This window comes from Bacillus sp. FSL P4-0290 (assembly GCF_037975435.1).
Lineage (GTDB): Bacteria > Bacillota > Bacilli > Bacillales > Bacillaceae > Bacillus > Bacillus subtilis.
The window spans coordinates 3,812,187-3,869,857 of the sequence record NZ_CP150253.1; the positions used below are offsets into that span (position 1 = coordinate 3,812,187).

At 45.8% G+C, this 57,671-nt stretch carries 52 protein-coding genes, 4 pseudogenes and 3 other annotated features (1 of these 59 only partly in view); of the genes and pseudogenes, 18 read left to right on the forward strand and 38 right to left on the reverse strand.

The genetic code is table 11. The features are described 5' to 3' along the window. The 7 genes and pseudogenes from cls to arfM all read right to left on the reverse strand — a co-directional run. Positions 1–34: the 5' end (the start) of a cardiolipin synthase gene (gene cls, locus MKY10_RS19980; RefSeq protein ID WP_041351299.1), read on the reverse strand. It extends 1,469 nt beyond the left edge of the window; 34 of the gene's 1,503 nt are visible here — the first part of the coding sequence; it begins with the start codon at positions 32–34; its stop codon lies off the left edge, out of view. Positions 35–164: 130 nt separating this feature from the next. Beyond that, positions 165–373: pseudogene (locus MKY10_RS19985) on the reverse strand (YitT family protein); the annotation flags it as partial. Between the two features lie 193 nt (positions 374–566). Then, a complete protein-coding gene (gene narI, locus MKY10_RS19990; protein WP_003227587.1) occupies positions 567–1,238 on the reverse strand; it encodes a respiratory nitrate reductase subunit gamma in 672 nt (223 codons plus the stop codon). Beyond that, a complete protein-coding gene (gene narJ, locus MKY10_RS19995; RefSeq protein WP_015250998.1) occupies positions 1,235–1,789 on the reverse strand; it encodes a nitrate reductase molybdenum cofactor assembly chaperone in 555 nt (184 codons plus the stop codon). Before narJ ends, narI begins: the two co-directional genes overlap by 4 nt. Before the next feature lie 25 nt (positions 1,790–1,814). Beyond that, entirely contained in the window at positions 1,815–3,278 is a 1,464-nt protein-coding gene (narH, locus tag MKY10_RS20000) for a nitrate reductase subunit beta (protein WP_015250997.1), read from the reverse strand. Beyond that, the gene (locus MKY10_RS20005; RefSeq protein ID WP_015250996.1) at positions 3,268–6,954 is read right to left on the reverse strand and encodes a nitrate reductase subunit alpha; all 3,687 of its coding nucleotides are present in this window, start codon (positions 6,952–6,954) and stop codon (positions 3,268–3,270) included. The genes narH and MKY10_RS20005 overlap by 11 nt, the downstream gene beginning before the upstream one ends. Before the next feature lie 190 nt (positions 6,955–7,144). Continuing rightward, a complete protein-coding gene (gene arfM, locus MKY10_RS20010) occupies positions 7,145–7,621 on the reverse strand; it encodes a Crp/Fnr family transcriptional regulator ArfM (protein ID WP_003243032.1) in 477 nt (158 codons plus the stop codon). A 143-nt stretch (positions 7,622–7,764) separates the two neighbouring features. Here arfM and MKY10_RS20015 point away from each other — a divergent pair, with 143 nt between their 5' ends. Then, the gene (locus tag MKY10_RS20015) at positions 7,765–8,484 is read left to right on the forward strand and encodes a YwiC-like family protein (protein ID WP_014481214.1); all 720 of its coding nucleotides are present in this window, start codon (positions 7,765–7,767) and stop codon (positions 8,482–8,484) included. Between the two features lie 31 nt (positions 8,485–8,515). Here MKY10_RS20015 and fnr read toward each other — a convergent pair whose 3' ends face one another. The 4 genes from fnr to MKY10_RS20035 all read right to left on the reverse strand — a co-directional run bounded on the left by fnr (position 8,516) and on the right by MKY10_RS20035 (position 12,748). Beyond that, positions 8,516–9,232, reverse strand: a complete 717-nt coding sequence (fnr, locus tag MKY10_RS20020) for a fumarate/nitrate reduction transcriptional regulator Fnr (RefSeq protein ID WP_014481215.1) — start codon at positions 9,230–9,232, stop codon at positions 8,516–8,518. Positions 9,233–9,329: 97 nt separating this feature from the next. Continuing rightward, a complete protein-coding gene (gene narK / locus MKY10_RS20025; protein WP_015250995.1) occupies positions 9,330–10,517 on the reverse strand; it encodes a nitrate transporter NarK in 1,188 nt (395 codons plus the stop codon). 135 nt (positions 10,518–10,652) lie between these two features. Beyond that, positions 10,653–12,323 carry an arginine--tRNA ligase gene (argS, locus tag MKY10_RS20030; RefSeq protein ID WP_015250994.1) on the reverse strand — a complete coding sequence of 557 codons (1,671 nt, stop codon included), beginning with the start codon at positions 12,321–12,323 and terminating at the stop codon, positions 10,653–10,655. Beyond that, entirely contained in the window at positions 12,320–12,748 is a 429-nt protein-coding gene (locus tag MKY10_RS20035) for a DUF1934 domain-containing protein (protein ID WP_003243604.1), read from the reverse strand. Before MKY10_RS20035 ends, argS begins: the two co-directional genes overlap by 4 nt. A gap of 312 nt (positions 12,749–13,060) precedes the next feature. Here MKY10_RS20035 and sboA point away from each other — a divergent pair, with 312 nt between their 5' ends. From sboA to albG, 9 genes are read left to right on the forward strand one after another with little or no spacing between them, the layout of a single operon-like run. Next, a complete protein-coding gene (gene sboA, locus MKY10_RS20040; RefSeq protein WP_003222002.1) occupies positions 13,061–13,192 on the forward strand; it encodes a subtilosin A in 132 nt (43 codons plus the stop codon). Further along, positions 13,149–13,301: a bacteriocin-like protein SboX gene (gene sboX, locus MKY10_RS20045; RefSeq protein WP_010886632.1), complete on the forward strand. Its 153-nt coding sequence runs from the start codon at positions 13,149–13,151 to the stop codon at positions 13,299–13,301. Before sboA ends, sboX begins: the two co-directional genes overlap by 44 nt. A gap of 24 nt (positions 13,302–13,325) precedes the next feature. Next, on the forward strand, positions 13,326–14,672 hold the full coding sequence (albA, locus tag MKY10_RS20050; RefSeq protein WP_015250993.1) for a subtilosin maturase AlbA: 1,347 nt from the start codon (positions 13,326–13,328) through the stop codon (positions 14,670–14,672). Positions 14,673–14,684: 12 nt separating this feature from the next. Further along, complete coding sequence (albB, locus tag MKY10_RS20055) at positions 14,685–14,846, forward strand: antilisterial bacteriocin subtilosin biosynthesis protein AlbB (protein WP_003222006.1); 162 nt, start codon at positions 14,685–14,687, stop codon at positions 14,844–14,846. Then, the gene (locus MKY10_RS20060; protein WP_015250992.1) at positions 14,843–15,562 is read left to right on the forward strand and encodes an ABC transporter ATP-binding protein; all 720 of its coding nucleotides are present in this window, start codon (positions 14,843–14,845) and stop codon (positions 15,560–15,562) included. The genes albB and MKY10_RS20060 overlap by 4 nt, the downstream gene beginning before the upstream one ends. Beyond that, positions 15,555–16,865: an antilisterial bacteriocin subtilosin biosynthesis protein AlbD gene (albD, locus tag MKY10_RS20065; RefSeq protein ID WP_061890993.1), complete on the forward strand. Its 1,311-nt coding sequence runs from the start codon at positions 15,555–15,557 to the stop codon at positions 16,863–16,865. Before MKY10_RS20060 ends, albD begins: the two co-directional genes overlap by 8 nt. Beyond that, positions 16,855–18,015: an antilisterial bacteriocin subtilosin biosynthesis protein AlbE gene (albE, locus tag MKY10_RS20070; protein WP_108029087.1), complete on the forward strand. Its 1,161-nt coding sequence runs from the start codon at positions 16,855–16,857 to the stop codon at positions 18,013–18,015. The genes albD and albE overlap by 11 nt, the downstream gene beginning before the upstream one ends. Positions 18,016–18,019: 4 nt before the next feature. Beyond that, positions 18,020–19,300 carry a pitrilysin family protein gene (locus MKY10_RS20075; protein ID WP_029726079.1) on the forward strand — a complete coding sequence of 427 codons (1,281 nt, stop codon included), beginning with the start codon at positions 18,020–18,022 and terminating at the stop codon, positions 19,298–19,300. Next, the gene (albG, locus tag MKY10_RS20080; RefSeq protein ID WP_029726080.1) at positions 19,297–19,998 is read left to right on the forward strand and encodes an antilisterial bacteriocin subtilosin biosynthesis protein AlbG; all 702 of its coding nucleotides are present in this window, start codon (positions 19,297–19,299) and stop codon (positions 19,996–19,998) included. The genes MKY10_RS20075 and albG overlap by 4 nt, the downstream gene beginning before the upstream one ends. A gap of 5 nt (positions 19,999–20,003) precedes the next feature. Here albG and MKY10_RS20085 read toward each other — a convergent pair whose 3' ends face one another. Then, positions 20,004–21,380 carry a YncE family protein gene (locus MKY10_RS20085; RefSeq protein WP_015250987.1) on the reverse strand — a complete coding sequence of 459 codons (1,377 nt, stop codon included), beginning with the start codon at positions 21,378–21,380 and terminating at the stop codon, positions 20,004–20,006. A gap of 38 nt (positions 21,381–21,418) precedes the next feature. After that, a complete protein-coding gene (locus MKY10_RS20090; protein ID WP_015250986.1) occupies positions 21,419–22,774 on the reverse strand; it encodes a YncE family protein in 1,356 nt (451 codons plus the stop codon). 229 nt (positions 22,775–23,003) lie between these two features. Between MKY10_RS20090 and rapF the strand changes: the two genes are divergently transcribed. The 3 genes and pseudogenes from rapF (at position 23,004) to MKY10_RS20105 (ending at position 24,812) form a co-directional block, all read left to right on the forward strand. Continuing rightward, positions 23,004–24,149: a response regulator aspartate phosphatase RapF gene (rapF, locus tag MKY10_RS20095; RefSeq protein WP_015250985.1), complete on the forward strand. Its 1,146-nt coding sequence runs from the start codon at positions 23,004–23,006 to the stop codon at positions 24,147–24,149. After that, on the forward strand, positions 24,133–24,252 hold the full coding sequence (phrF, locus tag MKY10_RS20100; RefSeq protein ID WP_009968329.1) for a phosphatase RapF inhibitor PhrF: 120 nt from the start codon (positions 24,133–24,135) through the stop codon (positions 24,250–24,252). Before rapF ends, phrF begins: the two co-directional genes overlap by 17 nt. Before the next feature lie 97 nt (positions 24,253–24,349). Next, positions 24,350–24,812, forward strand: a pseudogene (locus MKY10_RS20105) (YbaK/EbsC family protein). Positions 24,813–24,843: 31 nt separating this feature from the next. Here the strand turns inward: MKY10_RS20105 and speB are convergent. Beyond that, positions 24,844–25,716, reverse strand: coding sequence for an agmatinase (gene speB / locus MKY10_RS20110; RefSeq protein ID WP_015250983.1), 873 nt, complete (start codon positions 25,714–25,716; stop codon positions 24,844–24,846). Between the two features lie 60 nt (positions 25,717–25,776). Beyond that, positions 25,777–26,607 (reverse strand): spermidine synthase, encoded by an 831-nt coding sequence (gene speE, locus MKY10_RS20115; RefSeq protein WP_003227543.1) that lies wholly within the window; start codon positions 26,605–26,607, stop codon positions 25,777–25,779. A gap of 201 nt (positions 26,608–26,808) precedes the next feature. Here speE and MKY10_RS20120 point away from each other — a divergent pair, with 201 nt between their 5' ends. Then, positions 26,809–28,884, forward strand: a complete 2,076-nt coding sequence (locus MKY10_RS20120; RefSeq protein WP_048654792.1) for a transglycosylase domain-containing protein — start codon at positions 26,809–26,811, stop codon at positions 28,882–28,884. A 292-nt stretch (positions 28,885–29,176) separates the two neighbouring features. On the opposite strand, the gene MKY10_RS20125 is transcribed toward MKY10_RS20120, so the two are convergent. Both MKY10_RS20125 and MKY10_RS20130 read right to left on the reverse strand, forming a co-directional pair. Continuing rightward, a complete protein-coding gene (locus MKY10_RS20125) occupies positions 29,177–29,695 on the reverse strand; it encodes a YwhD family protein (protein ID WP_015250981.1) in 519 nt (172 codons plus the stop codon). 13 nt (positions 29,696–29,708) lie between these two features. Next, the gene (locus tag MKY10_RS20130; RefSeq protein WP_003243167.1) at positions 29,709–30,368 is read right to left on the reverse strand and encodes a site-2 protease family protein; all 660 of its coding nucleotides are present in this window, start codon (positions 30,366–30,368) and stop codon (positions 29,709–29,711) included. A gap of 108 nt (positions 30,369–30,476) precedes the next feature. Between MKY10_RS20130 and MKY10_RS20135 the strand changes: the two genes are divergently transcribed. Next, positions 30,477–30,665, forward strand: a complete 189-nt coding sequence (locus MKY10_RS20135; RefSeq protein WP_003222038.1) for a 2-hydroxymuconate tautomerase — start codon at positions 30,477–30,479, stop codon at positions 30,663–30,665. 42 nt (positions 30,666–30,707) lie between these two features. Here MKY10_RS20135 and MKY10_RS20140 read toward each other — a convergent pair whose 3' ends face one another. From MKY10_RS20140 to MKY10_RS20170, 7 genes and pseudogenes are all read right to left on the reverse strand, one after another. Then, complete coding sequence (locus MKY10_RS20140) at positions 30,708–31,127, reverse strand: MarR family transcriptional regulator (protein ID WP_003227535.1); 420 nt, start codon at positions 31,125–31,127, stop codon at positions 30,708–30,710. Positions 31,128–31,246: 119 nt separating this feature from the next. Further along, on the reverse strand, positions 31,247–33,163 hold the full coding sequence (thrS, locus tag MKY10_RS20145; RefSeq protein WP_014481228.1) for a threonine--tRNA ligase: 1,917 nt from the start codon (positions 33,161–33,163) through the stop codon (positions 31,247–31,249). A gap of 53 nt (positions 33,164–33,216) precedes the next feature. After that, positions 33,217–33,438, reverse strand: a binding site (T-box leader). A gap of 31 nt (positions 33,439–33,469) precedes the next feature. Beyond that, positions 33,470–33,691, reverse strand: a binding site (T-box leader). A gap of 33 nt (positions 33,692–33,724) precedes the next feature. Next, positions 33,725–33,953, reverse strand: a binding site (T-box leader). Positions 33,954–34,007: 54 nt separating this feature from the next. Beyond that, positions 34,008–35,407, reverse strand: a pseudogene (locus MKY10_RS20150) (MFS transporter). Next, complete coding sequence (locus tag MKY10_RS20155) at positions 35,407–35,877, reverse strand: Rrf2 family transcriptional regulator (RefSeq protein ID WP_003243988.1); 471 nt, start codon at positions 35,875–35,877, stop codon at positions 35,407–35,409. The pseudogene MKY10_RS20150 and the gene MKY10_RS20155 overlap by 1 nt, the downstream one beginning before the upstream one ends. Positions 35,878–35,988: 111 nt before the next feature. After that, the gene (locus MKY10_RS20160) at positions 35,989–36,489 is read right to left on the reverse strand and encodes a YwgA family protein (protein WP_003227524.1); all 501 of its coding nucleotides are present in this window, start codon (positions 36,487–36,489) and stop codon (positions 35,989–35,991) included. Between the two features lie 35 nt (positions 36,490–36,524). Continuing rightward, complete coding sequence (locus MKY10_RS20165) at positions 36,525–37,826, reverse strand: HD domain-containing protein (protein ID WP_003243873.1); 1,302 nt, start codon at positions 37,824–37,826, stop codon at positions 36,525–36,527. A gap of 161 nt (positions 37,827–37,987) precedes the next feature. Continuing rightward, the gene (locus MKY10_RS20170) at positions 37,988–38,212 is read right to left on the reverse strand and encodes a DUF1450 domain-containing protein (RefSeq protein WP_003222050.1); all 225 of its coding nucleotides are present in this window, start codon (positions 38,210–38,212) and stop codon (positions 37,988–37,990) included. A 214-nt stretch (positions 38,213–38,426) separates the two neighbouring features. On the opposite strand from MKY10_RS20170, the gene rsfA reads away from it, so the two are divergent. Further along, positions 38,427–39,203: a prespore-specific transcription regulator RsfA gene (gene rsfA / locus MKY10_RS20175; RefSeq protein ID WP_029726231.1), complete on the forward strand. Its 777-nt coding sequence runs from the start codon at positions 38,427–38,429 to the stop codon at positions 39,201–39,203. Positions 39,204–39,346: 143 nt separating this feature from the next. Here the strand turns inward: rsfA and MKY10_RS20180 are convergent, their stop codons facing one another. The 4 genes from MKY10_RS20180 to pta form a co-directional block, all read right to left on the reverse strand. Further along, complete coding sequence (locus MKY10_RS20180; protein WP_029726230.1) at positions 39,347–40,237, reverse strand: carboxylate/amino acid/amine transporter; 891 nt, start codon at positions 40,235–40,237, stop codon at positions 39,347–39,349. A gap of 167 nt (positions 40,238–40,404) precedes the next feature. Beyond that, complete coding sequence (gene ywfL / locus MKY10_RS20185; RefSeq protein WP_003227511.1) at positions 40,405–41,250, reverse strand: octanoyl-[GcvH]:protein N-octanoyltransferase; 846 nt, start codon at positions 41,248–41,250, stop codon at positions 40,405–40,407. A gap of 48 nt (positions 41,251–41,298) precedes the next feature. Next, on the reverse strand, positions 41,299–42,198 hold the full coding sequence (cysL, locus tag MKY10_RS20190; protein WP_044052432.1) for a cysJI operon transcriptional regulator CysL: 900 nt from the start codon (positions 42,196–42,198) through the stop codon (positions 41,299–41,301). Between the two features lie 145 nt (positions 42,199–42,343). Next, positions 42,344–43,315, reverse strand: coding sequence for a phosphate acetyltransferase (gene pta, locus MKY10_RS20195; protein WP_003235941.1), 972 nt, complete (start codon positions 43,313–43,315; stop codon positions 42,344–42,346). A gap of 269 nt (positions 43,316–43,584) precedes the next feature. Between pta and hemQ the strand changes: the two genes are divergently transcribed. Both hemQ and bacG read left to right on the forward strand, forming a co-directional pair. After that, positions 43,585–44,349 carry a hydrogen peroxide-dependent heme synthase gene (gene hemQ, locus MKY10_RS20200; RefSeq protein ID WP_003242896.1) on the forward strand — a complete coding sequence of 255 codons (765 nt, stop codon included), beginning with the start codon at positions 43,585–43,587 and terminating at the stop codon, positions 44,347–44,349. 132 nt (positions 44,350–44,481) lie between these two features. Continuing rightward, entirely contained in the window at positions 44,482–45,261 is a 780-nt protein-coding gene (gene bacG / locus MKY10_RS20205; protein WP_042975433.1) for an NADPH-dependent reductase BacG, read from the forward strand. 14 nt (positions 45,262–45,275) lie between these two features. Here bacG and bacF read toward each other — a convergent pair whose 3' ends face one another. From bacF to pruA, 10 genes and pseudogenes are all read right to left on the reverse strand, one after another. After that, positions 45,276–46,475, reverse strand: coding sequence for a transaminase BacF (bacF, locus tag MKY10_RS20210; protein WP_046160964.1), 1,200 nt, complete (start codon positions 46,473–46,475; stop codon positions 45,276–45,278). Then, the gene (bacE, locus tag MKY10_RS20215; RefSeq protein ID WP_014481236.1) at positions 46,476–47,660 is read right to left on the reverse strand and encodes a bacilysin exporter BacE; all 1,185 of its coding nucleotides are present in this window, start codon (positions 47,658–47,660) and stop codon (positions 46,476–46,478) included. Then, positions 47,657–49,075 carry an alanine--anticapsin ligase gene (gene bacD / locus MKY10_RS20220; RefSeq protein WP_076457451.1) on the reverse strand — a complete coding sequence of 473 codons (1,419 nt, stop codon included), beginning with the start codon at positions 49,073–49,075 and terminating at the stop codon, positions 47,657–47,659. The genes bacE and bacD overlap by 4 nt, the downstream gene beginning before the upstream one ends. Before the next feature lie 18 nt (positions 49,076–49,093). Next, positions 49,094–49,855 carry a dihydroanticapsin 7-dehydrogenase gene (gene bacC, locus MKY10_RS20225; protein ID WP_003243359.1) on the reverse strand — a complete coding sequence of 254 codons (762 nt, stop codon included), beginning with the start codon at positions 49,853–49,855 and terminating at the stop codon, positions 49,094–49,096. 2 nt (positions 49,856–49,857) lie between these two features. Continuing rightward, positions 49,858–50,565, reverse strand: a complete 708-nt coding sequence (gene bacB / locus MKY10_RS20230; protein WP_003244300.1) for a 3-((4R)-4-hydroxycyclohexa-1,5-dien-1-yl)-2-oxopropanoate isomerase — start codon at positions 50,563–50,565, stop codon at positions 49,858–49,860. Further along, positions 50,555–51,169, reverse strand: coding sequence for a prephenate decarboxylase (bacA, locus tag MKY10_RS20235; protein WP_009968341.1), 615 nt, complete (start codon positions 51,167–51,169; stop codon positions 50,555–50,557). Before bacA ends, bacB begins: the two co-directional genes overlap by 11 nt. A gap of 151 nt (positions 51,170–51,320) precedes the next feature. Beyond that, positions 51,321–52,559, reverse strand: a complete 1,239-nt coding sequence (locus tag MKY10_RS20240; RefSeq protein ID WP_003242790.1) for an MFS transporter — start codon at positions 52,557–52,559, stop codon at positions 51,321–51,323. A 208-nt stretch (positions 52,560–52,767) separates the two neighbouring features. Then, on the reverse strand, positions 52,768–54,180 hold the full coding sequence (locus MKY10_RS20245) for an amino acid permease (RefSeq protein WP_029318679.1): 1,413 nt from the start codon (positions 54,178–54,180) through the stop codon (positions 52,768–52,770). Then, positions 54,180–55,878 (reverse strand): annotated as a pseudogene (locus tag MKY10_RS20250) (M20/M25/M40 family metallo-hydrolase). The gene MKY10_RS20245 and the pseudogene MKY10_RS20250 overlap by 1 nt, the downstream one beginning before the upstream one ends. A 73-nt stretch (positions 55,879–55,951) precedes the next feature. Beyond that, positions 55,952–57,499, reverse strand: coding sequence for an L-glutamate gamma-semialdehyde dehydrogenase (gene pruA, locus MKY10_RS20255; RefSeq protein ID WP_014478322.1), 1,548 nt, complete (start codon positions 57,497–57,499; stop codon positions 55,952–55,954). Between the last annotated feature and the right edge of the window lie 172 nt (positions 57,500–57,671).

Below are 57,671 nucleotides of genomic sequence, written 5' to 3' on the forward strand. Positions count from 1 at the left end.
ATAAAAAGAAAAATTCCAGTCTCCTTTTCAGCATCCTGATTCTCTCCAATCTGATTCAATTACCTCTGTATTACCTCTTTTTTCTAATCGATAAACCTTGTAAGTAAATAACCTCTCCGCCGAAGGAGGAGAGGTTTAGAAAAAACTAACTGTCAAGAAATTCATCCGCATCGTTTCTGCAGAAATAAAGCAAGACTATTGGCAACGCCGAGTGAAGCCTGATGCTACAACATGAACGGCAGGCCGAACCCGCTCAGCACTCCGGCAAGCGCCGAAAAAGAGGCGGCGCTGTGACTGCAAATACGGTGGATAGAGTGAATTTGATGCCCACTCTGATGAGAGAAAATATATAAAACGGGATATTGATCAGAAAGATATAAGGAGTTAGTCAGGCTGAGTCATAATCTGCTGTTCCGCCGGTTTAAAATGAGTAAAATCCGTTTTATTCTTGATGTTATTTCCAAATACAAACACAACAGGATTCCCGGCCGCCCAGCCATTACCTTTGCAGAAGATATCTTATGTTTCATCAAGATAAAAAAATCCCCCTCTTGCAAGGGGGATTTTTACGAGCGTTTCCGATATACAACGTAGCTGCGGGTCAGATACTTGAGCGGCAGACTGAACACATGAACCAATCTTGTAAACGGCCACAGGATAAAAACGACGTATCCTATCACAATATGAAACTTAAACCATAGCGGGACACTCTCCATCAAAGAGGCGTCAGGCCTGAACAAAACGATTTCCCTGAACCACGGCCCGACTGTGGTCCGGTAATCAAATCCTTTCGAATCAATGTTGAGAAACGTGGCCGCAACGCCTGACAGCATCATAAACAGCAGCAGGAGGAGCGTAAGGATATCGGACGGCGAGCTCGTTTTGCGGATCCTTTTGTCAAACAGCCTTCTGTACGTCAGGATGACAAGTCCGGTACATGCCGCAATGCCCGCCGGCAAGCCAGCGCCAATCGCCATTTTGTGATACATATGCTCTGAAATGCCAAGGGAAGCATACACGCCTTCCGGGATCAGAATCCCCATGACATGCCCGCCGACAACGCACAGCAGTCCCCAGTGAAAAAGTGTGCTGCCCGCCGCAAGTTTTTTCTTTTCTAACATCTCGCTTGATTTCGCCGTCCAGCCAAATTGGTCATGCTGGTAGCGGTAAATATGGCCGCCGATAAAGATCGTCAATACAATGTATGGCATAATACCCCAGAGGATCTGCCCGCTCATGCCTGAACAGCCCCTTCAACGCTTTCACGTACGCCGATGTTTTCAAGCGCGGCCAGCAGCACGTGCAGCAGTTCAGCGTATATACTGTCATTTTTTTCGAGACGGGATGCCAGCTCCCTCACATTGGACAGATATTTCTCAAACACGCTTCTCGCTGCTTCAATTTCTGCAGCCGCAGCAAATTCCAGCATCAGCGGCAGATAATCAGGCAGCTCTTTCTCTGTCGGCAGAAAACCGGATTGCTCGTATGTGTTTTTTAAATGCAGCAATTCAACGCCGCGTTCCCTTTGCTCGCCCGAGTTAAAGTAGGTGACATACATATTTGTTTTTTTCCCAAAGTCGAATGTATAGACATAGTGTTCAATCAGCGCTTCCGGTGAAAAGCTGGCTGACGCTTCGAAAAAGTGCAGCAGCTTCTCCCGGATTTGCCGGTTGCTGATTTCATGGATAAGAGCCTTCCAATCGGGAATCTCGGCTCTCCACTCTTCATCCGGATAAGAGAGAAGAGAGGAAAGAGCGGAGAACGTAATTTGCCGGTCTGTGGTGTTCATCTTGTTACACCTCATTAATCAAAAGTTAGAAACAGGAGCCGGGGCCGCCTGAAAATGATAAGCCGCAGCTCCCTTGTTCAGCATATAAATCTGAAACTTCTTCTCGATGACTGCTCGGTATCACAAAGCGGTCATCATATTTGGCAATCGCAAGCAGCCGATACATATCTTCAATTTGCTGTTCTGTTAAGCCGACACTGGAGATCAGTTCCGGGTCGATTGATTTATTCGTCTGGTTCGCTCTCATATACTGGCGCATGACAGACATTTTCTTTAACGTTGACCGAATATGATCCGTATCACCGGCTGTTAACAGCTGCGCCAAATAATCAATCGGGATTCTCATTTGGTCGATAGCCGGAAAAATATCTTCTGCGGATTGCCGGCTGCCTTTTCCTTCAAAGAGATTCATAATCGGACTGAGCGGCGGAATGTACCACACCATTGGCAGCGTGCGGTACTCTGGGTGAAGCGGCAGCGCAATCTTCCAGTCAATGATCATTTTATAGATCGGCGATTGCTGCGCAGCCTCTATCCATTCAGCCGGAATGCCTTGTTCTTTTGCCAGTTTGGCAACCTCAGGATCATTTGGATCAAGAAAAACGTCCAATTGGGAATGATAGAGATCCTTTTCATTTTCAACAGATGCCGCTTCCTCCACTTTGTCCGCGTCATACAGCATGACGCCGAGGTAGCGGATTCTGCCAACACACGTCTCAGAGCAGATGGTTGGCAGTCCCGCCTCCAAACGCGGAAAGCAGAGTGTGCATTTTTCCGCTTTGTTCGTTTGCCAGTTAAAATAGACTTTTTTATAAGGACAGGATGAGACGCAATATCTCCATGAACGGCATGCGTTTTGATCCACAAGCACAATGCCGTCCTCCTCGCGTTTGTACATGGCGCCGGATGGACAGGATGAGACGCACGCCGGGTTGATGCAGTGCTCGCAAATACGGGGCAAATACATCATAAAAACCTCATCGAATTCTGTTTTGATCGATTCCTCCATCTTTTGTACGTTGGGATCTTCAAGTCCCGTTATGTGGCCGCCCGCGAGATCATCCTCCCAGTTCGGTCCCCATTCGATATTCATGAAATCCCCCGTCAAGGACGATTTCGGGCGTGCTACCGGCTGGTGTTTTTTCTGCGGGCTGTTCGTTAATGTTTCATAATCATAGTTCCAGGGCTCATAGTAATCATCAATCGACGGCTGATTCGGATTATAGAAAAGGCCTGCAAGCCGATTGGTTTTCGAGCCCGATTTCAACTCGAGCTTTCCTTTTTTCAATGTCCAGCCGCCTTTATATTTGTCCTGGTCCTCCCATTGCTTCGGGTAGCCGATGCCCGGCTTTGTTTCTACATTATTGAAGTACATATATTCCGCACCGGAACGGTTTGTCCACGTGTTTTTGCAGGTGACGCTGCACGTGTGGCAGCCGATGCATTTATCCAAGTTCATGACCATACCGATTTGCGCTTTAATCTTCAAGCCAATCGACCTCCTTCAGCTTGCGGATGACGACGTTCAGGTCGCGCTGATTCCCCGTTGGACCGTAATAATTAAAGCCGTAGCTGAGCTGGGCGTAGCCCCCGATCATCTGTGTCGGCTTGACGTGAATCCTTGTCGGGCTGTTATGGGTGCCTCCGCGGTTATTCGTCAGCTTTGTTCCTGGCACGTTGATGTGGCGGTCCTGGGCATGGTGCATAAACGCCATTCCTTTAGGAATCCGATGAGACAAAACCGCTCTCGCGACGACAACACCGTTTCGGTTAAAGCATTCAATCCAATCGTTGTCTTTGATATCCGTGTCCTCTGCATCATCTTTATTCATCCACACGGTCGGCCCACCGCGGAACAGCGTCAGCATCGGCAGAGAATCAAAATACATGCTGTGGACAGACCATTTATTATGCGGCGTCAAATAATTGAGGACGATTTCTTTTCCCTCTTGACCAGGCCGCTTGCTCAGAAACGGGCGATGCTGGAGGATCGGTTTGAATGTCGCCATCGTTTCACCGAATTCCATCATCAGTTCATGATCGACATAATAGGATTGTCTGCCTGTCAGCGTCCGCCACGGGATTAATTTTTCAACATTCGTCGTAAACGGCGAATACCTGCGCCCTCCTTTTTCAGAGCCGGAAAACGCTGGAGACGTGATCACCGTTTTCGGCTGGGCTGTAATTTGTTCGAACGTAAAGCATTCTTCCTCGCGTTCTTCCGCCAGGTCTTTCAGCTTCAGGTTCGTGATGTTTTCAAGTGATTCCCATGCTTTTACTGCGACCTTTCCATTCGAAGTGGATGATAGGGTTAAAATCGCTTCTGCTGCCTGCTTTGCTTCACTTATATTTGGACATCCCTTTGCGACACTGTCCGAGGTGATTTCTCCCAATCTCTGTTTGAGTGATTCATATTCATCGGCTATTGACCAGCTCATCCCTTTTGTTCCGCTCGGCTTTAAAGCAACGTTCGGTCCAAGTGCAGTCATTTTATGAAAAATGTGTTTGTAATCCCGTTCAACGACTTGGATGTTCGGCATCGTTTTTCCCGGAATGGCTTCACATTCGCCTTTGCTCCAGTCATTGATTTTGCCGAATGGCTGGGCCAATTCCTGCATGGTGTCGTGGAGGAGCGGCGTCGCAACCACTTCTTTCACGGGCTCCATATCGACTTCTTCTGCCAGATCGGAAACGGCTTTTGACAGCGCCTTGAAAATATCCCAGTCTGACTTCGATTCCCACGGAGCCGAGATCGCAGGAGCAAATGGATGAATGAACGGATGCATATCTGTGCTGCTGAGATCGTGTTTTTCATACCATGTCGCCGCCGGCAGCACGATATCGGAATACAGCGCCGTACCGGCCATTCGGAAGTCAAGATTGATTAACAAGTCGAGCTTTCCTTCCGGCGCCTGCTCCCGCCATTTGATTTCTTCAGGGCGGATGCTGTCGCTGTCGTCATTCATCAAGCCGTTCGTCGTCCCCAGCAAATGCTTGAGAAAATATTCATGCCCTTTTCCTGAGCTTGAGATCAGATTTGCCCGCCATACGAAGAGATTTCTTGGGAAATTCACTTCATTGTCGGGATCTTCAATCGCAAATTTCAGTTTTTTCTTTTGGAGCTGTGAGGCCACGTACGCACCTACGTCTTCGGGTGTTGCTGCCCCTGCTTTTTCAGCTTCTTTATACAGATCGATGCCATTTTGATTGAAAGTCGGGTAAGACGGAAGCCACCCCAGCCGTGCCGCCAGCACATTGTAATCAGCGTGGTGCTTGTAGCGGGATGACGCAGCAATCGGCGATGCCAAATCACTGATCGGCTGGTCCTCATAACGCCACTGATCTGTCGCAAAGTAGAAAAATGAGGTGCCGTTTTGCAGCTTGGGCACGCCTTCCCAGTCCTTTGCAGTTGCAATCGTCTGCCACCCTTCAGCAGGTCGGAGCTTTTCCTGCCCCACGTAATGGGCCCAGCCTCCGCCGTTTACGCCTTGGGCGCCTACAAGTAAAACAAGATTTAACACCGCTCGGTAGATCGTGTCGGAGTTGAACCAGTGGTTAATGCCGGCCCCTACGATAATCATGGACCGGCCGTCTGTATCGATCGCATTTTGGGCAAACTCTCTGGCAATCTTAACGACAGCTTCTTTTTTGATTCCTGTCATTTGTTCCTGCCAGGCAGGCGTAAACGGCTCAGGATCATCATAGGAGACAGCCGATCGTTCGCCGATACCCCGGTTCACGCCGTAGTTAGCCAGTATCAAGTCAAACACGGTCGTGATGTACGTTTCTTCACCGTTCAGGTTCATTTTTTTAATAGGAAGATCCCGCTCGAGCACTTTGTTTCCGTCATTTGAAAAATACGGGATGCGCACCGTGCCGATTTCGTCCTCTATTCCCAGCACAGAGAGACGGGGTTCAATCGGTTCCCCGGTTTCTTCATCAATCATGTGCAGGTTCCATTTCTGCTGCCCGTCCCAGCGCGAGCCCATTGTCCCTTGGGGTATGGCAAATGAACTTGTCTGTTCATCCCAAACTGCAGGCTTCCACTGATCATGCTTTGTCTTCCGCCCGATGTCCTTCGCATGCAGAAACCGTCCCGCTGTGTATACGCCATTTTCTTTTGACAGAGTGACGAGAAATGGAAAATCAGTGTATTGCTTCGCGTACTCAATAAAACGTTCAGTTTCTTGGTTCACGTAAAATTCCTGCAGAATAACGTGACCCATCGCCATCGCAAGCGCCCCGTCAGTCCCTTGGCGAATACTCAGCCAGTCATCCGCGAACTTTGAGGATTCCGCAAAATCTGGACTGATCGAAATGACCTTAGCGCCTTTATAGCGGGCCTCCGCCAAAAAATGCGCGTCAGGCGTTCTCGTTAACGGAACGTTGGAGCCCCATGTGATAATATAGCCGGAATTGTACCAATCACTGCTTTCCGGAACGTCCGTCTGGTCACCCCAAATTTGCGGGGATGCTGGAGGAAGATCCGCATACCAGTCATAAAAACTGAGCATAGGGCCTCCGATTAACGACATAAACCGGGAGCCTGATGCGTGGCTGATCATGGACATGGCCGGAATCGGAGAAAAACCGACGTTTCGGTCAGGCCCGTATTTCATCACTGTATACAGCAGAGAGGCTGAAATCAGCTTCAGCACCTCCGGCCATTCAGCGCGCACAAAACCGCCTTTCCCTCTCGCCTGTTTATAGGACTTCGCTTTTTCAGGGTTTTCGACGATCGATTTCCAGGCTTCCAATGGATTTTGATGCGTCTGCAATGCCTCCCGCCACAAATTGATCAGCACACCGCGCACGTATGGATATTTAACACGGAGCGGGCTGTAGATATACCATGAAAAACTGGCCCCCCGCGGGCAGCCTCTCGGTTCAAAATCAGGCATATCCGGGCCTGTTGATGGATAATTCAAATTTTGCCCTTCCCACGTGACAATTCCGTTTTTCACATAAATATTCCAGCTGCAAGACCCTGTACAGTTAACGCCGTGGGTGGAGCGAACGACTTTGTCGTACTGCCATCTGTTTCTGTATACATTCTCCCAATCGCGATCGTCGCGGGTGGTTTGGCTATGTTTATTTGAATGGTGTTCGATAGGAGAGAAATAATTCAATCTCCTAAACAACGGACTCCTTTTCTTTTTCTTCATGAGAGTTCACTCCTTCCGAGTCAGGTGATGCTAAGTTCACTATAAACAGAGACAGCGTGTTTCCTTGTGAACTATGTCACACACTCCGCTTTTTTCACAAAATGTTCACACAAAGGAGAAGGAAGGCTGCGTTCAGGCAGAACGCTTGGGTCATTAGCCGCCTTTCAAAGATCAAAAAAACCGGCTCTATTTAAGAACCGGGCTCGGCGTTTTCATCCTGTGATGTATGCAGATACCGCAAAAATAATTGATAGGAACAAAAAACATTTTGCTGAAGCATAGCCAAAAAGTTCATTTGCAGCTGCGGATGATAAGACATCATTTTCTTAAATATGTAATATGGGATGTTGAGAATCAGAATGTCTGAAGTGGCATTGACTGAGATAAAGGGCGATAAATAAAGCCCGCCTTTTTCATCAATCGGAAACACATCGCCTTTTTCCCACAGCGCAACGGTTTTCGACCCTTCAGGGAGCCTTGTGTCCATAAAACGGACACTGCCTTTTAATACAATATAAACAGATTGAGAATGAAGAAAAGATGGAGACTGATCACATGAACCGCGGATAAACGTGCCGTTTTTCAGCAAGGTTTCGACAATGGATAGAGGCACTTCATTAAACATAGGAAGTTGTTTCAGAAATAATAAATAGTCACACTGATTCATAGGAAAACCTCCTGTGCTAAGGATAGCTTTAGTGTAGCTCGACTGAGCCTGTACAGCAGTGATGTATTTCACAGCCTGTATGATGAATGTCACTTATCAGGAGGGTGAATGCATTTATAATGAAAGAAAAAAGGAGGATTTCGATGAAGGCGCTGATTCCGAAGCAGCACGGGGCGTGGGCGATGCTGCTGATCCCATTTTTACTCGGCATGGTCAAGGGAGGCCCCGTTATTTGGCATATTCCGCTCTTCCTAGGTTGGCTTTTCCTATACTTAGCGGTTTATCCCGTTACGCTTGCCTTAAAAAAGAAACAAAGCAAACCATATCAAAAGTGGATGTGTTATTACGGTTTTCCCGCCTGCTGCTTTTTGATGATCTCGGTCTTTCATAAGCCGCCTCTCATCTGGGTGGGCGTTTCTTTACTGCCGCTGTTTCTCATACATATGTATTTTGCCCGCCGAAAAAACGAACGAGCCTTATTGAATGATGTTGCAGGTGTCTTGTTCTTTTGTTCGGGCGGGTTTGCGAGCTGCTGGCTGGGGATGGGAACCCTTGACGGCTGGGCTTGGTTTATTTTCTTGCAGTCTGCTTTATTTTTTATCGGGAGTTCCTTTTATGTGAAATCGGTGATCCGCGAGAGAAAAAACAGGGCATTTGCATACTGGTCATGGGGATATCACCTGCTGCTCCCCTTTTTATCCGCTCTTTTCGGAGCAGGATGGGCGTTTCTCGCTTTTATCCCGAGCAGCTTGCGGGCATGGTTTTTTCATGGAAGGGATTGGCCCGTAAAAACGATTGGCATTCTGGAAATCGTGAATGCCTGCTTCTTTCTTGCCGTCATGTGCCTGTTTATCACAAGGTAAAAAAACAAGGACACCGCTGTCCTTGTTTTTTTCAGTCAATATTGCAAATCTCCAGCGGGCAATTTTCACACTCAATCTCACATCGTAAATAGTCCCGCTTGTGCAAAATAATTTTTCCGGATTCGTCTATCGAAATAACCCCTTTTTTGCGGAGATCTCCCAGCATACGGTTGATGCTTTCCCGTGCAGCCGCACAAAACTTTGCCAAATCCTGATTTGTCAGGACAATGTTAATCAGAATGCCGTCGCTTCGCTCCACTCCGTAGCTGTTTGATAAGCGGATAAGGGTAGAATAGAGCGCCCCCTTTTTGCCATGAAGAAGCAGATCCCTGATTTTGGACTGAATCTTCCGGAGGTGCGTGCTCATCCATTTCATGAACTCAAATGTCAAAGCGCCGTTTTGGATTAATTCTTTTTCCAGTTTATTTTTATTAATGACGAGCACCTCGCCATCCTCTAGCACTTTTGCACTGAGCATATACCTTGGTTCTTCAGTGAAAAGTGTTAATTCTCCGACGATATCATGCTTTTGGCAGATTCTAAGCGTCAGGTCTTTTCCGTCAGATGTCAGCTTGCCGATTTCAATGAGTCCTGATTGAATCAGATAAAGCTCTTCTGCATCCATTCCTTCTCGAAACAAATACGTGTGTTTTTCCATTTTTCTTTTCGTGCTGATCGATTCCAGCAATTCATGCAGATCGCTGGATATAAGATCACTATCAGATGGTCGAACAGAGAGAAAATTCATGAGCTCACCTCGAAGAAAGTCACGTTGTGTGTTTATTGTAACGTGAATTGATTTGTACCCATCGAGAAAAAACTAACAATCTTGTGAATGCCCAGTGTTAGTTGATGCTCTGGCTGTTTCTCTCCGTGTGTGTTTTCATTCTTTCCTGCCAATACATCCATATGACAAGGACAAAACTGGCTAACGCCACCTCTGAAAGCGCCATAAACCCGATCGCGTACTGGCCTGTTGCCTGAAACACACTCGCCAATATGAGCGGAGGAAAAAAGCCGCCTAATCCGCCCATGGCAGACACAATCCCATTGGCAATCCCCGCTTGCTTCGAAAAATAGAAAGGCACCAGTTTAAAAACAGTCCCATTTCCTACGCCTGAGCAGACGGCCACAGTTAATGATCCAAACGTATAAAGGCCGATTGTCGGCGAGAACGATAGGATAATGCCTGATAATGTAAGCCCGGCAAAAACAAACATCAAGATGCGGAGCGGGCTCATTTTATCAGCCAGGAATCCGCCCGCAGGCCTGAGCAGCGTAGAAACCGCAATAAAGCCAGCCGTCCGCAAGCCGGCATCTGCAGGATTCAGCCCAAAATGCTCCACCAGAAAGTTCGGCAGATAGATAGTGAAGGCGACAAAGGCACCGAACGTAATAAAATAAAACAGGCTCAGAAACCATAGCACATGATTTCGGTAAACGGCTTTGATTTGAGTCTTAACAGAAACTTTGACCTTCTTCTCATGCCTGTCGCCAAACAAAACGTGCAGTAAGGCAAAGACAGCCAGCAAAACCAAATACATCTGCACGGTTGATTTCCACCCGACGGCTTGAGCGATAACCGGCGCTGCAAATGTCGTAACGGCTGTCCCGATATTTCCTGCACCGTAAATCCCATTGACGACACCGTGCTTTTCTTTCGGATAATATTTCGGGAGGGAGGTCACCCCAATGGAAAACACCGCTCCCCCGATCCCTAAGAAAAAGCCGCCTGCGATTAAATCAAACAGAGAATCCGCGATACTGATCCAAAATACAGGAAATAAAAGCAGGATGAAGCTGACCATAAACATGAGCCGCGCGCCAAACCTGTTCGTTAAATACCCTAAAGGAATGCGGAGAAGCGACCCGAGGATCACAGGAATCGCGGTCACTAAAGAAATCTCACCCTTGCTTAAATGAATATCTAATGTGATTTGGGAAATGAGTGATGAAATCAGCACCCAAACCATAAACCCTGCCACCAAGCTTAATGACTGTAACGATAATTGAATGTGTTGACGGTTGATCATTTGGCTTGCCCCTTTCAATGATTCAATAATCAGTCTTATCATACAAAAACTCGGCAAACAGGATTGTGAATTACATCACACGTTTTTCTCATAAAAAAAGGACAAAGCCCGAAGACTTTGTCCTTTTGTTCGTGATTACATTTTTTCCGGAGCCGATACGCCGATCAGCTGAAGCGCATTGTTCAGCGTAATTTGCGTTGCCTTCATTAAAGCCAGGCGCGCGCGGCTTTTCTCTTCATTTTCAGGGTCGATGACTTTCTCTGCGTTGTAGAAGCTGTGCAGAGCAGAAGCCAGATCATAAATATAGTTAGTGACACGGTGCGGAATTCGTTTTTCCGCTGCTTCCGCCACTGCCTCTGGGAAGCCGCCGATCGTTTTCAGCAGATCGTATTCTTTTTCTGATTGAATATGGCTGAAATCAAGATCTGCCGCCGGTTTAAGCCCCTGCTCTTCCCCTTGGCGAAGCATGCTGCAAATACGTGCATGCGCGTATTGTGCATAATACACAGGGTTTTCGTTAGATGTTGATACAGCAAGATCTAAGTCAAAATCCATATGGGTGTCTGCACTTCGCATTGCAAAGAAGTAACGCACGGCATCCAAGCCGACTTCTTCAATCAGGTCACGCATCGTTACGGCTTTACCGGTCCGTTTGCTCATTTTCATTTTCTCGCCGTTTTTGTAAAGGTGAACGAGCTGAATGATTTCTACTTCAAGCGTTCCTTTTTCATACCCCAGCGCTTCGATTGCCGCTTTCATACGCGGGATGTAGCCGTGGTGATCGGCGCCCCAAACGTTGATCAGCTTATCAAAGCCGCGGTCAAGCTTGTCCTTATGATACGCGATATCAGGAAGCAGGTACGTGTACGTGCCGTCCTTCTTGATCAATACGCGGTCTTTATCATCGCCGAACGTCGTGGAACGGAACCAAGTCGCGCCGTCTTCTTCATAGACATGGCCTTTTTCGCGGAGCGCTTCAAGCGCCGTGTCGATTTTTCCATTTTGGTACAGTGAAGTTTCGGAATACCACACATCAAACGGCACACGGAAGTTTTCCAAGTCCTTGCGAAGCTTGTCCAGCTCGTATTTCAGGCCGTATTCACGGAAAAACGCGAGGCGTTCACTTTCCTCTTCGTTAACGAAACGGTCACCGTATTCCTCAGCGAGACGCTTTCCGATCGCAATGATATCCTCGCCGCGGTAGCCATCCTCCGGCATCGGTTTTTCCAATCCGAGCGCTTCAAAGTAACGGACTTCAACAGAAAGCGCCAGATTGTTGATTTGGTTTCCCGCATCGTTAATGTAGTATTCGCGGCTTACATCGTAACCCGCTTTTGAAAGCACGTTGCACAAGGAATCGCCGACAGCCGCCCCGCGCGCATGCCCGAGGTGAAGGTCTCCCGTCGGATTCGCTGATACGAATTCTACCTGAACTCGTTCACCGTTTCCGATGTTCGTTTCCCCGTATGCTTCCCCTGCTTCCAGTACAGACGGAATCAGCTTTGTTAAATATTGATTGTTCATATAGAAATTGATAAAACCCGGGCCGGCGATATCCAGTTTTTCAATCGAAGCCTTTCCTTTATCAAAATGAGCGACAATCTCTTCAGCGATTTGACGCGGCGCTTTTTTTGCCACTCTTGCCAACTGCATCGCCATATTCGTTGAGTAGTCGCCGTGTGTTTTATCTTTCGGTGTTTCTAAAACAACATTGGGAATCTGGCTTTCTTCAGCCAGTCCCGCTTTCAGAACGGCCGCTTTGATTTCTTCTTTCAGCACGTCCTTCATTTGTTCCGCAATGTTCATGCGTGAGTTCCTCCCTCATACGTGATCGTCATATTATGTAAATGCTCCTGCTCGTCTCCGACATGCATGTCATATGCGATGCTGATACGGCCTTTTTCTTCATCGAGATCAGATTGAATCGATTTTGTGCTTGTTTTCAGCTCAAGCTCACCAAATGACATTTTATATTTAGCAATTGTGGAAGCTCCCGTTACGAAACGCTGATTCATTTTGACAGCGCCTGACCTCATGACCAGGACTTCGCCTTCGCTTACTTTCACAATCGTTTTGACTTTGCCTAAGTCGTGTTCTTCATAATAAGATAGATACACTTTATTTTGTTTTACATAGTAAAATCCGGTGGTGCGGAATTCGATGACTTCTTGGTTTCCGTCATCCTCGATCACAGACTTCACATGGAGTGTTATCGGTGTCTCTTGCTTCATTCTGACACGTCCTTTTCATCATTCCACTTTGACTTGAATAGTATAATCATTCGGTTTGTAAACTTCAACTGCTTCTATCTTACCATCATTGCTCATCAGATTTGAAGATAAACCTCATAAAAAGCATTTCCTTATATAGAAGAGAAAATCATATCACTAATTACCTTTAGGAAATGTTACATTTTTCCGAAATCTATCATTTCCTTTTCACATTTTTTTCAAAATATATGTATTGAATTAGTAATTTGATAGTTTTAAGATAAAAGTACAACATAGATCTGCTAGAAAAACAAAAAAAGGGAGGATTCAATTATGAAAAAAGCTGTCATTGTAGAAAACAAAGGTTGTGCAACATGCTCGATCGGAGCCGCTTGTCTAGTGGACGGTCCTATCCCTGATTTTGAAATTGCCGGTGCAACAGGTCTATTCGGTCTATGGGGGTAAGGATCTCCCAAAAGGGCATAGTCATTCTACTATGCCCTTTTTAAGTAAATTACAATTTTTAACTAAAATCTACCTCTTGGATATACATACACAACCGTTTTTCATTTGAATCATATGTATAGGGGATGGTATTTTGTTTATAGAGCAGATGTTTCCATTTATTAATGAAAGTGTAAGAGTTCACCAGCTTCCTGAGGGCGGCGTGTTAGAAATCGACTACTTGCGCGATAATGTCTCCATTTCTGACTTTGAGTATTTGGATCTCAACAAAACGGCTTACGAGCTCTGCATGCGCATGGATGGCCAAAAAACAGCTGAGCAGATTTTAGCTGAGCAATGTGCAGTGTATGATGAATCACCGGAAGACCATAAAGATTGGTATTACGACATGCTCAACATGCTCCAGAACAAGCAGGTTATTCAGCTTGGAAACCGGACCAGCCGCCATACAATCACCACGAGCGGAAGCAATGAATTTCCGATGCCCCTGCACGCCACCTTTGAACTGACGCACCGCTGTAATTTGAAATGCGCCCACTGTTATTTGGAAAGCTCACCTGAAGCGCTCGGCACCGTGTCGATTGAGCAATTCAAAAAAACGGCTGATATGCTGTTTGATAACGGTGTATTGACATGCGAAATCACAGGCGGAGAAATTTTTGTCCATCCAAACGCCAATGAGATTCTTGACTATGTGTGTAAAAAGTTCAAAAAAGTCGCTGTCTTAACAAACGGAACACTCATGCGAAAAGAGAGCCTGGAGCTTTTGAAGACTTACAAGCAAAAAATCATCGTCGGCATTTCTCTTGATAGTGTCAATTCCGAGGTCCATGACTCCTTTAGAGGGAGAAAAGGCTCTTTTGCCCAAACTTGTAAAACGATAAAATTGTTGAGTGACCACGGTATATTTGTCAGAGTCGCCATGTCTGTCTTCGAAAAAAACATGTGGGAAATCCACGATATGGCCCAAAAGGTTCGGGATCTCGGGGCGAAGGCGTTTTCTTACAATTGGGTTGACGATTTCGGAAGAGGCAGGGATATTGTCCATCCAACGAAAGACGCCGAGCAGCACCGCAAGTTTATGGAATACGAGCAAAATGTGATTGATGAGTTTAAAGATCTGATTCCGATTATTCCCTATGAGAGAAAACGCGCGGCAAATTGCGGCGCTGGCTGGAAGTCCATTGTGATCAGCCCGTTCGGCGAAGTACGTCCTTGCGCCCTCTTTCCAAAGGAATTTTCATTGGGAAATATTTTTCATGATTCCTATGAAAGCATCTTTAACTCCCCTCTCGTCCATAAACTGTGGCAAGCGCAGGCGCCGCGATTCAGCGAACATTGCATGAAAGACAAATGCCCGTTCAGCGGCTATTGCGGAGGCTGTTACTTAAAAGGGCTGAACTCTAACAAATATCACCGAAAAAACATTTGCTCTTGGGCGAAAAATGAACAATTAGAAGACGTGGTCCAGCTTATTTAGGAGGGAAACGATTTGTCACCAGCACAAAGAAGAATTTTACTGTATATCCTTTCATTTATCTTTGTCATCGGCGCAGTCGTCTATTTTGTCAAAAGCGATTATCTGTTTACGCTGATTTTCATTGCCATTGCCATTCTGTTCGGGATGCGCGCGCGGAAGGCTGACTCGCGATGAGCATTTTGGATATACACGATGTATCCGTTTGGTATGAACGGGACAACGTCATCTTAGAACAAGTGGATTTACATTTAGAAAAAGGCGCCGTTTACGGGTTGCTTGGGGTAAACGGCGCCGGAAAAACGACACTGATTAATACGCTGACAGGCGTGAACCGCAATTTCAGCGGGCGCTTTACACTGTGCGGAATTGAAGCGGAGGCCGGCATGCCGCAGAAAACATCAGATCAGCTGAAGATTCACCGTTACTTCGCCGCCGATTATCCGCTGCTATTTACAGAAATTACGGCGAAGGACTATGTGTCTTTCGTCCATTCGCTTTATCAAAAGGATTTTTCAGAGCAGCAGTTTGCCAGTTTGGCCGAGGCCTTTCATTTTTCGAAATACATCAACAGGAGAATTTCGGAGCTGTCCTTGGGGAACAGGCAAAAGGTTGTATTGATGACAGGCTTATTGTTGCGCGCTCCCCTATTTATTTTGGATGAGCCGCTCGTCGGTTTGGATGTGGAATCGATAGAGGTTTTTTATCAGAAAATGCGCGAGTACTGTGAAGCAGGCGGGACCATTTTGTTTTCTTCTCACCTGCTCGATGTCGTGCAAAGATTTTGTGATTATGCGGCTATTCTTCACAACAAACAGATCCAAAAGGTCATTCCGATTGGAGAGGAGACCGATCTGCGGCGGGAATTTTTTGAGGTGATCGGCCATGAATAACATAATCCCCATCATGTCTTTGCTATTCAAACAGCTTTACAGCCGGCAAGGGAAAAAGGACGCCATCCGCATTGCCGCAGGCCTTGTCATTCTGGCCGTGTTTGAAATCGGGCTGATCCGCCAGGCCGGCATTGATGAATCGGTGTTGCGCAAAACGTATATCATACTCGCGCTTCTCTTAATGAACGCATATATGGTGTTTCTTTCTGTGACATCTCAATGGAAGGAATCTTATATGAAACTGAGCTGCCTGCTGCCGATTTCTTCACGGAGCTTTTGGCTCGCCCAGAGTGTCGTTTTGTTTGTCGATACCTGTTTGAGAAGAACTTTATTCTTTTTTATTTTACCGCTGTTCTTATTTGGAAACGGAACGCTGTCAGGGGCGCAAACATTGTTTTGGCTCGGCAGGTTTTCGTTTTTTACCGTTTACTCCATTATTTTCGGAGTTGTGCTAAGCAACCACTTCGTCAAAAAGAAGAACTTGATGTTTCTGCTGCATGCGGCGATATTCGCCTGTGTATGTATCAGCGCCGCTTTGATGCCGGCCGCCACGATTCCGCTTTGCGCGGTTCATATGCTGTGGGCGGTGGTCATTGACTTTCCTGTCTTTCTGCAGGCACCTCCGCAGCAGAGCAAGATGCATTCATTTATGCGGCGATCTGAATTTTCGTTTTACAAAAGAGAATGGAACCGATTTATCTCTTCTAAAGCGATGCTGTTAAATTACGCGGTAATGGCGGCGTTCAGCGGCTTCTTTTCGTTCCAGATGATGAATACCGGCATCTTCAATCAGCAAGTGATTTATATCGTGATTTCCGCGCTTTTGCTCATCTGCTCGCCGATCGCCCTTTTGTATTCGATTGAAAAAAATGACCGGATGCTGCTCATCACGCTTCCGATCAAGCGGAAAACGATGTTTTGGGCGAAATATCGCTTTTATTCAGGCCTATTGGCAGGCGGATTTCTCCTTGTCGTGATGATTGTGGGTTTCATCAGCGGCCGTCCGATTTCAGTTCTCACTTTTTTGCAGTGCATTGAGTTGCTGCTGGCGGGAGCTTTTATCAGGTTAACTGCGGATGAAAAAAGGCCCTCCTTCAGCTGGCAGACGGAGCAGCAGCTATGGAGCGGTTTCTCAAAATATCGGTCTTATCTGTTTTGTCTTCCCCTATTCTTAGCCACATTAGCCGGCACCGCTGTATCCTTGGCGGTCATTCCGTTAGCCGGTCTGGTCATAGTCTATTACCTGCAAAAACAGGATGGTGGTTTCTTTGATACAAGCAAAAGAGAACGGCTTGGAAGTTAACCTGCTGAAGACTCATCAATTTTCAACTATTTCAATCGCCGCGAGCTTTCTGAAACCAATCGAAAGCGCGGCGGAACCTGAGGAAGAAACGATTTATTTTTACGGCGCCGCCGCATACCTGAAGGAGCAAATCATTGACGCTTTCGGTTGTGCTGCCGGCAGCCGTTTCATGTACTCAGCGAATCTCTTTTTTGATCAGCAGCTGAAAACCTGCGGGACCCGTTTGATTCACCCATTATATAACGGGAATCTTCATGTTGACGCCCTGCTGAAAACTTTTGCAGACTTGTCTTTCCCTTCTTCTCTTTCATTCGAAGCAGTTGAAAAGGCCAGGAATGAGCTGCTGCTGAGAATCGAAAAGAAATTCACTGATCCTTTCTCCTACTCGGCGGCGCGCTTGGCTGAGGAGGTCTTCGGAAACCCGATGTACGGCACAGGCATGTTTGGCCGGAGAGACAGGATAAAGGCGATTCATCCTAAACGGTTTCTCGACGCAACGGACTTTATCGTTGATTTAGTGTCCCAGCAAAAACAGCTGAACATATTGGGACAAGTACATGCATGTGATGTTCGGGGACATGCCCCGCAAACGTCCGCTATAACGTCCGGAAGAATACCCGTAAACCGGCATGTGTTTGAAACAGAGACACGCAGCGCTGCAGGTCCTTCCGTCTTGACACTCGGATTTGACTGCGGAGAGATGAAAGATGCCAGCGATTATATCAAAATACAGCTAATAGACGGATTACTGGGAAAGTACGGCCATTCCGCTTTATTCAAGCACTTCAGAGAGAAGGATCTGGCAGTCTATCACGTTATCACCCGTTACGATGTCATGAACAATTTGCTGCTTGTTTCAATATGTACAGATCAGCTTCATGAGAAAGACATTCCCCCGCGCGTTTTGGAAGCTGTCGCAGCTTTTCATACAGATGAGCGGGAACTAGAACAGGCAAAGCAGTTTTTACGCAATGAATTGCTGCTGCAATTCGATTCTCCCGAAGGTCTATTGGCCTATATGGGGGTCCTGCGCCGCTTCTCCTGCACGAAAGAAGCCTTGCTGGATGGCATCTCAGCGGTTACATGCCGCGATGTATTGCAATTCATAGCGACCATCAATTATATCGGAGCTCATGTAGTAAGGGGATGAAGAGATGGAAAAGAAAGCCTTTTTTCAACAGCTGGATGAACGAACCGATATCAGATACACAGACAGCGGACTAAAAATATTCAGATTGAAATTCCCCCACGCCCACCTGCGGCTGTGCAATGTAAAAATCGATTTTGGAAGCCGGGATGTATGTATACGGGCAGAATCCGGTGATACACTGCTTCCGTATGGCACAGCGCATTTTTTAGAGCATCTTCTCTTCTGGCACAACGGCCGCAATCTGTACAGTGATTTTTTTGCGCATGGCGCGCTTTTAAACGCATTCACTACCTACACCGATACCAATTTCATGTTTACCTCATTACCGGATCGGCTCAGACAAACGATCCCCATCCTGCTTGATGCTTTATGGAACCACTCATTTGACAAGAAGATTGTCGCTCAGGAAAAAGCTGTGATTACAAGCGAAATTCAAACAGCACACCTTAACCATCAGCTCTCATATCATTATCAGCTGATCAGCATGCTTTCTCCCTCCTCACCAGCTGCCGTTTTCCCCGCAGGCAGAATCGAAGATATTGAGGCGCTGGACATCAGTGATTTACAAAAAGCCTATAAGGCTGCCTACCAAGCCCATCGGATGACGCTGTTTTTGATTGGGGGCTCAGAAAATACAGAAACGCTTTTGCCTCCTCACCTCCAGCTGGAAAAACGTCCGGATTATCATGCTGAAAGAAAAATCATCCCGGCATGCCCTCCAGCCCTCTCACAAAAAATGGTGCTGGGTGATGAGGAGCGGATGGAAGATACATGGACCGGATTACAGATCGGCGCACTTCCCGGGCAAAACGATCTGTTGGCGATAAAGCTTTATTGGGATATCGCGGCTCGTATTCTATTTCAATTAGATTCACCGTTTTTTCAAGAGATTCAGCAAACGTACCGCCTGGAAATCGATCGTTTGTCAGCCGAGACTTATATCTATGAGGATGGCGGTTTCTTGATCCTTCACAGTCAAGGGACCCATTCTTCAGCTTATATCGATGTGGCTTCATACTATGTCACACAGAAGAAAGAACAGGTTGCCGCCTGGCTTCAATACGGCAAGGACTCTTTGACAGACGCGATCATTTATGACAGCGATTATGTGCGTAAATGCTTCGAGTGGGCAGCCGAGTGTGACAGGTGCGATTGCTCGTTTCTTGACATGTACCACATCATTCAAGATATGGATGCGCAGGTTTTCTTGTCTCTCATTGATGCAATGGCATCTTCTAACAAAGCGATCATTCACATTTCTCAGAAAGAGGCGATCAGACAATGAAAAAAAACACTGTCTTTACCCTTTTATTGCTGCTTATAGGTATGGCGGCTTATTCCTTCGGCTGGGTTCAGGCCGTTGCCGAAGCCGCCGCCCAATATGTACAGATGATCAACAATGATGCTGTGCGGCTCGGGCTGCTGGCTTGTACCGCTGCCCTCCTGATGCTGCCTGCTTTTCTCTATCTTCATTATGTCACCCAATCCGTGAAAAACATGACAGCAGCTTTTCAGAAACTCACACAGTCTCATCAAAGCTGCTGTGACTTTCAGCAACACAACTTGTGCAGCCGATATGCAGAAGACGTCAAATCGCTGCGTGACAGCTATAAAAACGTCCGCCAAACATACGTGATGGCTGCCGTGTTGTGCCAAGTCATCATATTCGGCTGCATGTTCGAAATCGTTAAAGCCGTCCCTTTCCGCCTTCACACGCCCCCTGCCCTTTCAATGGGACTTGCGATGCTACTGATTCTGTATTTATTGTTTTGCATGCGAACTTATTTGCGGCAGCTTTTCCGGCACGGCAGCCTGTTCAGAAAAGTGTTTGCGGGAGCGCTGGCAGCAGCCGGGATTTGGTGGATGCTCAGTTTCTCTATAAGTGAACTGCTGTTTCTGATTATCCTGGCTGCCATTCAGCAAATCGGATCATTTATTTATAAACGATTCTCTTATCGCAGCACCGCTTCTCTTGATCTATAAAATAGCTACATCGCAATCGCAGACGGACCCGCGCCAACCGGAATCACCGTCACGGCTGTATAATCACTTGTGCGGTACACGGTCACAGCATTGTCGTTGGGCTGTGCCGCATAAATATACTGTTTGTCCGGCGTTACGGCGAGGTCAAAAGCGCCGGGGAGAGACACGTTTGCAATGATCCTCTGTCTGGCCGTATTAACTACATATAAGTTATTAATAAGAAACGGTTCACTATATGGCTCTAGAAAATAAGCTCTAGTGCTATCGAGAGAAAATACAATCGTCCTCAGCGTTTCAAATAAACGGCTGAAGTCCCCTCCCCTGCTTAATGGAGACAAACTAATCTCCGTTACACCTTTCGGCCACAGCTCACCATTCAACACGTACGCAAAATTTCCAGCGTAAGGAGTTGCAATTAAACTGGGAAATTCAAATGAATCTATGATACTTTCTACCAACTGCCCAGTATTTGCATCATATTTATCAACCGACCAACTGCTTCCATTAGCGGTATAGACATACTGTCCATTCGGATCAAGAGCAAAGTCTAAAGCGCCGGGTATCGGAATGACATCAATGACCGATTGAGAGGCCGTGTTAATCACATATATAGATCCGGCGGCCATCACGTATGCGAACTCATCTGTTGGATCAAATTCGATCTTTCTCGGCCCTCCTCCAACAGTAATGGTATTTATGATGGTTAATGTTTTATTATCAATCACTGAGACAAGGTTGGTATTTCCATGGAGGACATACGTGAATGCTTTATCGAAAGTAACGCCTAGATTAGTTGGCACGTCAGAAAAAGGGATTGTTTTTACAACAGTGTTTAAATCTGCATCAATAACCGAAACCGTGCTGTCTCCAGTATTGGCAGTAAACACATACGATTGAGGGTCTGGTGATGGCGGTAAAACAAGTGTCCCGGTCACCGTAAGCGGACTGCCGTAGAAAGGCGGTACAATGAGCAGATCTTCCACTGTCATTTGACTAAAATCAGGACAGCGGTCAGACTGTGCTGCATAATAAACAACTTGATCAATCTCTTCAGTATGAATCACAGAAACCGCCCCATTGCCTTGTCCATATTGATTTCGCACAGGCGACACACTGACAAGAAGCGTAATGGTCCCTTGTACTCTCACAGCATATCGAACACCGATATCTTCTGGTTCCGGCCCAGTCTGGATTAAGCAAGGCTCACTGATACAGGACAAATTGTCTGTACTCCATGTAACAGCCGCTGACGCTTCGGCCGTATCAACCTTGAAGCCCTCAGGGAAATCTATCGGCACTTGAAACGGCGCTTCCCGGCTAATTTCCTCATCACAAAAACAGAAACAATTTTCCTGTAAAGCAGAAAGATCATTCTTTTTCATGATTTCACGTCCTTTTAGAAATGCACAACATGCAGCGGTTAAATCGTAATGGCACCCGGTGAAACCCCAAGAGATATCACAGTTTCCTCAGAATAATCATCTGTGTTGTAAACAATGATGCTCTGCTCTATAAAACGAGTTGCATACAGAAAATCGCCATTCGGGGTAAACGCATAGTCTGTTGCTGATTGCGGAAGATTTCCAATTACACCTGCTCCATTCGGACTGACAGAATATAAATTGCCAGTGAAGCTGTCATGTAAATACACCTCTGATCCACTCGTAAACATTACATATAGCCCGTCAGGCTCCAGCTCTTGGGTATCCCTGATCGTAAACGTATTTAAATCAATAACCGTCAAATAATTGAATAAGAATTCTTGTTCTAATACATACGCATACCGCTCCGTAGAATCTGTTTCTATGGATGATACGATAAGCTCTCGTTCAATCGTTCCTAAGACTTCACCGGTAGATAAGTCCACTTTTTGCACTAACCCAAAATTAAGAACATAGGCGAACAACCCATTGGGGTCAATTGCAATATCAAAACCTTCTACAGGAATAGACCTCTCAACAGTCAACGTATCAATTCCAATCACATAAATGGCAGTACCGGTGAAAACATAAGCAAACTCATGATTAGGGATAAATCTAATCAATCGAGGCGGCTGATCCAGCAATATAGTTGCTGTCACTGTTAATGTGTCATAATCGATGACAGAAATCACATTATTGTTGGGATGTAAGACAAACACAGCGCTTTTATCTGGCGTAATTTCAATACCTGCCGGATTGTACGGAAGAGCAATCGTTGTCACAACAGTATGGGTGTTTGTATCAATCACAGAAACTGATTGATCATTTGGATTCGCTGTAAACGCGTAGACGGGTTCCGGCTCCGGTACAAGCACAATCGTCCCCGTCACCGATAAAGGACTGCCGTAAAACGGCGGAACAACAACAAGGTTCTCAATCGTGATGTCACTGATATCCGGGCAATCATCCGGTTCATCGGAATAATAGACGACTTGATCGATTTCTGCATTGTGAATGACGGAAACAGCCCCGTCCCCTTGTCCATATTGATTTCGCACAGGTGAGACACTGACGAGTAGCGTAACGGTTCCCTGCAGGCGCACTGCAAATTGAACACCGACCTCATCAGGCTCTGGCCCCGTTTGAATTAAGCAACGGTCACTGACACAAGAAAGGCTGTCTGCATTCCACGTCACGTTTGCAACAGCTTCAGCCGGATCAACGACAAACCCTTCAGGTAATTCAATCGGTGCTTGAAACATGGCTTCTCGGCTTGCTTCTCCCTCACAAAAACATAAGCACTCTTCTTGTTCTGCTCCTGCTTTTTCTTTAAAGGAAAGCTTATTTTTTCTCATACCTTCACTTCCTTTTCAGAAATACACTGCTCACGCAGATACAACAGAATATGGAAGGTGAATGTGTTTGCTTGTACAAATTGCCGAGGGTAAAAGTGGTTTTTAAAAAGTATTTCCTCCAACATGCGGTGTAACGAAAGAAAAAATTGCGGTTTTTTTGCGCTTCTCACAAGAATGTTGATGATAAAATATGACATATATAGAATTATGAAGGGAGGGATTTGCAAAAGTGACAGGTGTCATATCTTCTTCTTCCATCGGAGAAAAGATTAACGAATGGTATATGTACATACGCCGATTTAGCATACCCGATGCAGAATATTTGCGACGAGAAATCAAGCAAGAGCTGGATCAAATGGAAGAAGATCAAGACCTTCATTTGTACTATTCACTGATGGAGTTTCGGCACAACCTGATGCTTGAGTACCTTGAACCGTTAGAAAAAATGAGGATTGAGGAACAGCCGAGACTGTCTGATCTGCTGCTTGAGATTGATAAAAAACAGGCTCGTTTAACTGGTCTGCTTGAGTACTATTTTAATTTCTTCAGAGGCATGTATGAGCTGGATCAGCGGGAATATCTGTCGGCTATTAAATTTTTCAAAAAGGCCGAAAGCAAGCTGATATTCGTTAAGGATCGGATAGAGAAAGCTGAGTTTTTCTTTAAGATGTCTGAATCTTATTACTATATGAAACAAACGTATTTTTCAATGGACTATGCACGGCAAGCATATGAAATATACAAAGAAAATGAAGCTTATAATATAAGATTGCTGCAGTGTCATTCTTTATTTGCCACCAATTTTTTAGATTTAAAACAGTATGAGGATGCCGTCTCACATTTTCAAAAAGCTTATTCTATGGCAGAAGCTGAAAAGCAGCCCCAATTAATGGGAAGAACTTTGTACAATATCGGGCTTTGTAAAAACAGCCAAAGCCAATATGAGGATGCCATACCTTATTTCAAAAGAGCAATAGCTGTTTTTGAAGAATCAAATATTCTTCCTTCCTTACCTCAAGCGTATTTTTTAATTACACAGATCCATTATAAATTAGGAAAAATGGATAAAGCTCATGAATATCATAGTAAGGGAATGGCTTATTCACAAAAGGCCGGAGATGTAATATATTTATCAGAGTTTGAATTTTTGAAATCTTTATACTTATCAGGGCCGGATGAAGAAGCAATTCAAGGATTTTTTGATTTTCTCGAAAGTAAAATGTTGTATGCTGATCTTGAAGATTTCGCTATTGATGTGGCAAAATATTATCATGAACGTAAAAATTTTCAAAAAGCTTCTGCTTATTTTTTGAAGGTGGAACAAGTAAGGCAACTTATTCAAGGAGGAGTGAGTTTGTATGAAATTGAAGTCTAAACTATTACTCTCTTGTCTGGCTCTAAGCACTGTGTTCGTGGCAACAACTATTGCAAATGCACCTACACACCAAATTGAAGTTGCACAACGAGGAATGATTTAACCGCCGTCCATCGGCGGTTTTTTTGTCCCCTCTTTACCCAGTCTCCCAATCCATGCTATGATTTTTTCAATAATCTTGAAGAGAGTGGAAATGCAGCATGTCTCTGGAAAGTGTGAGAACCCACTTTACACAGTGGAATCGAGAAAATGATGTGACGGAGTTCGAAACGTCGAGCGCGACAGTTGAACAGGCAGCTGAGACGACCGGCGTGAGCCCGGCTAGAATCGCCAAGACCCTGTCCTTCAGAGGGGAAGGAGATCAGGCGATTCTGATTGTGGCAGCCGGCGATGCCAAGATCGACAACAAAAAGTCCAGGCAACATTTGGCTTTAAAGCAAGAATGCTCTCTCCTAATGAGGTACTGGAGCAGACAGGCCATGAAATTGGAGGAGTTTGCCCATTTGGATCGGCTCATGATCCTGAGGTTTATCTTGATGTATCGCTGAAACGTTTTGAGACTGTTTTCCCCGCATGCGGCAGCAGAAACTCCGCTATTGAGGAGAATTATCCGAATTTTCTTTCTCAAAAGCATGGATTGATGTTTGTAAAGACTGGGAATAAAAAAACATCCAGACATCGTCTGGATGTTTACTTATTTCACAAACCCAAGCAGCATTTCACGGATGATTTTGCTGGCTGTGTTTGCCGTTTGCTCTGAGTGGTCGTATACCGGCGCGACTTCCACTAAGTCAGCGCCCTTTACGTTTACCTCTGAACGCGCAATTTCATGGACGGATGCAAGCAGTTCTTTAGACGTGATGCCGCCGGCGTCAACCGTTCCTGTACCCGGTGCGTGTGCAGGGTCTAATACGTCAATGTCAATTGTGACATAAACCGGACGGCCCGCCAGCTTCGGAAGCACCTCTTTCAGCGGTTCAAGCACTTCAAATTTTGAGATGTGCATGCCGTTTTCCTTCGCCCATTCAAACTCTTCTTTCATGCCGGAACGGATTCCGAATGAATACACATTGTGCGGTCCGATCAATTCTGCCGCCTTACGGATCGGCGTGGAGTGAGAAAGCGGTTCTCCCTCATAATCAACTCGAAGATCTGTATGTGCGTCAAAATGGATAATCGCAAGGTCTGGGTATTTCTTGTACATCGCTTTAATGACAGGCCATGACACGAGGTGCTCTCCCCCCATACCCATTGGGAACTTCCCTTTTTCTAAAATGCTGTCCACGTACTCTTCAATCATATCCAAGCTTCGCTGCGGATTTCCGAACGGCAGCGGAATGTCGCCGGCGTCAAAGAAGTTCAAGTCAGCCAGATCGCGGTCTAAATATGGGCTGAATTCCTCAAGGCCGATTGACACCTCACGGATTCTGCTTGGACCAAAGCGTGAGCCCGGGCGATAGCTGACTGTCCAGTCCATCGGCATGCCGTAAAGAATGGCGTCCGCCTCTTCCCACTCGGGACGGCTCGCGATAAATACTTTTCCTGAATAAGCTTCATCAAATCTCATCTATAATACCCTCGCTTTCCTGTAAAAAAGCGCAAGATTCGCTCCTGCGCCATACCTTCATTATTTAATCAGGTCACTCACAAATTTCGGCAGAACAAATGCCGCTTTATGAATATCTTTTGTGTAATATTTCGTCTCAATATCGAAGAAACGGCTGTCTTCCACTGCAAGCGGATCATATTTTTTCGAGCCAATTGTAAATGTCCACAAACCGCTTGGATATGTCGGAATGTTCGCCGTATACAGCTTCGTAATCGGGAAGATTTCCTTCACGTCGCGCTGTACATTTGTGATTAATTCCGGTGTAAACCATGGGTTGTCCGTCTGCGCAACGAAAATACCGTCTTCTTTCAGCGCTTTTGCAATTCCTGCGTAGAATCCTTTTGTAAACAGGTTTACAGCCGGTCCGACTGGTTCAGTTGAATCTACCATGATGACGTCGTATTGATTTTCAGATTTTGCAATGTGCATAAATCCGTCATCTACCTGCACGTCAACGCGCGGATCATCCAGTTTGCCTGCGATAGAAGGAAGGAACTTTTTAGAGTATTCGATAACCTTGCCGTCAATGTCTACAAGTGTCGCTTTTTTCACGCTTGGGTGCTTCAGGATTTCTCTGATAACGCCGCCGTCACCGCCGCCGACTACGAGAACGTGCTCCGGATTTGGGTGCGTAAATAATGGCACATGCGCCACCATTTCGTGATAAACGAATTCGTCTTTTTCAGATGTCATCACCATGCCGTCCAAAAACAGCATGTTGCCGAACTCTTCTGTTTCCACCATTTCTAAATGCTGAAACTCCGTTTGTTCTGTATGTAACGTCTTGTTAACCTTCATCGTAATGCCAAAGTTTTTCGTCTGCTTCTCTGTGTACCAAAGTTCGCTCAATTGTCATCTCCCTTTCGAGGCTGTATTCATTTATTGTAAGCGTCTTATCAGCTTTTATTCTCGGTTGAAATCTCATTTTCACCTAAGGAAAAAGTATAGAGGATGGCGGGGAAAAAGTAAAGATGCGTCCTGTTCTGTGATGTTTAAAAACGATCTTTTTTTCTCATAATAGTAGAAACATAAAAAAAGGGGGAACCCGTTGTGGATGCAATGACAAATAAACGGCTGAGACTGACGCTGAAAACCGTTCGCGCCTTTATCTTTTTAGGGGCTTTTGCGGCCTTGGCGGCAGCTGCCGTGTTTATGACTGTCATTTTGATAGCCAAATACCAGGGCGCTCCCTCGGTGCAAGTGCCGCAATCCACGATTTTGTACGCAAGTGACGGCTCAAAGCTCGGGGAAACGAACTACGGCGAAAAGCGCTATTGGGTCCCCTTAAAGGACATGAATCCGACGATCGTAAAAGCGACAGTGGCGATTGAAGACCAGAATTTCTACGATCATCACGGCTTTGATTATAAACGCATGGCCGGCGCGGCGCTTGCTGACCTGAAAGCATTTGCCAAAGTTCAGGGTGCAAGCACCATCACCCAGCAATATGCGAGAAACTTATACCTTGAACACGACAAAACGTGGAAACGGAAATGGAACGAGGCGTTCTACACGATCCGTCTGGAACAAAACTATTCTAAGGACGAGATATTAGAAGGCTATTTAAATACGATTTACTACGGACACGGCGCCTACGGCATTGAAGCAGCTTCCCGCCTGTATTTCGGCAAGCATGCCAAAAACCTGACGGATGCGGAGGCGGCGCTTTTGGCAGGTATCCCGAAAGGCCCTTCCGGCTATTCACCGTATGTCAATGAGACGAAGGCCAAGGAACGCCAGAAAACGATTGTGCGGATGATGGAAAAGCAGCAGATGATCAGCCAAAAGAAAGCGGATGAATTGATCAAGGAAGCTCTTTCCTATCAGCCTTTGAATAAGCAAGTTTCCAAGAGAAAGGCTCCTTATTTCTACGACAATGCGATGAGAGAGCTGGAGAAAAAGCTCGGCATGACACGGGAGCAAATTGAAACGAGCGGGTTAAACGTCTATACAACGGTAGATAAACGGATGCAGCGCATCGCCGAGGAGACCATTACCGAAACGGTTAACGCGGGCTCTGACATTCAAGTCGGGTTTTCAGCCATTGATCCCCGCACCGGAAACGTTCTCGCCCTTGTCGGCGGCAGGGATTATCAAAAAAGCCCGTTTGACCGGACGACACAGGCGAAGCGCCAGCCTGCTTCGACGATCAAGCCGTTGCTGTACTATAAAGCGATTCAGAGCGGATTTACGCCAGTCACTTTGATGAAAAGCGAAGAAACCGAGTTTCAAATTGATGCAAAGGGAGAAACCTATTCTCCAAGCAACTATAACGGATACTATGCCAACAAGCCGATTACGCTTCTGCAGGCGCTGGCGCTTTCCGACAATATTTACGCTGTGAAAACGCATCTTTTTCTCGGCACGAACAAACTTGTAAAGACGGCAAAGGAATTCGGCATTACCGCCCATCTTCAAGCACTGCCGTCCCTGGCACTCGGCACCGAACCCGTACGTCCGATTGAGATGGTCAACGCCTATGCCATGCTCGCAAATGGCGGAAAGAAAATCGAACCGACTTTTATTTCAAGGGTAACGGACGCAGCCGGCCACGTGCTGTACGAAAACCCGAATCAGCATAAACAAGTGCTTGATGAAAAAGCCGCTTTTGTCACAGCGAGTATGATGACAGGCATGTTTGATACCGATTTAAATGGATATACGTCGGTAACGGGGCGAACGATAGCCAACCGCCTGACAAGAACGTATGCCGGAAAATCAGGAACCACCAGCGCAGACAGCTGGATGATCGGCTTCAATCCGAAGCTGGCCGCAGGTGTTTGGACCGGCTATGACAAAAACAGCACCATCGACTCGGTCGAAGAAAAAAGCTATGCTAAAACCATTTGGGCGGACTTCATGGAGGACGCGCTCAAAGGCGAACCAGAAACCGCGTTCAAGCCGCCAAAAGGCGTAACCGGTGTGTACATTGATCCGGAAACAGGCTACTCATCAGGTCCCGGCTGTGCCGCTAAGCATTACACATATTTTGTGAAAGGCACAGAACCAGCAAACATGTGCTACGGGGCAGAACCCGCAAAACAAACAAAAGACCGGCTTCCATCCAAAGAAAAGCCCGCTTCCGAGAAAAAGTGGTGGGACAAATGGCTGGGGCGACATCATTGAAAATAACCCGGCTCCTCGGAGGCCGGGTTATTCGTATGGTTCCTTCATAATCGATGGAAGAATGTTAAACAATCGAGCTGAACAATCAGTTTTGGGATAAAGTGGTGAAATTCTCATTTCTTCGACGCCAGCTTTCATCTCCCAGTCGCCGACTCATATCCCCCTAATAATGAAAAACCCCGAGTCTTGTTTCGGCTCGGGATTTTCCATGTCCTATTTCTGTATCACCAGTTTACTCAATGTTTACAAAAAATATCTCAAATACTTTAAAAGTTCACAGAAAATTCACAAATTAATTATCTTCCGGAAGCAGGCTTGTTTTTAATTCATCTGATGAACGGTCCCATAGGCCCTGATCATGCTTTTTCAGAAATTCGCCTAGTACACGCTTCGAGCTGTCGTCCATTTTATCAACGATGATTTTCCGTTTCATGGATTTATCCATCAAATTCACATGCTCAGGCAGCGACTTGTAGCCTCTTCTGATGCTTCTGTCGACCGTCATTTCACAGGCTGTCACACCAGCGTAATAAGGCCCCTCTTCTTTTCTGTCAATCGTTACCCACACAAGCCAGTATGGTTTTCCGTTCGGCACTTCTTCTTTATTCGGGAGAAATTTAATTCCTTTTTCAACGGTGCTGCGGGCATGCATAGCGCCGATGTCTACGAACGCTTCTTTTTCCTCTACATCAACGAATACGGGAGAAATGTTATCAAGGCTGAGTGCCCCTACGCCAAAACCGCCGTGTCCGTCTGTCGGATCACTTTTGATAATATTAAACCCGATTGATTTTTTCTTTTTTTCTTCCATGAAGTTCTACCTCCTACAAAAGCGGTTGAAATATCGCTGAAAACAGCTTTAAAATCGAATCTCTTCCTGCATTGAGCATCGGCCACAGCACGTAAGATCCTAGCGGTGTCACAAACAGCACCAAAAACACGATAAAGCCGTAGCTCTCCGCCTGCGTCATTTTGGCACGCACGCCCGGCGGAACGAGATCTTCTATAATTCGATAGCCATCGAGCGGAGGAAGCGGCAGCAGATTAAATAAAAACAAGACAAGATTCAGCTGTATCCAAATAGAAAAAAACTGATCCAGCCCCGTGCTGAACGCCGCAAGCATTTCCATTCCGTACGCATGCATCAACACTAACAAAAAGAAACCAATAAACGCAAGAATCAGGTTACTGACGGGCCCGGCTATAGATACGAGCACACCAGCAAGCCGGGGTTTCTTAAAGAAACGGCGATTCACGGGAATGGGGCGCGCCCACCCGAATCCGGCCACCAGAATCAAAATGGTTCCGAACGGATCAAGGTGTTTAATGGGATTCAGCGTCAGTCTTCCTTGTTTTTTCGCCGTATCGTCACCGAATTTGTATGCGACATAAGCGTGGGCAAGCTCGTGCATCGTAAACGACACAATTAGCGTGATGACGAGGTATGGCATTAAAGATAACGGATAATATAAAAAACGGTCCAAGTGAGATATCCCTCTTTCTCAAAATGCAAGAATTTACTTTATTCAGTATACTATAAGAAGCCTCTTTTTCTAAAGAGAGGAAACGAGATAAAGGAGGATTCAGCACCCATGCCATACGTAACTGTCAAAATGCTCGAAGGCCGTACAGACGAGCAAAAACGCAATCTTGTCGAGAAAGTAACAGAAGCCGTAAAGGAAACAACCGGTGCTTCTGAAGAAAAAATTGTTGTCTTTATAGAAGAAATGAGAAAAGACCATTATGCCGTCGCAGGCAAACGCCTGAGCGATATGGAATAATCTCTATAAAGCCGGCGCTTCGCGCACCGGCTTTTATTATCCCTATTGAGCCAGCTTCGCAATAATCGCCAAGAACGTCTCTTTCTCTTCGGCTGTTAAACGTTCAAACATGCCGTCAATCAGCTGCTGGCGGTTTTCGATCATTTGTTCAGCCGCTCCCCGGCCCGATTCAGAAAGCGTAATCCATACAGTGCGGCGGTCATTGTTATTTCTGGATCTCTCAATAAACCCTTCCTGCTCTAAATGATTCAGAGCTGTGGTCGTGGCAGAGGGAGACAGTGTGACCTCCTTCAAAATATCCTTTATGGTGCAGCTCCCATGTCTGTATATGATCCGCAGAATAAACCCTCTTACATTATTCACGTGTTTCGGAACGGTGGCTTCATCTAATTGCTTCGTGCTTTTCAAATATTTTGTAAGTGCGTGATCCAGCAAATTTGCTTCCAGTTTGTCATGGTCCATGTAAATTTCCCCATTTCGAGATGCATTCATAACATACGAACGATATGATTTACTTATTATTTTACTGATTCCGAATAGGGAAAGTCAAAAAAGCAAAATGTGAATTCACAGCTTTTATCCTACATGCCTCGATTTTCCACCTGTTTGACAAGTTTATCTTTAAAAGTTTGGAAAGGAACGTGTTCACTCTGCTGATGTCCGAATCGGCGGACGTTTACCGCATTCTCCTGCTCCTCATGATCTCCAAGCACCAGCACGTACGGGATTTTCTGCACCTGCGATTCTCTGATTTTATAGCCCAGCTTCTCATTGCGCTCATCAATGCCGGCTCTTATCCCCGCCTGCTTCAGCTCCGCCTGTACCTTTCTGCAATAGTCTAAGTGAACGTGAGAAACCGGTATGATTTGAACCTGGAGCGGTGCGAGCCAGACTGGAAAAGCCCCGCCGTAATGCTCGATCAAAATGCCGAAGAAACGGTCGATTGAGCCGAAAACCGCTCTGTGGATGACAACGGGACGAACCTTTTCATTGTGTTCGTTGATATATGTTAAATCAAATTTTTCCGGCATTTGAAAATCAAGCTGAATAGTCGCGCATTGGTGGCTCCGTTTCAGGGCATCTTTTATGTGGAAATCAATTTTCGGCCCGTAAAACGCCCCATCGCCTTCATTGATCTCATAAGAGAGGCCAAGCTCCTCAAGGACGCGTGCTAAGGCACGTTCCGACGCTTCCCAAAGGCTGTCATTGCCTAATGAATCCTCCGGGCGAGTCGAAAGCTCAACTGAATACTCGAAACCAAATGTCCGATATACCTCATCAATCAGCCGAATCGCTTCTTTGATCTCACTCTCAATCTGATCCTCCCGAACGAAAATATGGGCGTCATCCTGACAGAACGTCCGAACGCGAAGCATTCCGTTTAAAGCGCCGCTGTATTCATGGCGATGCACCTGTCCGAATTCCGCCATGCGAATCGGCAGATCCCGATAAGAATACAGGCTGTTTTTAAAGATGAGCATGTGGCCGGGGCAATTCATCGGCTTCATTGCGAATCTTGTATCATCCACTTCTGAAAAGTACATATTGTCGCGATAATGGTCCCAATGGCCTGACTGCTCCCATAACCGCTGATTCATCATAAACGGCGTACGCACCTCATTGTAGCCGGCATTTGTTTGCAGTTCACGCGAGAAGCGTTCCAGCTCATTGCGGACAATCTGCCCTTTCGGCAAATAAAACGGCATCCCCGGCGCTTCTTCAGAAAACATAAACAGCCCTAACTGTTTGCCGAGCTTGCGATGGTCTCGTTTTGCCGCTTCTTCCAGCATATGCAGGTGCGCATCCAAATCTTTTTTCTTTTGAAACGCAACCCCGTACACCCGCTGCAGGACTTCATTTTTGCTGTCTCCGCGCCAATAAGCGCCTGATACTCTTGTCAGTTTGAACGCCTTGATCATCCCTGTAGAAGGAAGATGCGGCCCGCGGCACAGGTCAACGAATTCCCCTTGCTGGTACAGTGTGATATCCTCCCCGCGCGGAATATCCTTTAAAATCTCAAGCTTGAGCCGCTCGTCTTTTTGTGCAAACAGCTCATCAGCTTCTTCGTAAGAAACCTCTATACGTTTGATTTCAAGGTTCTCATTTATTATGTTTTTCATTTCTTTTTCGATGGCCTCTAAGTCTCCTGATGCCAAGCTTTTCCCCAGCTTCATGTCATAGTAGAAGCCGTCTTCAATCACAGGCCCTACCCCCAATGACACTTCGCCGTACAGCCGTTTTACTGCTTGGGCCAGCACATGCGCTGATGTGTGGCGAAGCACCTGCAAGCCTTCTTGTGAATCGAGTGTAACAATCGAAAGCTCAGCATCCTCCTCCAGCTTGAAACTGAGATCAACAAGCTTGCCATTGACCTGACCTGCAGCCGCCTTCTTTTGCAGACTGGAACTGATAGAACCAGCCGCTTCTTTGATTGTGATGCCTTTCGGATATTCCTTGATCTGTCCGTCCGGAAGCTGAATGTGTACATGTTTACTCATTTTAAAACACTCCTTATTCATTGTTGTATATAAAAAAACACACCCGTCCCGCAGATAGGGACGAGTGTGTGATTAACCCGTGGTTCCACCCAAGTTCCCGACAAATACGATATTGTCGGCTCGGTGCTGTAACGCAGCATAGACGGCATTGGTTACTTCAGTTCCCCAATGCTGCTCCAAGGCGGTAAATGATATTCCTAAGCTGGGAAGCTCTCACCTTTCCTTCCCTCTCTGAAAACCGTAACTATCATTCATGTCCTTTTCATCGCATGTATTCAATTCATAAAAAAACACACCCGTCCCACAGATAGGGACGAGTGTGTGATTAACCCGTGGTTCCACCCAAGTTCCCGACAAATACTATGTTGTCGGCTCGGTGCTGTAACGCAGCATAGACGGCATTGGTTACTTCAGTTCCCCAATGCTGCTCCAAGGCGGTAAATGATATTCCTAAGCTGGGAAGCTCTCACCTTTCCTTCCCTCTCTGAAAACCGTAACTATCATTCATGTCCTTTTCTTCGCATGTATTCAATTCAAATAAAAAAACACACCCATCCCTCTAAAAGGGACGAATGTGTTGATCATCCGTGGTTCCACCCAAATTCCCGATCAATTACACATGATGATCGGCTTAAAGATGCTGTAACGCAGCATGACGGTATCAGATACTTGTTTTCCCTGATACGGCTCAAAGGCGGTAAGCTGCTTTCCCTGCGTTAGGAAGATCTCAGCTGTCCTTCCCTCTCTGGAAACCGTAAAAAGCATCTCGTGTCCTTATCAGTGCCTGTTGTTTCAATAATTTTTTATATCTTACTATATATTCCCACAAAGCGCAATCAGTGATTTACATTTTTTCTGACGCGGCAGTCCCGTTATGGGCAGCCAGAAACAGCCATACAAGCAATGCAGCGAGGCTGTATGCCGCTCCCATCATCAAAAACGCAAACCCGGCACCAGCATACCAAGTGGCGGACAGATGAATGATCACCCCGGTTATCGCTACGCCGACCAAGGCTCCGATTTGCCGGTTTGCATTTAACGCCGCACCGGCGATATTCGTATGTCTTTGCCCGGCAGCCTGCATGATCACAGTTGTCATGGCAGGAACTGTAATACCGGTACAGAGGTTCATAACAGACATCAACACCGCCAGCTGCCAATAAGGAAAATCCGGAGAAATCAGCACAAACAACAGCAATGCAATGATACAGCTGACCGCCATTGATACAAACATAAGCTGACCGGCTTCAAACCGATTCGCCAGACGGGCAAACAGCAGATTGCCGATCACGAAGACCGCCATCATCGGCAGCAGCTCCACTCCAGCCATAAAGGAACTTGCCCCTCCTGCTTCCTGCAAAAAAAGGCTGAGCATAAACATGCCGCCAAAAAGGGCGAAATTCAGCAAAAACCCGATAAATTGGGCAGCTGAGAAGCGGCCGTTTTTGTATAAGGACGCCGGCAGGATGGGTGTTTTTGCAGAAATTTCCCGCAGCAAAAACAGCACAAATGCCAAAACCGCTGCAGTAAATGCTACAAGAATCACTGGCGAGCGCCAGCCCGCTGAAGGCCCCTGTATCAAAGCATAGGAAAGAAACCCGAGAGCCATCATGCCAAGCAGATGCCCGATGATGTTCACGCGGCTGCTTTTCCCAGGAACGCGGCTGAGGATTCGGTAAGCTGAAATGAGCGCAGCAGCCCCTATTGGCACATTGATCAGAAAAATACTCTGCCAGCCCGCCAACTGTACCAGCACGCCCCCGATAAAAGGCCCAAGGGCTGAAGCGGCGGAAACAAGCGCGGCCCCAGTCCAAACATTCTCGCCCGCGCCCGCTCATCAAGGTAAGAGGCAGCCAAAAGGCTGAGTGAGCTTGGCATAAACAAAGCTGCCCCAATTCCCTGTATGAGACGTCCGGCAATCAGCATCTGCCCATTTATAGATGCAGCGCATAGACAGGAGGCCATAACAAAAACGGCTAGACCCAAGATATAGATCGTCTTCGAGCCGAAACGGTCAGCCAAGGCTCCGCCCGCCAGCAGAAGCGACGCAAAAGTAAGAATGTACCCGTCCACAACCCACGTTACACCTGAAAGTGACATTGAAAGAGTGTTTTTCATATCAGCCATCGCCACATTCACAACGGTCACATCAAGAGTTGCCATGAGGAAACCAAGTGCGAGCACGATCAGCACGGATATGCCTGTTGATGATGTTGATTCTTGTATAGACCCGCTATTTTTCATTACAATTGCCCTTTCACTTGCTTGATTACCCAATCATCTATTTTTTCAAGATCATACAATTCCCCGACTCTGTCCATAACATGCTGCAAGGATTCTTCTCTCATAAGATTGGACCATTTATCCTCGATTTCCGCCATGACTGTCTCCAGCACACAGTGACTTTCACCCTCAAATACAGATTGCAGCAAGCCTTTCCCCTGATACATCGAACCTCTGCCTTCGACCGCTTGATAAACATCATAAAGCGTAATGTCAGCCAAAGGCTTCGTCAGGGTAAAACCGCCCTTCGTCCCTGGTAAGGATTCTGCCAAACCGGCTTGAACCAATGTTCTCATCAGCTTCTTCAAGTAAGACGGAGACACGCGCAATCGCTGGCTTATAGCCTCTGACGTCAAAGAAGCCTGTACCGGCAGCCGTGACAGTAACAGCAGCACAGAAACCGCCTGCTCCATTCCTGATTTCATTTTCATCCTATTCACTCCTGATTCATTATGGATAACTATTATCCATAATGAATCTCTTAGCAGCTTTTGTCAATAAAAAAAGCAAAAGAAACGGATCATTTCTTTTGCTTGGTATGGTTAACAAATCTGCTTCAGTTCCTCTATGTATTGAAGCGCTTCGTCATATTCTTCATTTGTATATTTTTGCTTGCTTTTGATGGTAAAGACTTTTTCTTTCTTTTCCTCATCCTCAAGCCCGTCAAAGTAAAGGATCGTGGAAACCAGCTCTAAAAACCGTGATGAACGGCTGTTTACACTGTCGATATAGCCTTTCATATCCGGCATGTCCAGATCAGCATGGTCTAAAAATGCGGAGCCTGTCTCAGTCAGCGAATACCGGTATTGAAAGTAGCCGCCCTTTTTTTCCTTCACCTCATGCAGAAATCCAAGGTTGCACAGCTCTTCAATCTGGAGCGTCAGTTCCTCTGAATATGGTCCGTAAAAGTGAAAATCATATTTCTCATAGAAAGGAAACTGCATTTTCTTGGCGATATAAATCATTTTCTGCAGCTTCTTTCGCCCGATGATTTCTCCAGAATCCGAGAACACCTTCATCAGTTTTGCATGTTCTTTCAACAAATTCCCGACATCTCCTTTTTCCTTCTTTCCAATTTCTATGTCAGTCCCAGCAGCTGCCGGATTTTCATTTTCGCTTCCGGATGTTTAGTGCCGTCACAAATCAAGTCCTTTGGATAGTACAGCTTGTGGTCCGTCCGCCGTTTACCTGAGATGGATTCCACAATAGCCGACTGTCTGGACAGCTCTTTAATTTGGCCGTTTTGCGTCAAGAGATGGATCGGCAGACGCTCCTCTTCCTCTCCTGGTCGGTAAAAATCGTATGGCAGATCTGATGAAGAATCAACGACCAAATAATAGCTCGGATCGATCCCCGCCTCTTTGAACAATGAAGTCAGCTCAAAATAAGCCGACATTTCTTCATTCGGATTGAATTCAACGTATTGGAAAAGCTGGCGGTTAATGAATCTGCGGCACAAGTCGGATAAAATCGCGTCTTCTTCATCCTCCCAGGCCTGGAAGTAATACAAAATAATAGATTCATCCAGCTTTACATAATCCTCCAGTGTCAATTTTCCTTCAAAAATAGAATAGAAATGAACCGGAGCGTGAGTGAAGACATAGCCTTCATCATGCAGCTGCTTCGCCCTGTGAAGAATCTTCGTTAAAATGACCTCTGCACTTCTAGTCACAGGATGGAAGTAGACCTGCCAGTACATTTGGTAACGGCTCATGATATAGTCTTCGACAGCGTGCATTCCGCTTTCTTTAATGACGATCTGATCCTCGCGCGGCCGCATCACCCGAAGAATCCGCTCCATATCAAAATGGCCGTAGCTGACGCCCGTATAATATGCGTCGCGCTGCAGGTAATCCATGCGGTCTGCGTCAATCTGACTCGAAATCAGGCTGACCACTTGCTTGTTTTTATATGTTTTGGCAATGACTTCAGCAACATCCTGAGGGAAACCCGGGCTCACCTTTCTGAGCACCTGATTAACCTCCGTGTCTCCCAAAATGATACCTCTTGTAAAATCCTCGTGGTCAAGGTGAAAGACCTTTTCAAATGAATGCGAGAACGGCCCGTGCCCGAGGTCATGAAGCAGCGCCGCGGCCAAACAGAGTTCGCGCTCACTGTCATCCCATTCAGGGCGGCCTTTAAAGACGTCATCAACCATTCTTCTGACAATTTCATAGACACCGAGAGAATGGTTGAACCGGCTGTGCTCAGCCCCATGGAACGTCAAATAGGTCGTTCCGAGCTGCTTAATTCTGCGGAGACGCTGAAATTCACGGGTTCCGATCAAATCCCATATCAGCTTGTCCCGAACATGAACATAGCGGTGCACCGGATCTTTAAACACTTTTTCTTCTGATAATTTTCCATTTGGATACGCCATCGTCATTCCCTCTTTTTTTTAGCCGTGTTTCTATTATATCGACTCTATTCTTTGAAAACATCCTTGAATTTGCCCGGCGATTTGTTCCATCTTCATGAAAAACACATCTTGTGAAGCAAAAAAGCCTGACCTGAGGGCCGAGGCTAAGAAAAAATATGTTTTTACTTTTTTATTTTCTTTTTTACTTTGTCAATCAGCTCATCCTCTGTCGGAGCTGACAGCGGGCGATTGTTCACAAAAGCAAATGATTTTTTCCGTCCGGGCCCGCAATAAGATTGGCATCCTACCTCAACCTTTGCGTCCGGGTCCACTTCTTTCAAACGCGGCAGCAATGTTTTGATATTAGTGGCTTGGCAATCATCACACACTCGAAATTCATTAGCCATGACGTACGCTTCCCTTCATTTCTATGTTCATCTATGTGAATAACCTAAAATCACGTTTCAAAAAAAATCACATCACTCTTCATTTTACAAGGATTCGACTGTTCCTGCAAGCCGCTCCATCCTTCGTATCTCCTATTCTTTCAGCCAATTTGTATAAATATTTTCCAACCTGGACATTCTAATACCATGAAAAGAAAAATGGGAGTTGAGATAAATGACAAAACAGCGACAAGACGCTTGGTCAGAGGAAAACGATCTGCTTTTAGCCGAAACAGTGCTTCGGCATGTGAGGGAGGGCAGCACTCAGCTGAACGCCTTTGAAGAAGTCGGCGATAAATTAAACCGGACATCCGCAGCCTGCGGATTCAGATGGAACGCAGTGGTCCGCCATCAATATGAAAAAGCGCTTCAGCTTGCGAAGAAACAACGAAAACAGCGGATGAGAGCGCTCGGAAACGGGCAGCCCGCGAAAAAAAGATTATTATATCAGCCTCCTGCCGTTGATCCTGAAATCATTCAAGAAACCGCTGCAGAAGAGCCGGTTAAAACGGAAACACCTTCTGTCGAAAATGAGCAACCTTTAATGTCTGGCGAACATATGCCTTTTGTTGATGAAAGCTTTAAGGAAGAGTTAGCTAGTCTATCACACTTATTGTCTCCTCAAACGCCTGCAGCTGCGCCTGAGATGACGATGAATGATGTGATCCGCTTCCTGCAGAATTACAAAGGCAATAACGAGCAATCATCAGCATTAAAAATGGAAAACGAGCGTTTAAAGAAAGAAAATCAGGAATTGCAAAACAAAACAGAGCAGCTAGAGGCAGAAGTTCAAAAGCTTGAAAAAGACCAAAAAACGATCCAAGAAGATTATGAAACCTTGGTGAAAATTATGAACAGAGCCAGAAAGCTAGTTTTATTTGAAGAAGATGAACATGCCTCTCCGTCCTTCAAAATGGACCGGAACGGCAATTTAGAAAAATTAGCGGAATGACATAGAAAAATCCCAAAACGGGCAGCTGTTTTGGGATTTTCGCCATGTGCAAAATCCCCTTTTCTATTGAGAAAAGAGAATTTCCTCATTTTGCAGCCGGATCAGCTATTCTTGTAAAATGAGGCCAAGCTTATGTGAATCTATTAAGACATGTGAGCTGCCTCGGCCGTTTTTTGTTTCCGAGGCGCAGCAGAAATGACCAAAAGCCCCAGCATCATAAGCGCAATGCCCAGCCACGAGGAAGGCGAAAGCATTTCCCCTATGAAAAACACGCCAAGCAATGAAGCCGTCAGCGGTTCAGCTAAAGACAGCGTGACCGCCGCCGAGGCCGGAACCCCGGTAAGCCCTTTCGCAAACAAAAAGTATGCGGCACATGTTGCAATTAACCCGATGTAAAGGCTTGTTCCCAGTCCTCTAGGGGTCAATATCCACGAGATATCTAACTGCCATAATAGCGGCGTCAGCAAGATGGCGCTGATCATGAATACAACGGCGGAGGTCGCTCGCGGAGGCTGGGTTTTCATCATCGCTTTACTGATGAGCGTATAGCCTGCAAAAGAAGCACCCGCTCCAAGCGCCATAAGAACACCAGCCACATCAATCCGAACATTGGAACTGTCGGAAAACAGAAGCCAGCAACCCGCTAAAGCCAGCACAGTCGCAATCCACCAGGAGTTTCGCGGGCGTTTCTTCAATACAGCCCATTCGAGGGTCCCGGCAATGATAGGCGCACTGCCGATGGCAATCACAGTTCCCACTGCAATTCCCGTTTCTTTAACCGCTGTGAAAAACAGCGGCTGGTAACACGCCATACAAACAGCGGCTAAAAATACGAGCGGCCATGACCAATTTTTCACGTGAAGCTCCCGGCTGACCCAAACCGCAAGCAGCATGGCGCTTCCTCCTATTAATAACCTGAACGCTCCAAATGCCAGCGGTGTGGCGCTTTCTGGAGCCAATGCCTGAACGGTTCCCGTGGTCCCCCAGAAAAAAGCCGCAATCAATACAAAAAGGCTGTAAATATTCCCTTTCATCTGCCTCTCTCCTTTAATATGGATGCTGATGTCATTTTATCGTTTTTCTTTTTGTCGTGGTTATCTGTATGTAAGAAGGATTTATCTGAAAATAAGATTATTGGGGTAAAATGCCGCTTGTGATAAAAAATGCATGCCGGCATATACAGCCGGCATGCGAAGAACGTTCACCCAAATACCTTTGCATTCCGCTCAGCCATCCGGACGAGGTTTTTCTCAAATTCCATTTCCTCATCAATGGACAGTCCAGCTGAATAAAGATGGGTGCTTAACGCTTTTAATTCCGTCAATAAAGCGAACATTAAGTCTTGTACGGAGATGTCTTTTTGCAGAAGCTCACTTAAGGACGCCATCGTTTCCGGACGTATTTCCGGATAGACGCCTTTTTTATCGTTTTGTTTGTCTTTCAGCGCCGCTTGATAGAATCGTCTGATCAAGTCGGCCCTTTCACTGCCGCTTTTATCCGCACAGAGATAAATTTGAACAGCGACTCCGCCGCGAACGCGTCTCTGAGAGATGCCGGCGAACTTTTTGCCATTTATACTGAGGTCATAGCTGCCGGGACAATAAGATCCTTCAATTTCATAGGCTTCGATCTTTGCGTTGTACGGTCTCAGCATTCGTCTCATCAGCTCGACCATCGCTTCATATCCTTTGTCTATATCGATGCCTTTCTTTTCGTCCTCGAATATGAGAGAGATATTTAAAACACCGTCATCCAATACGACGGCAAGACCGCCGGAATTGCGTACGATCACACGGTATCCTTCGCTCTCCAGCAAGGAGATACCATCCTGCAAAAACGGGAGGCGTGTATCCTGTATTCCAAGGACAATTGTATCGTGGTGCACCCATGAACGCGCTGTCGCCGGCGACACGCCTTTTCCGACGGACATGCACAGCGTATCATCCATTGCGAAGGATTGCTTCGCATCAAATAAAGGGCCGAGACTGGATTGGTCAATGACTCTCCATTTCGGCTGCATCAGTAAATCAATCGGTTGGTTTGCCATCTATGTAAAACCCTTTCATGTTAGGCTTATTGAACGAAAACTATTATATCATTTCAGCAGCTGTGATTGATAATTGCTTTTCAGCATCGCAAGAAAAATTTCTTTATTTTTTGTATTCTCCATGAGAGGAGAATGAATGTAAGACAGCTTGCGCTTTAACGAGAAATTATTAATATGCAGAATTGAAATTTCGCGGTGGATCAAATCCTTATGCAGCACGCTTCTGGATAGAACCGAAAGTCCCATGCCGTTAATCACCGCTTCCTTTACACCTTGATTGCTGCTGATGGTAAACATTGATTTCGGCCGAAGTCCATTTGAACTGAGTACATGATCAAGATATTCTCTCGTCCCGGAGCCTTTCTCTCTTGTCACCCACGCTTCGTTCTGCAAATCGCTGATCGAAATCTCTTTCCGCCCGGCGAGCGGATGCTGATTTGGAGCGGCAATGCACATTTCATCTTCCATGAACGGTTCAATTTCCAGCTCATTCTCGTTTGTATGTCCTTCAATCAGCCCGATATCAGCCTGAAGCATCCGCACACGCTCGCTGACCTCCTCTGTATTGCCAATCATGACATCTAGATTCAGCTCTGGATACAGCTTTTGCAGCTGGGCCAATAGCGGCGGAAGAATATACTCACCGATTGTAAAGCTTGCAGCTATTTTCAATTCACCCTTCACATAGTGATGATGCGCATAGATTTCAGCCTTGGCTTGTTCGTAGAGAAACACCATTTGCTTTGCTCTTTGATATAAAATGTCTCCTGTCGGCGTTGTCGTAAAGTGTTTTGGCGACCTGTTCAGAAGAGCGGTTTGAAATTCTTTCTCAAGATTTTTGATATGCAGACTGACGCTGGGCTGGGAGATCATCAGCTTTTCTGCCGCTTTTGTGAAGTTTTTTTCTTCTACCACCGCTATAAACGTTTTCAGCACGTCGTAATACAAAAACCCCACCCCTGTCATTAATGAAATATATGGTTATGATTAGTTTTCTTTATTGTACTCATATCATCCGTCTTGGTAAAGAAGGCTATACGGAAGCGCAAAAAAGGCAGCCCTCGGTCGAGAGCTGCCATCGTCTTCATTTTTATTACAGTGCTTGCGCCGCTGTAATTAATGCGAGATTGTAAACATCTTCAGCGTTACATCCTCTTGAAAGGTCGTTTACAGGCATATTTAAACCTTGCAGGATTGGTCCTACCGCTTCAAAGTTGCCCAAACGCTGAGCGATTTTATAGCCGATGTTTCCTGCTTCAAGGCTTGGGAATACGAATACGTTAGCGTCCCCTTTGATCTCGGAATCCGGCGCTTTTTTCTCAGCTACAGATGGAACAAATGCAGCATCAAATTGGAATTCGCCGTCAAGTGTCAGTTCAGGCGCTTTTTCTTTCGCGATTTTCACTGCATCCGCTACTTTTTCTGTTTCATCAGATTTTGCTGAGCCTTTTGTAGAGAAGCTGAGCATTGCCACGCGAGGCTCAATGTCGAACATTTTTGCCGTATTGGCACTTTCGATCGCAATCTCGGCAAGATCTTGGCTGTCAGGCGCAATGTTGATCGCGCAATCTGCGAATACGTATTGCTCTTCTCCGCGAGCCATGATGAACACGCCTGAAGTCTTTTTCACGCCTTCTTTTGTTTTGATGATTTGAAGAGCCGGGCGGACAGTGTCAGCTGTCGAGTGAGCAGCTCCGCTTACGAGTCCGTCTGCAAGGCCTTTGTACACCAGCATTGTACCGAAGTAGTTCTCGTCTAATAACGCTTTGCGAGCCTGTTCTTCTGTCGCTTTGCCTTTGCGGCGTTCTACGAATGCTTGTACAAGGTCTTCCATGCCTTCATATGTATGAGGATCATAAATCTTAACGCCGTCCAGCGTAAGGTTCAATTCTTTTGCTTTTGCTTGGATCTCATTTTCATTGCCGATCACAATCGGATTCAGCACTTTGTTTCCTGCAAGCTTGCTGACCGCTTCTAAAATACGCTCGTCTAAGCCTTCAGGAAATACAATTTTAACGTCTTTTCCAGCTACTTTTTCTTGCACTGTTGAAAATAAATCTGCCACAATAAAACCTCCTCAAAAAGTTACAAAAACGCTTTCTTTTACTAGCATACTCTTCTTCCAATCAAATTCAAACAGCCAACTTCCATTATAGCGCTTTCATAAAAAAATCTTATTTTTCTAACTAATTTAAGTGACTCAATCTTCCCTTATAGTTTCTTCTATTTTGATGGAGTTATACGGAAGGGATGTTCAAGGTTTCTCCACAGTAGAATCGGATAAACTATGGTATAGTGAAGGCAATCATGAAAAGATAATGGGAGTGAAGATAAATGAGTGAACAGCAAATGACGAATGAAGCTGCAAAAACGCTTGACGGCTGGTATGCGCTTCATGATTTCCGCACAATGGATTGGGCTTCCTGGAAGCTTCTGTCCAGTGATGAGCGCCAATCTATCATACATGAATTCACTGGGTTGCTTGAAAAATGGGGCGTAGCCCAAAAAGAAGGAAAAGGATCGCAAACTCTTTACAGCATCGTCGGCCAAAAAGCTGATTTTATGCTGATGATCCTTCGTCCTACAATGGAAGAATTAAATCAAATTGAGCTTGAATTCAACAAATCAAGACTTGCTGAGTTCACCATTCCGGCATACTCCTACGTATCAGTGGTAGAGCTGAGCAACTACTTGGCAAGCGGTGATGGCGATCCTTATGAAAATCCCCATGTGCGTGCGCGCCTTTACCCTGAACTGCCGGAATCAAAATATGTATGCTTCTATCCAATGGATAAAAGAAGATCCGGCAACGACAACTGGTATATGCTTTCAATGGAGGAACGCAGAAACTTGATGAGAAGCCACGGTTTAATCGGCCGCAGCTATGCGGGCAAAGTCAAACAGATCATCACCGGCTCTGTCGGCTTTGACGATTACGAGTGGGGCGTTACATTATTCAGCGATGATGTCCTTCAATTCAAGAAGCTAGTGTACGAAATGCGTTTTGACGAAGTCAGCGCTCGCTATGGCGAATTTGGTTCATTCTTTGTCGGCAATCACCTTTCGCTTGATACACTTCCTCAATTCCTATATGTATAATATCCCCTCCCGCCCTATCCGGCGGGAGTTTTTCAATCCTCCTTTATCAGAATTTAAATAAAATTTGCTATTTTCTTCGTTTTTTCTTACGATGTAGATAATAATCCAATTTTTTCAAAGGGGTGCAGTTATTTGTCAAAACGAACCGCATTTGTTATGGGAGCCAGTCAAGGGATTGGGAAAGCAATCGCTCTGAAATTAGCAGACCAGCACTTTTCCCTCGTCATTAATTCGCGAAGTTTGGATAATATTGAATCTGTCAAAGAAGACATTTTGGCCAAGCATCCTGAGGCGAGCGTCATTGTCCTTGCGGGCGATATGTCTGACCAGCATACGAGAGCGGCCATTTTTCAGGAAATCGAATCTCAATGCGGACGGCTTGATGTTCTGATTAATAATATCCCGGGCGGCGCGCCTGATACATTTGATAACTGCAATATAGACGATATGACGGCCACGTTCACTCAAAAGACCGTTGCCTATATTGACGCTATCAAGCGTGCTTCCTCACTGATGAAACAAAACGAGTTTGGCAGAATCATCAACATTGTCGGAAATCTGTGGAAAGAACCCGGCGCCAACATGTTCACAAACAGTATGATGAATGCCGCTTTAATAAACGCCAGTAAAAATATTTCCATCCAGCTTGCTCCTCACAACATTACTGTCAACTGTCTGAATCCTGGTTTTATCGCTACAGACCGTTATCATCAATTTGTGGAAAATGTGATGAAAAAGAACAGCATATCCAAACAGAAAGCAGAGGAACAGATTGCTTCCGGGATTCCGATGAAACGGGTCGGATCAGCCGAAGAAACCGCAGCGCTCGCCGCGTTTCTTGCCTCTGAGGAAGCCTCCTACATCACGGGACAGCAAATTTCCGCTGATGGCGGCAGCATGAAAAGCATATAAAAACATCCCGCTTTTTAGCGGGATGTTTCTTGTAATGACCCGAACGGCAGGTTCAGCTTTTGAATCCGCGTGACAAATTCCCGCAGATCCTCCTGCTTCGACACCATTGAGATTCTGACATGCCTTTTTCCGTTGCTTCCAAAAATTTCGCCCGGTGTGACTACGACATGGGCATGCTCCAGCAAGTAATCGGAAAATTGGTGAGATGTCTCAAACGTATTCGGAATTTCAGCCCATACGTAAAAGGTTCCTTTTGGCTTTTCCATCTTCCAGCCCAGTTCCTTTTCACAAAGCGCCGTAAAAAAGTCAATTCGTTCCTTATAAATTCGTTTCAACGATTCCGTATGCTCCGGATCTCCAGAAAGCGCCGCACTCGCTGCCTGCTGCAGACCGCCGAACATGCCGACAAATACATGATCCTGAAATTCATTGACGGCCTGAATGATCCTTTCGTTCCCAACCGCAAACGCCATTCTCCAGCCGGCCATGTTAAATGTTTTTGAAAATGAATAAAGCTCTGCTCCGACAATTTTGGCATCCTCTGCCTCAAGAAAACTGGCCGGTTTTTGATCGAATTCAAACGCTCCGTATGCAAAATCATGAATCAAATGGATGTTATGCTCTTTCGCAAAAGCAGCAGCTCTTGCATAAAAAGCCGCATCAGCCACAGCTCCAGTGGGGTTGTTCGGGTAGTTTAAAAACATAAGCTTCGCTTTTTCCAGCACGGCTGGATCAATCTTTTCAAAATCCGGCAGATAGCCATTTTCTTCATACAGCGGCATTTCGTAAAGCTTAGCTCGCGCCATCGTAATCCCTGATAAATATTCAGGGTAGCCTGGATTCGGGACTAAAGCGATGTCTCCCGGATTGAGCAGGCATTGTGTCAGCACATACAAACCGGCTTTCCCGCCTCCGAAAAGCGCGACCTCCGTTTCAGGATTGATTGTCACGCCGTATTCTCTTTTATAGAAAGCAGCGATTGCTTCCTTCAAAAAAGGATAACCTCTGAATGGGCCGTATCCATGAAACGAAGGATTCAGAGACGCCTCCCGCAAAGCCTCGACAATATGCGGCGGAGTGGGAAGGTCAGGGTTCCCCTGTCCGAGATTAATGATATGGGCTCCCGTTTTTTCCATTTCCTTTACCTTTTGAAAAACGAGAGAAAACTCCTGCCTTGGAAGTGTCTTGATGACATCGGACGGTGTTATTTCCATCTAAAAGACTCCTTTTTGCTCCGTTTTGTTATCCCGTTCCAAAAACGATTTGTTGACGAGCTTCGTATGCAAAAACAAACCGCATACGATCACGACAATCAGCCCCATAATGACCGGAGCGCTTAGGATGTTAATGAACATTGAACCAATAGAAATGCATAATCCGATAGACGCTTCGGCCACTGAAAAAATGCGCCCTTGAATCTGGTTTGCCGCATTTTCCTGAACCTTCACTTTTGCAAGCACTTCCCCGTATTCCATCGCGATGAAAAAGAGGATCGCCGCGATGACAGAAACAGCGAATATCGGTGTGAATAAAAACAGCGCCAGCGAGACAATGGATAAAACGGTAAAGTACGTCAGGCCTCTATTGTTGTTAAAGCCCCATTTGCTGACAAGCGCCGCTCCGATAAAGCCGCCGAAGCCGATGCAGAACGTGAGAATAAAGTTGCCGATTTCCCCGTCACCCAGAAAGCGGCTGACAATCGGAAAATAGCTGTACACAACTCCCCACAGCAAAGCCATCGTAATCATCGTAAACATGGCGTTTAATACGAATGCATTGGTTTTGATTTCCTTGAGCCCTTCCTTAAAAGACTGAAAGGCCTCTTTTATGTTTTCAGATTGAATCGGCACAAATTGCAGCTTGATACGGCTGATAAAAAATGCCGAAACCAGGTATGTCACACCGTTAAAGGCAACAGCCAGCTCTACAGATCCGCCTAACAGAAAGAGCCCTCCGGCAGCCGCCCCGACGATAATGGAAATGGTTGTCGCTTTTGCAAATAACGTGTTGATGCTTTTAATATCTGATTCCAAGGACGACATGACAGCGAGACGGGCGGGATTAAAAAACACGCCGCTTCCATAAGAAATAAACAGCAGGGCCAGAAAAATCAGCGGATACTCGCCTTTTGGAAGAAATGTGAGCCCCAAAAAGATGATGCCTCTGATGATATCCGTCCACAGCATGATCTTAATTCTGTCTAACCGGTCGACCAGAACCCCCAAAAACGGCTGAAACACCATCGGAATGCTTCTGACCACGATGACCCCGGACGTCACCCAATAATCGTGATAATATGTAGACAAAATGAGCAGGGCAGGGAGAACACAATAGTCTCCCATGAACGATAGCGCCTGCCCGTAAAGCAAGTATTTAGAGTTGGGTTTCAGCTGTTTCATACTGGCAGCACATACTTTGCCGTCAGCTTTGCATGCTGCTGAATTTGTCTGATTGATTCAGCCACATCCTGTGAATTACTGCCTTTCAGTTCAAATGCAGCAATGGAATTGAAAGCTTCAAACAATGTCAAATCAATTGAAGTGCCTGGTGCTGCGGCCGAAAAAGAAACGATTTCAGTATCCCCTTTTAAAAGCCCGTCCGGAATATCGATCGCTTCAATGACCAAATCCTCAGCAGTTTCTGGAATCTGGCCATTTTGTTTGAAATGCTGCGGGTACAAATGGCAGTCGGCGACATAATAAGGCTCTTGATCCAATAATCCGTCCGGCAGATCGGCGTCTTTTCCGAAACAAAGGACATCTAATAATAATTGCGCCATATCAAGGCCAAAGACCTTTTTAATATTGGGGATCATATTCCAGCCGGCGAATCTGGCTGCCGATTCAATTAAACCCGGTTCTCTGTTTTTCATTAGCTTGATCTCTGTATGTGTTGCGCAATTTTGCAGGCCAAGCCCTTCATTTGCCTTTTTGGCAGCTTCGACAATTTTCTTTTTTGCCTCTTCATCCAGAATGGACGGCGTAATGTGGGATGTCTCTGTAAACCCGATTTGCGGCGTTTTATCATGAATGGCGATCGGGAAATACTCACCGTCAGCCATGATGCCTTCTATACTTATATAGTCGGAGTACCCTTCTGTTTGATACCAGTCTCCGTACTCACCCTGTAAAAATTCTTCAGCGATAAACGGCGCTTCAAACGTAACCGCCTTTGGCACGTTAATTGATTTCAGATAGTCATTGACTCTGTTAAATTCATCTTCTGCCGTCTCAGTGTCCGTAATCAGCGTTACACCGATTGAACTCGCTAAGTATGTAGGCTTTAAGATAAGAGGTGTGCCGATCTCTTCAAGAGCAGCACGGAAATCTTCAAGAGTTGTGACTCGTTTGTTTTTGATCGATTTGACTCCGGCCTTATTAAAAGCGTCCCTCATTTTATTTTTATCTCTGGCATTTTCGGCTGCCTGCACGCCGGCACCTCTCAAGCCCAGACGTTCACAGGCTTTCGCCATCGGAGCAATGAATAATTCATTGTTTGTTGTGATGGCATCCGCCCCAAACATTTCGGCAACCTTGACGATTTGCTCGACGACCTCTTCCTCAGGCTTGTTATGATCTTCATGCGCCCAATAAATGGAATCAGGGTGCTCAAAATCAGCTAAACTCTTAAAATAGTCTTTATCTTTTATGACCGCGACCGAGTATTTTTCAATCAATGCTGCATGGGAGGCTGTAATTGCAAAAGGTCTTGGAATAAAGCTGACCAGGTTATATTTTTCAGCAGCGCTTTTATAAAACATGTGCGGCGGGCAGCCTCCAAGATCAGCGATGACCAATACTGTTTTTCTCTCCATATGTAAAACACTCCTTCTCTATTGTGCGGTGTATCCTCCGTCTGCGGTGATGGCGCTTCCGGTCATATAGCTTGATAAATCCGAGGCTAAAAACAGCATCACATTTGCGATTTCTTCAGGTTTCCCAAGCCTCAGCAGCGGATTTACCTTCGCTTTTTCTTTTTTAATCTCTTCAAGTGTGCCTTCATTATTTTCAAGGAATGATTTTTCATTCAGCGGTGTGTCGATGATCCCCGGGCATACGCAGTTCACCCGAATTTGATGTTTCGCATAATCAACGGCCATTGATTTAGTCAGCTGCAAAACCCCGCCTTTGCTGGCGTTATAAGCAGGAATATCAGGCCATGCCACGAGTCCGCCGACAGAGCACGTATTAATGATGTTGCCCTTGCCGGCGGCCAGCATATGCTTGAGTGCATGTTTGCTCATTAAAAACATGCCGGTCAAATTGACTTGCAGCACCTTGTTCCAATCGCTGAGCTCCATCTCGTGAATAGGCGCCACGATTTCGATGCCTGCATTATTAATCAAGACATCGAGCCCGCCAAATGTATGAACCGCCGATTCAACTGCGTGCTGGCAGGCAGCTTCGTCTGTGATGTCCGTTTGCACAAAGTGCAGCCTGTCATTATTTTCTTTTCGTACCATTGCTTCTCCCTGCGCTTCATCAATATCCGCCACAACCACATTGGCCTGCTGGCCCAAAAAAGCCTGAACCGCAGCATAACCAATGCCTGATGCGCCTCCTGTGATGAGGACGGTTTTATCGGTGAGGTTCATGATCATTCATCCGCCTTCATTTTTTTTGCTTTTGCCCTGTTATAGCGCGGCGGGAAGAAGATATTAATCGATTTTGATTCTTTTTCTGAACGGTTGATGGCACCATGATCTTCGCGAGGCTCACAGAAATAGGCTGTGCCGAATTTCATCTCGACTGTGCAGCCTTCGACCGTCATGTCATAGCCGCCGCCGATGCAGATGCCTATTTGTTCATTCCGATGTTTATGGAAAGGCATTTCTCCGCCATTTCCAGGGATTTTGGCAAGCATAATTTCTACCCAATCCTCAACAAAGAACGTGACTTCCATGCCCGGCAGCAGGTCTCTTGTTTTGAAAATATCCAAAAAGTAGTCCTCAGGACTTGTATATGTTTCATCAGCTTTCAGCCGCTTGATATCAATAGCAATCACTTCTTGGTCTGTGTCGTTTCTTGCCCCGTGAGGCACATGCGGCGGCGCGATATAGGCAGATTCCAAGGCTGTCATTTTTCTTGTCACATCTCCGACAGTCATCATCAGCTCGCCAGAAACGACCATGCCGATTTGGACCTCCTTATGCTGATGGGGTTCAACATTGGTATGCGGCGGGACGTAAGACATTAATACTTCAGTATCCCCTCGTACGGTTGAATACTGCCTCACTCCGTTTTCCCATTCAATTAATTTCGGTGTCGGGAAATAAAGCTCCTGCATATCTTCTTTAGTTTTCATCATCAACGTCTCCTTTTCCAAATAATGACCAGCTCATTGGAATGCTTTTGAATGTTTTTACAAAGGTTAGCCCGTACTTTTGCCGTGCAAGCTCATTGGTTAAGGCAATGTCATACAAACCTTCTTTTACTTTTCTTGCGGCTTGACTGGTTGAATTGACTAGTTTGAAACGAACATCTTTGCGGGTAAAATATTTTATTAAATTAATAGGTGAAGGATGTGAAACAATAACAGATGTATCAAGCATATCGTCTCTGAATTCAAAATCAGGACGAACAGCCAGGCCGTACATCGGTGTATCGCACCTGAAGATCTGCAATAGCTGCAAATCCGGCCTCATGTAGAAATGCTTAATGCCATCGTAAGCATGTGGGACGATGGTATATTCCAGCGGGCTTTGGAGCGTCCTTTCGATGCACGATTCAAAAGTATCATGCAAGGACAATTTACTGTTCAGCCCTTGTAGAAGAGTAAAATTGGAAATGAAATGCTTTGCTGCGTACTCACTGCTTGTCCCCTCAGGGCCGAGCGTGTTGACTGTAATGAGTTTGGATAGTGAATCAGTTCTTTTTTTTGTCTGAATGCTATTATCCAATATAATCATGAGCACCAACCAATCTTTTAAAATTTTAAGTAAATTTTATCCAGTGGAAATTGAACTGTCAATGTTTTTTGAAAATATTGATAATTATTCCCATACAAACAAAAAAACCCTTTAAAAAGGGTTTTTAATTATAGGAATTTAGAAACTTTGTTTATTGAGATAAGGACTGATCGGCCTTCTGCTCAAGTTTGCCGTACTTTTTATATGCGAATACACTGAGCACAAATCCGAGGACTGTGATGGCGGCGCAAATCAATCCGACAGCTGCATAGCCGTATGCCACATATACGGGTCCCATTAAAGCAGAACCTAATGTCACGGCCAGATTCGAGGCGAGACTGTAAAACACCATGACTTTTCCTCGATGACGCTCTGAGCAGTCACTCAAAATGGTGCTGAGCAGCGTCACCGTCAAACTTTGCATTAATCCCCAAATAAATAGGCTGGCGATTAACAGAAACATAGACGCCGGCGCATATGGTAAACACGCCAGCAGAACGCTGATGACCCCCAGCGCAATCAAAAGGGAGCGCATTTTTCCGATGCGGTCGGCTATCTTTCCTGTAATCACACTCATGGAAAACCCGATTCCATAAATCATGATAAATAAGCCCGCAGCCGTGTTTCCTCCGGTAAAAACGTCCTGAAGATAGGTGCCTAAAAAGGAATACATACCGTAAAAACCAATCATATTACAAAAGGTTATTGTGATATAAACAGGTACACGAGGGACTTTCAGCGCATCCCGGAATGTTCCTGCGGGCTCTTCTATTTCTTCCTTGCCGCTGTTTTTATGTTGGGCATGGCGGCGCATTTCAAGGAGAATCAGCAGAACAACTAAAACACCCATCAGGGCGAAAATCCAAAACGTCCATCTCCAATGCAGGACGCCGCCGATAAATGATCCGAGCGGCACTCCGAAAATCAGCGCCAGCGACCAGCTTGAAACGATCAGTCCCATCACCTTGCCCCGGTATGTATAAGGAACACGATCACCGACAACTGCGTAAGCGGTCGGAACAAACGCTCCCGCAGCCAATCCCGAAAGCGCCCGGCCTAAAAAGAAGAAAAAAATATTTTGAGCTAAAGCGCATATCACCGTTCCTATGATAAAAATCATAAGCCCGGCCAATAAGCTCAGTTCTCTGGAGTATTTATCGCCTAATGGAACCAAAAGCGGCGCACCGATAAAAATCATAACGCCGTAAATACTGATAGATAACGCAAGGACGCTGACATCTGAGCTGAAGGCTTTTGCTAAATCCGGCAGCAGCGGTGAGATTACAAGCTCTTCAGATCCGGCCGCAAATACCCCCATCGTTAAAGCCAGTGCCAACAATAACGGAAAATGATGTTTTGTTTTGATGTCATTGTTTTGATTGCTGTTCATTCTTTCTCAAACACCTCTTCCATAATCTTCTTATCATAAAGTTGTATTATAGTTTAGCATTGTTTTTTCACTATTTACAATTCGAACGAAATCTTTATAACTTTTATTATTTTCATTTAAATCACATTATATATTTCTATATTTCATTCTAAAAATACATAAGGATGTAACGCGTAAAAAAGCTCTCCGGCCTCCCGGAGAGCTTTTTCTATTGCGCCTCTGTCTGCTCTTTTTCAATCGGTTCATGATTTATACGCTTTTTGATGCTTAGATGATAGTATGCATAACAGAAAATAATGATCGGCACACCGCAGTATAAGCCAATTCTTTGATCCGGAATGAAAATAAGGCTGATCAACACGCAGCCATATAAACAAAATCCGAGAATCGGGACTAGCGGATAAAGCGGCGTTCTGAACTCCAGGTCATTCACATTTCCGCCTTCAGCAAGGAAACGTCTGCGAAAGAAAAATTGCGACGCACAAATGGACATCCACGCGACAACTGTGACCATGCCCGAGATTGAGATACACCATAAATACACTGTTTCTGCGGCCATGACACTTGTCAGCAGCGAACAGCCTGAAATGCCTAGCGTAATCAGCAGGGCATTCATCGGCACGCCTTTTTTTGTCAGTCTGGTGAGAAAGGATGGACCCATTTGATTTGAAGAAAGTGACCACATCATACGTGACGCCGCATACAACCCCGAATTAGCAACAGATAAAATGGCTGTTAAGATGACAAAGTTCATGATATCTGCCGAAAATGGGATGCCAATTTGATCGAGTACCGCTACAAATGGGCTTTCAATCACCCCCGCCGTTTTGTACGGAAGGATGGCAACCAAGACGAACATAGCGAGCACAAAGAAAAACAGCGTGCGCCAAATGACATTTCGAATGGACTTTGGCAGTGTTTTTTCCGGGCTTTCACTTTCCCCTGCCGCAATGCCGACAAGCTCTGTTCCCTGGAACGAGAAGTTCACCATGACCAGCGTAAACATAACGGCCAGCACCCCATTAGGGAAAAGTCCTCTATCAGTCATAAAGTTAGACAAAAAGGGTGTCTCCTGTCCGCCTTTAAAGTCAATCAAGCCAAACACAGCGGCTCCGCCAATCACAATAAATAATATGATCGCCGCCACTTTGATGCTTGAAAACCAAAATTCCATTTCTGCAAAGCTTCTGACAGAGAGCGCATTAATCAAAAAGATGACGATGCCGAACACGAGGCACCATATCCAGATCGGAACGGAGGGCAGCCACCTTTGCATCAAAATGCCTGCTGACGTCAGCTCTAACCCTACTGTATTGGCCCAGCTGAACCAATACAGCCAGCCAATCATAAAGCCTGTCGACGGTCCCAGAAATTTAGTGGCGTAGGCCTGAAACGATCCGGCCACCGGCATGGCAACAGCCAATTCTCCTAAACAAAGCATGACGAGATACATTAAAAATCCGCCGATGATATACGCGGCAATGGCGCCGAGCGGTCCTGCCTGGCTAATGGTAAAGCCAGAGCCTAGAAACAGCCCAGTGCCAATCACCCCTCCCAAAGCAATCATAAACAAATGCCTGCTTTTCATGCTGCGCTGCAATTCATTTTTATGATTCTGCATCATCCTTCCCCCTTTGGTTCTTTTGCCGTGATGGTCATCCGGTAGCTTTGCAAAAGGTGAACGGTGGTTTGCTGTATGAGGAGAGGCAATACATGAAATGTGTACGGTTTATAGACTCGTTCTGTCCATTTATGGCCGTCTTTTCCGTACACGCCCATATTAATGGATGGAATATTCAGCTTGCGTATGTCTTTGAACGGAATGGTCCCAATCATATTCCACCCAGAAGTTCCTGATAAAAGAATCAATTTCGCCATCGGTTTCGTGCAGTGATAAAAAACTGCCGTCTGCCAAGTAGGGGAAAAACTTTTTGAAGACAAATGTTTCGCCTGTCGATTCAGCGGTTTTGTCAGCCGCTTCTTTAATCACATGCTGCAAAAGCTGATCTCTTGCGCTATCTTCTTTCAAATAGTTATGCGGCAGGTAAGGAGGTGCGTAAAATAGAATGACTTTTGCGCCTTGATCGGGGTCAAGCTTTTGAAGCTCTTCGATTGCCTGAAAGCATCTCATGCGAAGTTCAAGGTGCTCGTTGGCTTTGAATGTCTGCTCGATACACTGCTCGGGATCTATTCCCCGGTTTCTCAGCTTTTCTAAGTATTGCTCCAGGCTATACACTTGAATGCCCCATGATAAATGTTTCTTTGGCAGGTTGGCTCTTTTTACATATTCTTCATAATAATCTGATAATTTTTGTTCTGTCTCCCGGCATGCTTCCTCAGTGACTTCAATAAGCAAATCCATCATTTCTTTTGCTGTTCTTTCATAAATAAAACAATTGAAATACAAGCTGGTGCTGACAGCCGTTTGCACATTATAGGATTCCTTGTTATCACGCTGATACAAACAGGATGGGGGCAGAACCAACTCCCCTTCAACCTTTTCTGCCAGATGGATGTTATTGTGGAGACGGCTTGTGATTTCAGATGAAATGAAATTTGGGTCAATCCCTGCCAGTGTATCGCCAACATGGACTTCACGCCCGTAAATGTAAAAGCAAGGCAACAGTTTTCCCGCGGCTCCGGTATAGATATATCTTGTCTGATCACCATCGTAAAGCGGGGTAATAAAATCCGTATTAATAGCAGCCAAATAGTGAAGCTGTTTTTCTTTTTTTAGCCGGTTCAGCTCTGAAATGCTGGCGAGAATGCCCGAATGCTGGCTCTCCTCATCGGGATTGGCCATAAACAATACATTTCCCGGCAACGTCTCAAGGTTCTCCGAAAAATGCAGGAGATTGGCTAAATGCACGGCGATGCCGCTTTGCATATCGACAGATCCTCTTCCGAACATCCACTCGCCTGATTTGGCATCCCGCTGAACATCCTGATCGAACTCATAGCGGCTGAAATACTCGGCCAATTTCTCACAATCAAAAGCGATATCCTTTAAAGGGCCGAAATCTTCAATTCCAACTGTATCCAGATGGGCATGGTAAATGACTGTATTTCGGCTTTCTCCATGTCCTTTAATAAACGCAAAAATATTTTTGCGATTGTATGGGTCATTGGGAATGGCCTGTTCCCACACATGACTGGGGTTTTCCTGAAAATAAGGATAGCTCGTGATCACTTCTTTGATGAAATCTGCTTTTGTCCCTTCTCCAACGGTGCCGTTCACGCTGCTGAGGCTGACCAGAGATGCTGTCAGCGCCTCCACTCTTTCAGCCGGATTCATGTGACTGATTTTTGTATACTGCATAAATTGTCCTCCTGATTAAAAAGTTGAAATCGTGCGATCCGCTAAAGAATCGCACGATTTTATTTCTCTCAAATCAAAAAGCTTCGGACGTTGTTTTGGCTTGCATATGAAGAATTAAGTAATCGGGACCGCCTGCTTTTGAGTCTGTTCCGGACATATTAAAACCGCCGAACGGCTGATAGCCGACAATTGCTCCGGTACATCCTCTGTTAAAATATAGGTTTCCGACATGGAAATCCTCACGCGCCCGTTCAATGTGCGCACGGTTTTTCGTCAGAAGCGCACCTGTTAATCCGTATTCCGTGTTATTGGCAATCTCCAGCATATGATCGAAATCACGCGCTTTGCAAATCGCAACAACCGGGCCGAAAATTTCTTCCTGCATCAAGCGGGCGTTTTCATCAACATCTGCAAAGATCGTCGGCTGAATAAAGTAGCCTTTTGAATCATCGCCTTCTCCGCCGGCCAATAGCTTGCCTTCAGATTTGCCGATTTCAATGTATTTCATCACTTTGTTGTAGGATGCTTCATGAATCACGGGACCCATATACGTATCAGGATCTTCTGGATTGCCGACAGTCAGCGTTTTGGTCAGCGCCACAGCTTTTTCCACCACTTCATCATAAACATCCTGATGAATGACCGCGCGGGAGCCAGCAGAACACTTTTGTCCTGAATATCCAAATGCTGAGTACACGATAGAGGATGCAGCAAGGTCAAGATCAGCGTCCTTGTCGACAAGCACTGTGTCTTTTCCGCCCATTTCTGCAATTACCCGTTTGAGCCATTTTTGGCCCGGCTGCACTTTGGCGGCTCGCTCATAAATCCGGCAGCCGACTGCACGGGAACCTGTAAATGAGACAAACCGTGTTTTCGGATGCTCAACTAAGAAATCACCGATCTCCGCTCCATCTCCCGGAATGTAATTCAGAACGCCGTTTGGCAGACCCGCTTCCTCCATGACCTCGACAAATTTTGCTGCCACTACCGGGGCTGCGTCAGCCGGTTTTAAGAGAATCGTATTTCCTGTCACAATCGCTGCCGCCGCTGTTCCCGCCATAATCGCAAGCGGGAAGTTAAATGGAGAAATGACGATGCCGACGCCAAGCGCTTCGTAATGATATTGATTGAACTCGCCAGCACGGCTCTTCACCGGAGCCCCTTCCTTGAGCTTTAACATTTGGCGCGCGTAGAACTCTAAAAAGTCTATCGCTTCAGCCGTGTCCGCATCCGCTTCCTTCCACGGTTTTCCCGCTTCCTTCACAAGATAGCTTGAAAATTCATGCTTTCTTCTGCGCAAAATAGCCGCTGCCTTAAAGAGAATATTCGCGCGGTGCTCCGGTCTTTGTTTTTTCCAGGAATCAAATGCCTGCAATGCGGCTTGCATCGCTTTTTCAGCAAGCTCTTGATCCGCTGTAGACGCGTACCCAATGATCTCTTCTTTATTTGCCGGGTTAATGGAAATGATTTTGCGGTCCGTTTCAATTTTTTCTCCATTTATGACAAGCGGATAATGCTTGCCGAGCTGAGTGTTTACAAAGGCCAGTGACTCCCCAAATGCAGTTTTATTCTTTGCTTCCGTAAAATCGGTAAATGGTTCGTGTGCGTATGTGACTGTCATATGTAGTCCCCCTCGTGTTATGAAATATATCTTCGCATATGAATAAAAATGCAAGAATCATGCCATTTTCTTGTCTTTTGCTGAAAAAACTTGTTGAATCGAACAGAAATTTGTCTAACAGGTGATCATCTTTCTCTATTTCCGATCTTGAACGCAAATTTATTTTGCGATT

Bases quoted from the DNA above. Each gene is read 5' to 3' on its own strand.
- narI (WP_003227587.1), bottom strand. From the start codon at position 1,238: ATGAGCGGGCAGATCCTCTGGGGTATTATGCCATACATTGTATTGACG.
- narJ (WP_015250998.1), bottom strand. From the start codon at position 1,789: ATGAACACCACAGACCGGCAAATTACGTTCTCCGCTCTTTCCTCTCTT.
- MKY10_RS20005 (WP_015250996.1), bottom strand. From the start codon at position 6,954: ATGAAGAAAAAGAAAAGGAGTCCGTTGTTTAGGAGATTGAATTATTTC.
- arfM (WP_003243032.1), bottom strand. From the start codon at position 7,621: ATGAATCAGTGTGACTATTTATTATTTCTGAAACAACTTCCTATGTTT.
- MKY10_RS20015 (WP_014481214.1), top strand. From the start codon at position 7,765: ATGAAGGCGCTGATTCCGAAGCAGCACGGGGCGTGGGCGATGCTGCTG.
- fnr (WP_014481215.1), bottom strand. From the start codon at position 9,232: ATGAATTTTCTCTCTGTTCGACCATCTGATAGTGATCTTATATCCAGC.
- narK (WP_015250995.1), bottom strand. From the start codon at position 10,517: ATGATCAACCGTCAACACATTCAATTATCGTTACAGTCATTAAGCTTG.
- argS (WP_015250994.1), bottom strand. From the start codon at position 12,323: ATGAACATTGCGGAACAAATGAAGGACGTGCTGAAAGAAGAAATCAAA.
- MKY10_RS20035 (WP_003243604.1), bottom strand. From the start codon at position 12,748: ATGAAGCAAGAGACACCGATAACACTCCATGTGAAGTCTGTGATCGAG.
- sboA (WP_003222002.1), top strand. From the start codon at position 13,061: ATGAAAAAAGCTGTCATTGTAGAAAACAAAGGTTGTGCAACATGCTCG.
- MKY10_RS20060 (WP_015250992.1), top strand. From the start codon at position 14,843: ATGAGCATTTTGGATATACACGATGTATCCGTTTGGTATGAACGGGAC.
- albD (WP_061890993.1), top strand. From the start codon at position 15,555: ATGAATAACATAATCCCCATCATGTCTTTGCTATTCAAACAGCTTTAC.
- MKY10_RS20075 (WP_029726079.1), top strand. From the start codon at position 18,020: ATGGAAAAGAAAGCCTTTTTTCAACAGCTGGATGAACGAACCGATATC.
- albG (WP_029726080.1), top strand. From the start codon at position 19,297: ATGAAAAAAAACACTGTCTTTACCCTTTTATTGCTGCTTATAGGTATG.
- MKY10_RS20085 (WP_015250987.1), bottom strand. From the start codon at position 21,380: ATGAAAAAGAATGATCTTTCTGCTTTACAGGAAAATTGTTTCTGTTTT.
- MKY10_RS20090 (WP_015250986.1), bottom strand. From the start codon at position 22,774: ATGAGAAAAAATAAGCTTTCCTTTAAAGAAAAAGCAGGAGCAGAACAA.
- phrF (WP_009968329.1), top strand. From the start codon at position 24,133: ATGAAATTGAAGTCTAAACTATTACTCTCTTGTCTGGCTCTAAGCACT.
- speB (WP_015250983.1), bottom strand. From the start codon at position 25,716: ATGAGATTTGATGAAGCTTATTCAGGAAAAGTATTTATCGCGAGCCGT.
- MKY10_RS20125 (WP_015250981.1), bottom strand. From the start codon at position 29,695: ATGGAAGAAAAAAAGAAAAAATCAATCGGGTTTAATATTATCAAAAGT.
- MKY10_RS20135 (WP_003222038.1), top strand. From the start codon at position 30,477: ATGCCATACGTAACTGTCAAAATGCTCGAAGGCCGTACAGACGAGCAA.
- MKY10_RS20140 (WP_003227535.1), bottom strand. From the start codon at position 31,127: ATGGACCATGACAAACTGGAAGCAAATTTGCTGGATCACGCACTTACA.
- thrS (WP_014481228.1), bottom strand. From the start codon at position 33,163: ATGAGTAAACATGTACACATTCAGCTTCCGGACGGACAGATCAAGGAA.
- MKY10_RS20155 (WP_003243988.1), bottom strand. From the start codon at position 35,877: ATGAAAATGAAATCAGGAATGGAGCAGGCGGTTTCTGTGCTGCTGTTA.
- MKY10_RS20165 (WP_003243873.1), bottom strand. From the start codon at position 37,826: ATGGCGTATCCAAATGGAAAATTATCAGAAGAAAAAGTGTTTAAAGAT.
- MKY10_RS20170 (WP_003222050.1), bottom strand. From the start codon at position 38,212: ATGGCTAATGAATTTCGAGTGTGTGATGATTGCCAAGCCACTAATATC.
- rsfA (WP_029726231.1), top strand. From the start codon at position 38,427: ATGACAAAACAGCGACAAGACGCTTGGTCAGAGGAAAACGATCTGCTT.
- MKY10_RS20180 (WP_029726230.1), bottom strand. From the start codon at position 40,237: ATGAAAGGGAATATTTACAGCCTTTTTGTATTGATTGCGGCTTTTTTC.
- ywfL (WP_003227511.1), bottom strand. From the start codon at position 41,250: ATGGCAAACCAACCGATTGATTTACTGATGCAGCCGAAATGGAGAGTC.
- hemQ (WP_003242896.1), top strand. From the start codon at position 43,585: ATGAGTGAACAGCAAATGACGAATGAAGCTGCAAAAACGCTTGACGGC.
- bacF (WP_046160964.1), bottom strand. From the start codon at position 46,475: ATGGAAATAACACCGTCCGATGTCATCAAGACACTTCCAAGGCAGGAG.
- bacE (WP_014481236.1), bottom strand. From the start codon at position 47,660: ATGAAACAGCTGAAACCCAACTCTAAATACTTGCTTTACGGGCAGGCG.
- bacD (WP_076457451.1), bottom strand. From the start codon at position 49,075: ATGGAGAGAAAAACAGTATTGGTCATCGCTGATCTTGGAGGCTGCCCG.
- bacC (WP_003243359.1), bottom strand. From the start codon at position 49,855: ATGAACCTCACCGATAAAACCGTCCTCATCACAGGAGGCGCATCAGGC.
- bacB (WP_003244300.1), bottom strand. From the start codon at position 50,565: ATGAAAACTAAAGAAGATATGCAGGAGCTTTATTTCCCGACACCGAAA.
- bacA (WP_009968341.1), bottom strand. From the start codon at position 51,169: ATGATTATATTGGATAATAGCATTCAGACAAAAAAAAGAACTGATTCA.
- MKY10_RS20240 (WP_003242790.1), bottom strand. From the start codon at position 52,559: ATGAACAGCAATCAAAACAATGACATCAAAACAAAACATCATTTTCCG.
- MKY10_RS20245 (WP_029318679.1), bottom strand. From the start codon at position 54,180: ATGCAGAATCATAAAAATGAATTGCAGCGCAGCATGAAAAGCAGGCAT.
- pruA (WP_014478322.1), bottom strand. From the start codon at position 57,499: ATGACAGTCACATACGCACACGAACCATTTACCGATTTTACGGAAGCA.